General features: G+C 70.6%; 57 protein-coding genes and 1 tRNA gene (1 of these 58 cut by a window edge). 29 read left to right on the plus strand and 29 right to left on the minus strand.

The genetic code is table 11. From position 1 onward, the window contains the following. On the minus strand, positions 1-62 hold the 5' portion of the coding sequence (locus ACIQMX_RS02220; protein WP_402474425.1) for a transglycosylase domain-containing protein. It extends 2239 nt beyond the left edge of the window; the window shows 62 of its 2301 coding nt (coding positions 1-62); its start codon is at positions 60-62; its stop codon lies beyond the left edge, outside the window. 222 nt (positions 63-284) lie between these two features. Here ACIQMX_RS02220 and ACIQMX_RS02225 point away from each other — a divergent pair, with 222 nt between their 5' ends. The 5 genes from ACIQMX_RS02225 to ACIQMX_RS02245 all read left to right on the plus strand — a co-directional run bounded on the left by ACIQMX_RS02225 (position 285) and on the right by ACIQMX_RS02245 (position 5213). Further along, positions 285-1256: an SPFH domain-containing protein gene (locus ACIQMX_RS02225; RefSeq protein ID WP_402474427.1), complete on the plus strand. Its 972-nt coding sequence runs from the start codon at positions 285-287 to the stop codon at positions 1254-1256. Continuing rightward, a complete protein-coding gene (locus tag ACIQMX_RS02230; RefSeq protein WP_363065276.1) occupies positions 1253-1519 on the plus strand; it encodes a hypothetical protein in 267 nt (88 codons plus the stop codon). The genes ACIQMX_RS02225 and ACIQMX_RS02230 overlap by 4 nt, the downstream gene beginning before the upstream one ends. A 93-nt stretch (positions 1520-1612) precedes the next feature. Next, the gene (locus ACIQMX_RS02235) at positions 1613-2137 is read left to right on the plus strand and encodes a PadR family transcriptional regulator (protein WP_363065278.1); all 525 of its coding nucleotides are present in this window, start codon (positions 1613-1615) and stop codon (positions 2135-2137) included. After that, complete coding sequence (locus ACIQMX_RS02240; RefSeq protein ID WP_363065280.1) at positions 2134-2820, plus strand: ABC transporter ATP-binding protein; 687 nt, start codon at positions 2134-2136, stop codon at positions 2818-2820. Before ACIQMX_RS02235 ends, ACIQMX_RS02240 begins: the two co-directional genes overlap by 4 nt. Then, positions 2817-5213 carry an ABC transporter permease gene (locus ACIQMX_RS02245; RefSeq protein WP_402474429.1) on the plus strand — a complete coding sequence of 799 codons (2397 nt, stop codon included), beginning with the start codon at positions 2817-2819 and terminating at the stop codon, positions 5211-5213. Before ACIQMX_RS02240 ends, ACIQMX_RS02245 begins: the two co-directional genes overlap by 4 nt. A gap of 34 nt (positions 5214-5247) precedes the next feature. On the opposite strand, the gene ACIQMX_RS02250 is transcribed toward ACIQMX_RS02245, so the two are convergent. Beyond that, positions 5248-6213: a hydrogen peroxide-inducible genes activator gene (locus ACIQMX_RS02250; RefSeq protein ID WP_402474430.1), complete on the minus strand. Its 966-nt coding sequence runs from the start codon at positions 6211-6213 to the stop codon at positions 5248-5250. A gap of 132 nt (positions 6214-6345) precedes the next feature. Between ACIQMX_RS02250 and ACIQMX_RS02255 the strand changes: the two genes are divergently transcribed. Both ACIQMX_RS02255 and ACIQMX_RS02260 read left to right on the plus strand, forming a co-directional pair. Then, positions 6346-6900 carry a peroxiredoxin gene (locus ACIQMX_RS02255; protein ID WP_073744729.1) on the plus strand — a complete coding sequence of 185 codons (555 nt, stop codon included), beginning with the start codon at positions 6346-6348 and terminating at the stop codon, positions 6898-6900. Positions 6901-6912: 12 nt separating this feature from the next. After that, complete coding sequence (locus tag ACIQMX_RS02260) at positions 6913-7446, plus strand: alkyl hydroperoxide reductase (protein WP_363065286.1); 534 nt, start codon at positions 6913-6915, stop codon at positions 7444-7446. 78 nt (positions 7447-7524) lie between these two features. Here ACIQMX_RS02260 and ACIQMX_RS02265 read toward each other — a convergent pair whose 3' ends face one another. The 4 genes from ACIQMX_RS02265 to ACIQMX_RS02280 form a co-directional block, all read right to left on the minus strand. Beyond that, positions 7525-8949, minus strand: a complete 1425-nt coding sequence (locus ACIQMX_RS02265) for an AI-2E family transporter (protein WP_402474432.1) — start codon at positions 8947-8949, stop codon at positions 7525-7527. A 136-nt stretch (positions 8950-9085) separates the two neighbouring features. Next, entirely contained in the window at positions 9086-9790 is a 705-nt protein-coding gene (locus ACIQMX_RS02270) for a transglycosylase SLT domain-containing protein (protein WP_363065289.1), read from the minus strand. A 390-nt stretch (positions 9791-10180) separates the two neighbouring features. Beyond that, positions 10181-11503, minus strand: coding sequence for a PhoH family protein (locus ACIQMX_RS02275; RefSeq protein ID WP_363065291.1), 1323 nt, complete (start codon positions 11501-11503; stop codon positions 10181-10183). 321 nt (positions 11504-11824) lie between these two features. After that, complete coding sequence (locus ACIQMX_RS02280; RefSeq protein WP_148020469.1) at positions 11825-12586, minus strand: isoprenyl transferase; 762 nt, start codon at positions 12584-12586, stop codon at positions 11825-11827. Between the two features lie 219 nt (positions 12587-12805). Here ACIQMX_RS02280 and mgrA point away from each other — a divergent pair, with 219 nt between their 5' ends. From mgrA to ACIQMX_RS02295, 3 genes are all read left to right on the plus strand, one after another. Then, on the plus strand, positions 12806-13846 hold the full coding sequence (mgrA, locus tag ACIQMX_RS02285; RefSeq protein WP_402474434.1) for an L-glyceraldehyde 3-phosphate reductase: 1041 nt from the start codon (positions 12806-12808) through the stop codon (positions 13844-13846). 418 nt (positions 13847-14264) lie between these two features. Continuing rightward, a complete protein-coding gene (locus tag ACIQMX_RS02290; protein WP_402474436.1) occupies positions 14265-15419 on the plus strand; it encodes a winged helix DNA-binding domain-containing protein in 1155 nt (384 codons plus the stop codon). A gap of 90 nt (positions 15420-15509) precedes the next feature. Continuing rightward, a complete protein-coding gene (locus ACIQMX_RS02295) occupies positions 15510-16262 on the plus strand; it encodes a YqjF family protein (protein WP_402475571.1) in 753 nt (250 codons plus the stop codon). Positions 16263-16283: 21 nt separating this feature from the next. Here the strand turns inward: ACIQMX_RS02295 and ACIQMX_RS02300 are convergent, their stop codons facing one another. From ACIQMX_RS02300 to ACIQMX_RS02310, 3 genes are all read right to left on the minus strand, one after another. Beyond that, a complete protein-coding gene (locus ACIQMX_RS02300; protein ID WP_363065299.1) occupies positions 16284-16742 on the minus strand; it encodes a hypothetical protein in 459 nt (152 codons plus the stop codon). Positions 16743-16811: 69 nt separating this feature from the next. After that, entirely contained in the window at positions 16812-17615 is an 804-nt protein-coding gene (locus ACIQMX_RS02305; protein WP_363065301.1) for a class I SAM-dependent methyltransferase, read from the minus strand. 77 nt (positions 17616-17692) lie between these two features. Next, complete coding sequence (locus ACIQMX_RS02310; RefSeq protein WP_402474438.1) at positions 17693-18568, minus strand: prepilin peptidase; 876 nt, start codon at positions 18566-18568, stop codon at positions 17693-17695. A 103-nt stretch (positions 18569-18671) separates the two neighbouring features. Here ACIQMX_RS02310 and ACIQMX_RS02315 point away from each other — a divergent pair, with 103 nt between their 5' ends. The 6 genes from ACIQMX_RS02315 (at position 18672) to ACIQMX_RS02340 (ending at position 23787) form a co-directional block, all read left to right on the plus strand. Continuing rightward, the gene (locus tag ACIQMX_RS02315; protein WP_402474440.1) at positions 18672-19046 is read left to right on the plus strand and encodes a DUF192 domain-containing protein; all 375 of its coding nucleotides are present in this window, start codon (positions 18672-18674) and stop codon (positions 19044-19046) included. A 196-nt stretch (positions 19047-19242) separates the two neighbouring features. After that, a complete protein-coding gene (locus ACIQMX_RS02320; protein WP_402474441.1) occupies positions 19243-20835 on the plus strand; it encodes a Hint domain-containing protein in 1593 nt (530 codons plus the stop codon). Beyond that, a complete protein-coding gene (locus ACIQMX_RS02325; protein WP_363065317.1) occupies positions 20832-21257 on the plus strand; it encodes a hypothetical protein in 426 nt (141 codons plus the stop codon). Before ACIQMX_RS02320 ends, ACIQMX_RS02325 begins: the two co-directional genes overlap by 4 nt. After that, positions 21254-21628, plus strand: a complete 375-nt coding sequence (locus ACIQMX_RS02330; protein WP_363065315.1) for a hypothetical protein — start codon at positions 21254-21256, stop codon at positions 21626-21628. Before ACIQMX_RS02325 ends, ACIQMX_RS02330 begins: the two co-directional genes overlap by 4 nt. Before the next feature lie 63 nt (positions 21629-21691). Beyond that, positions 21692-22888: a hypothetical protein gene (locus ACIQMX_RS02335; RefSeq protein WP_402474442.1), complete on the plus strand. Its 1197-nt coding sequence runs from the start codon at positions 21692-21694 to the stop codon at positions 22886-22888. A gap of 107 nt (positions 22889-22995) precedes the next feature. Further along, entirely contained in the window at positions 22996-23787 is a 792-nt protein-coding gene (locus tag ACIQMX_RS02340) for a hypothetical protein (protein ID WP_363065311.1), read from the plus strand. Between the two features lie 78 nt (positions 23788-23865). Here ACIQMX_RS02340 and ACIQMX_RS02345 read toward each other — a convergent pair whose 3' ends face one another. The 4 genes from ACIQMX_RS02345 to ACIQMX_RS02360 form a co-directional block, all read right to left on the minus strand. Continuing rightward, positions 23866-24390: a hypothetical protein gene (locus ACIQMX_RS02345; protein ID WP_402474444.1), complete on the minus strand. Its 525-nt coding sequence runs from the start codon at positions 24388-24390 to the stop codon at positions 23866-23868. A 50-nt stretch (positions 24391-24440) separates the two neighbouring features. Beyond that, positions 24441-25934: a Hint domain-containing protein gene (locus ACIQMX_RS02350; RefSeq protein WP_402474446.1), complete on the minus strand. Its 1494-nt coding sequence runs from the start codon at positions 25932-25934 to the stop codon at positions 24441-24443. Positions 25935-26145: 211 nt separating this feature from the next. After that, positions 26146-26928, minus strand: coding sequence for a hypothetical protein (locus ACIQMX_RS02355; protein ID WP_402474448.1), 783 nt, complete (start codon positions 26926-26928; stop codon positions 26146-26148). A gap of 93 nt (positions 26929-27021) precedes the next feature. Then, positions 27022-29418 carry a Flp family type IVb pilin gene (locus ACIQMX_RS02360; protein ID WP_402474449.1) on the minus strand — a complete coding sequence of 799 codons (2397 nt, stop codon included), beginning with the start codon at positions 29416-29418 and terminating at the stop codon, positions 27022-27024. Positions 29419-29829: 411 nt separating this feature from the next. Here ACIQMX_RS02360 and ACIQMX_RS02365 point away from each other — a divergent pair, with 411 nt between their 5' ends. Next, positions 29830-30438, plus strand: coding sequence for a hypothetical protein (locus ACIQMX_RS02365; protein ID WP_402474451.1), 609 nt, complete (start codon positions 29830-29832; stop codon positions 30436-30438). Positions 30439-30532: 94 nt separating this feature from the next. Here the strand turns inward: ACIQMX_RS02365 and ACIQMX_RS02370 are convergent, their stop codons facing one another. The 3 genes from ACIQMX_RS02370 to ACIQMX_RS02380 all read right to left on the minus strand — a co-directional run bounded on the left by ACIQMX_RS02370 (position 30533) and on the right by ACIQMX_RS02380 (position 33633). Then, positions 30533-31126: a hypothetical protein gene (locus ACIQMX_RS02370; RefSeq protein WP_363075579.1), complete on the minus strand. Its 594-nt coding sequence runs from the start codon at positions 31124-31126 to the stop codon at positions 30533-30535. Positions 31127-31418: 292 nt separating this feature from the next. Further along, on the minus strand, positions 31419-32363 hold the full coding sequence (locus ACIQMX_RS02375) for a YihY/virulence factor BrkB family protein (RefSeq protein WP_402474453.1): 945 nt from the start codon (positions 32361-32363) through the stop codon (positions 31419-31421). A 397-nt stretch (positions 32364-32760) separates the two neighbouring features. Beyond that, positions 32761-33633: a helix-turn-helix transcriptional regulator gene (locus ACIQMX_RS02380; protein ID WP_363075575.1), complete on the minus strand. Its 873-nt coding sequence runs from the start codon at positions 33631-33633 to the stop codon at positions 32761-32763. A 292-nt stretch (positions 33634-33925) separates the two neighbouring features. On the opposite strand from ACIQMX_RS02380, the gene ACIQMX_RS02385 reads away from it, so the two are divergent. From ACIQMX_RS02385 to ACIQMX_RS02405, 5 genes are all read left to right on the plus strand, one after another. Then, complete coding sequence (locus ACIQMX_RS02385) at positions 33926-34993, plus strand: aldo/keto reductase (RefSeq protein WP_363075573.1); 1068 nt, start codon at positions 33926-33928, stop codon at positions 34991-34993. A gap of 32 nt (positions 34994-35025) precedes the next feature. After that, the gene (locus tag ACIQMX_RS02390) at positions 35026-35361 is read left to right on the plus strand and encodes a putative quinol monooxygenase (protein WP_402474454.1); all 336 of its coding nucleotides are present in this window, start codon (positions 35026-35028) and stop codon (positions 35359-35361) included. Between the two features lie 298 nt (positions 35362-35659). Continuing rightward, positions 35660-36064, plus strand: coding sequence for a hypothetical protein (locus tag ACIQMX_RS02395; protein WP_363075569.1), 405 nt, complete (start codon positions 35660-35662; stop codon positions 36062-36064). Positions 36065-36092: 28 nt separating this feature from the next. Beyond that, complete coding sequence (locus tag ACIQMX_RS02400; protein WP_363075567.1) at positions 36093-36434, plus strand: hypothetical protein; 342 nt, start codon at positions 36093-36095, stop codon at positions 36432-36434. A gap of 171 nt (positions 36435-36605) precedes the next feature. Further along, the gene (locus tag ACIQMX_RS02405; protein WP_402474457.1) at positions 36606-37559 is read left to right on the plus strand and encodes an FG-GAP repeat domain-containing protein; all 954 of its coding nucleotides are present in this window, start codon (positions 36606-36608) and stop codon (positions 37557-37559) included. An 85-nt stretch (positions 37560-37644) separates the two neighbouring features. Here ACIQMX_RS02405 and ACIQMX_RS02410 read toward each other — a convergent pair whose 3' ends face one another. The 5 genes from ACIQMX_RS02410 to ACIQMX_RS02430 form a co-directional block, all read right to left on the minus strand. Continuing rightward, complete coding sequence (locus ACIQMX_RS02410) at positions 37645-38097, minus strand: hypothetical protein (RefSeq protein ID WP_402474458.1); 453 nt, start codon at positions 38095-38097, stop codon at positions 37645-37647. Beyond that, on the minus strand, positions 38097-39722 hold the full coding sequence (locus ACIQMX_RS02415) for a Hint domain-containing protein (RefSeq protein WP_363075561.1): 1626 nt from the start codon (positions 39720-39722) through the stop codon (positions 38097-38099). The genes ACIQMX_RS02410 and ACIQMX_RS02415 overlap by 1 nt, the downstream gene beginning before the upstream one ends. A gap of 154 nt (positions 39723-39876) precedes the next feature. Beyond that, a complete protein-coding gene (locus tag ACIQMX_RS02420) occupies positions 39877-40608 on the minus strand; it encodes a hypothetical protein (RefSeq protein ID WP_402474460.1) in 732 nt (243 codons plus the stop codon). A gap of 832 nt (positions 40609-41440) precedes the next feature. Further along, positions 41441-41514 (minus strand) — tRNA-Ala (locus ACIQMX_RS02425). Between the two features lie 350 nt (positions 41515-41864). After that, positions 41865-42455 (minus strand): hypothetical protein, encoded by a 591-nt coding sequence (locus tag ACIQMX_RS02430; protein ID WP_363075556.1) that lies wholly within the window; start codon positions 42453-42455, stop codon positions 41865-41867. 335 nt (positions 42456-42790) lie between these two features. Here ACIQMX_RS02430 and ACIQMX_RS02435 point away from each other — a divergent pair, with 335 nt between their 5' ends. The 4 genes from ACIQMX_RS02435 (at position 42791) to ACIQMX_RS02450 (ending at position 45179) form a co-directional block, all read left to right on the plus strand. Continuing rightward, the gene (locus tag ACIQMX_RS02435; RefSeq protein ID WP_402474462.1) at positions 42791-43216 is read left to right on the plus strand and encodes a hypothetical protein; all 426 of its coding nucleotides are present in this window, start codon (positions 42791-42793) and stop codon (positions 43214-43216) included. A gap of 282 nt (positions 43217-43498) precedes the next feature. Beyond that, positions 43499-43927 carry a hypothetical protein gene (locus tag ACIQMX_RS02440; protein WP_363075552.1) on the plus strand — a complete coding sequence of 143 codons (429 nt, stop codon included), beginning with the start codon at positions 43499-43501 and terminating at the stop codon, positions 43925-43927. Positions 43928-44189: 262 nt separating this feature from the next. Next, the gene (locus ACIQMX_RS02445) at positions 44190-44741 is read left to right on the plus strand and encodes a hypothetical protein (RefSeq protein WP_402474465.1); all 552 of its coding nucleotides are present in this window, start codon (positions 44190-44192) and stop codon (positions 44739-44741) included. A gap of 72 nt (positions 44742-44813) precedes the next feature. Continuing rightward, positions 44814-45179 (plus strand): hypothetical protein, encoded by a 366-nt coding sequence (locus ACIQMX_RS02450; RefSeq protein WP_363075548.1) that lies wholly within the window; start codon positions 44814-44816, stop codon positions 45177-45179. Between the two features lie 157 nt (positions 45180-45336). Here the strand turns inward: ACIQMX_RS02450 and ACIQMX_RS02455 are convergent, their stop codons facing one another. The 7 genes from ACIQMX_RS02455 to ACIQMX_RS02485 all read right to left on the minus strand — a co-directional run bounded on the left by ACIQMX_RS02455 (position 45337) and on the right by ACIQMX_RS02485 (position 51239). Next, positions 45337-45918 carry a L,D-transpeptidase family protein gene (locus ACIQMX_RS02455; RefSeq protein ID WP_402474466.1) on the minus strand — a complete coding sequence of 194 codons (582 nt, stop codon included), beginning with the start codon at positions 45916-45918 and terminating at the stop codon, positions 45337-45339. Positions 45919-46139: 221 nt separating this feature from the next. Continuing rightward, positions 46140-46490, minus strand: a complete 351-nt coding sequence (locus tag ACIQMX_RS02460) for a hypothetical protein (RefSeq protein ID WP_402474468.1) — start codon at positions 46488-46490, stop codon at positions 46140-46142. Between the two features lie 382 nt (positions 46491-46872). After that, on the minus strand, positions 46873-47967 hold the full coding sequence (locus tag ACIQMX_RS02465) for a peptidoglycan-binding protein (protein WP_402474470.1): 1095 nt from the start codon (positions 47965-47967) through the stop codon (positions 46873-46875). 582 nt (positions 47968-48549) lie between these two features. Continuing rightward, positions 48550-49656, minus strand: coding sequence for a hypothetical protein (locus ACIQMX_RS02470; RefSeq protein ID WP_363075540.1), 1107 nt, complete (start codon positions 49654-49656; stop codon positions 48550-48552). Positions 49657-50044: 388 nt separating this feature from the next. Next, positions 50045-50266 carry a helix-turn-helix transcriptional regulator gene (locus ACIQMX_RS02475; protein WP_363075538.1) on the minus strand — a complete coding sequence of 74 codons (222 nt, stop codon included), beginning with the start codon at positions 50264-50266 and terminating at the stop codon, positions 50045-50047. Further along, entirely contained in the window at positions 50266-50757 is a 492-nt protein-coding gene (locus ACIQMX_RS02480; protein WP_363075536.1) for a DUF2975 domain-containing protein, read from the minus strand. The genes ACIQMX_RS02475 and ACIQMX_RS02480 overlap by 1 nt, the downstream gene beginning before the upstream one ends. 101 nt (positions 50758-50858) lie before the next feature. Continuing rightward, complete coding sequence (locus ACIQMX_RS02485; RefSeq protein WP_402474472.1) at positions 50859-51239, minus strand: winged helix-turn-helix transcriptional regulator; 381 nt, start codon at positions 51237-51239, stop codon at positions 50859-50861. Positions 51240-51322: 83 nt separating this feature from the next. Here ACIQMX_RS02485 and ACIQMX_RS02490 point away from each other — a divergent pair, with 83 nt between their 5' ends. Continuing rightward, on the plus strand, positions 51323-51757 hold the full coding sequence (locus tag ACIQMX_RS02490) for a nuclear transport factor 2 family protein (protein WP_402474474.1): 435 nt from the start codon (positions 51323-51325) through the stop codon (positions 51755-51757). Between the two features lie 375 nt (positions 51758-52132). Here the strand turns inward: ACIQMX_RS02490 and ACIQMX_RS02495 are convergent, their stop codons facing one another. Continuing rightward, positions 52133-53113 (minus strand): ArsR/SmtB family transcription factor, encoded by a 981-nt coding sequence (locus tag ACIQMX_RS02495; protein WP_402474475.1) that lies wholly within the window; start codon positions 53111-53113, stop codon positions 52133-52135. 89 nt (positions 53114-53202) lie between these two features. Between ACIQMX_RS02495 and ACIQMX_RS02500 the strand changes: the two genes are divergently transcribed. Together ACIQMX_RS02500 and ACIQMX_RS02505 are read left to right on the plus strand one after the other, a co-directional pair. Next, entirely contained in the window at positions 53203-54459 is a 1257-nt protein-coding gene (locus ACIQMX_RS02500) for an MFS transporter (protein WP_402474476.1), read from the plus strand. 150 nt (positions 54460-54609) lie between these two features. Further along, the gene (locus tag ACIQMX_RS02505; protein WP_363075526.1) at positions 54610-54972 is read left to right on the plus strand and encodes a hypothetical protein; all 363 of its coding nucleotides are present in this window, start codon (positions 54610-54612) and stop codon (positions 54970-54972) included. Positions 54973-55442 lie beyond the last annotated feature (470 nt).

The following is a 55442-nucleotide window of genomic DNA, read 5'->3' on the forward strand; positions in this document are numbered from 1 at the left end:
CCGCTCCTCCCGGCCCGCCGCGGCCCGCGCCGCTGGGCTCGTCGCGCATCCGCTCGACCCATTGCTGTGTTGCTCCCGTTTCTCTGCTCGACCGGATCAGCTCGGACCTGCCAGCTAACACCGTTGGCAGGGACAAAAAGCGAGCGATCCCGCCTTTTCCGGACGTGACAATCAGCACCCGTTCCCATGGGAACCGACTCATGAGGGGTGCGCAGGGTTGCGAGAACCGTTAATGTGTAATCACATTGCTAGCGCAGGGCTAGCCAGTCGAAACGGGGGATTCCATGACCGACCCGCTCAACCCGCACGCCACGGACGGACCGCGGACCGACCTCACGCCGGACGCGCCCGACATGCCGGAACCGCAGGTCCGCGAGACCAGGGCGCACAGCATCGCCGGCGGTCTCGGCCTCCTGCTGACCGTTCTCGGGGTCGTCGTCGGCGTCGGCCTCGCCATCCTCGGCGGCGTCATCGGATCGAACGGGAACAACGGCCTCGGCGTCCCGCTGTGCATCCTGGGCGTCCTGCTCGCCATCGCCTCGTTCTTCTGCATGGGCGGTGTGAAGATGGTCGCACCGGGCGAGGCACGCGTGATCCAGCTCTTCGGCCGCTACGTGGGCACGATCCGCACCGACGGGCTGCGCTGGATCAACCCGCTGACCTCCAGCCGCAAGATCTCCACCCGGGTCCGCAACCACGAGACCGCGGTCCTCAAGGTCAACGACGCCTACGGCAACCCGATCGAGCTCGCCGCGATCGTCGTCTGGAAGGTCGAGGACACCGCGCAGGCGCTCTTCGAGGTCGATGACTTCCTGGAGTTCGTCGCCACCCAGACCGAGGCCGCGGTGCGGCACATCGCGATCGAGTACCCGTACGACGCCCACGACGAGGGCGGTCTCTCGCTCCGCGGCAACGCCGAGGAGATCACCGAGAAGCTCGCCGTGGAGCTCACCGCACGGGTCCAGGCGGCGGGCGTACGGATCATCGAGTCCCGCTTCAGCCATCTCGCGTACGCCCCCGAGATCGCCTCCGCGATGCTCCAGCGCCAGCAGGCCGGCGCGGTGGTCGCGGCCCGGCAGCAGATCGTCGAAGGCGCGGTCGGCATGGTCGAGATGGCACTGACCCGGATCGCCGAGCAGGACATCGTCGAGCTCGACTCCGAGCGGAAGGCCGCCATGGTCAGCAATCTGATGGTGGTGCTGTGCGGTGACCGGGCGGCACAGCCGGTCCTCAACACGGGCACGCTCTACCAGTGACGGATCAGACCCCGCGGCGCCGAGCGCCGCAGTCCGGGCCGCAGCAGCGCAAGCAAATGCTGCTGCGGCTGGACCCGGCCGTGTACGACGCACTGGCACGCTGGGCCTCGGACGAGCTGCGCAGCGCGAACGCGCAGATCGAGTTCCTGCTGCGGCGGGCCCTCGCCGAGGCGGGCCGGCTGCCCGGCGGCGCTGCCCCGATCCCGCGCCGGGGGCGCCCGCCGAAGACGGCTCAGGCACCGGAGGCGCCGGAGGCGGAGTGACCCGCCGGGGGCCCACCGCAGCCCCGGCCACCGACCCATGGCCCCGGCGGCCGGTATACACACCAGGTATACACGCCGTGTACAGTCATCGGCATGTCTATCGGCCACACCCTGCTCGGACTCCTGGAGTCCGGTCCCCGCCACGGCTACGACCTCAAGCGGGCCTTCGACGAGAAGTTCGGGCACGACCGTCCCCTGCACTACGGACAGGTCTACTCGACGATGTCCCGCCTCCTCAAGAACGGCCTCGTCGAGGTCGACGGCGTGGAGACCGACGGCGGTCCGGAACGCAAGCGCTACGCCATCACCGACGCCGGGATCACCGACGTCGCCACCTGGCTCGCGCAGCCCGAGAAGCCGGAGCCGTACCTCCAGTCGACCCTGTACACCAAGGTCGTGCTGGCCATGCTCACCGGCCGCAGCGCCGCCGACGTGCTGGACACCCAGCGTTCCGAGCACCTGCGCATGATGCGCATCCTCACCGATCGCAAGCGGCAGGGCGACCTCGCCGACCAGCTGATCTGTGACCATGCCCTGTTCCATCTCGAAGCCGATCTGCGCTGGCTGGAACTCACCGCCGCGCGACTCGGCCAGCTCGCGAAGGTGGTGGCCCCGTGATTCCCGCCGGCTCCCTGCTCGCCGCCCACGATCTGCGCAAGACCTACGGGTCGACCCCCGCACTCGACGGCGCCTCGTTCTCCGTCCACTCCGGCGAGGTCGTCGCCGTGATGGGTCCCTCCGGCTCCGGCAAGTCCACCCTGCTGCACTGCCTCGCCGGCATCATCACCCCGGACTCCGGCAGCATCACCTACGCCGGACGCGAGCTCTCCACGATGTCCGACGCCGAGCGCAGCGCCCTGCGCCGCAGCGAGTTCGGCTTCGTGTTCCAGTTCGGCCAGCTCGTCCCGGAGCTGACCTGCGTGGAGAACGTCGCCCTGCCGATGCGGCTGAACGGCACCCGCCGCAAGGCCGCCGAACGCACCGCCCTGGAGTGGATGGAGCGACTGGAGGTCGAGGACATCGGCGCCAAGCGCCCCGGCGAGGTGTCCGGAGGCCAGGGCCAGCGCGTCGCCGTGGCCCGCGCCCTGGCCGCGTCCCCGAAGGTGATCTTCGCCGACGAGCCGACCGGCGCCCTGGACTCGCTCAACGGCGAACGCGTCATGCGACTGCTCACCGACGCCGCCCGCTCCTCCAACGTCGCCGTGGTGCTCGTGACCCACGAGGCCCGCGTCGCCGCCTACTCCGACCGCGACATCACCGTCCGCGACGGCCGGGCCCGCGACCTGGAGCACGCCGTATGACCCTGCTCGACCAGAAGCGGACCCCCGCCGGCCCGGCGCACCCGCCCGAACCCCCGTCCCGCGCCGCCTCCTGGCTGCGCGACCTCGGCCTCGGCATCCGGTTCGCCGCCGGCGGCGGCCGCGAAGGCTGGATCCGTACCCTGCTCACCGCCATCGGCGTCGGCCTGGGTGTGGCGCTGCTGCTCACCGCAGCCTCCGTACCGCACATGCTCGACGAGCGGTCGGCCCGTGACCAGGCCCGCTCCGAGACGAAGATCTCCGAGTCGCCCGACGCGCAGGCCGAGAAGTCGGACAGCACGGTCCTGCGGATCGAGGCGAGCACCGAGTTCCACGACCGCACCATCACCGGCTTCCTGATGCGCGCGGACGGCGGCCACCCGGTCGTCCCCCCGGGCGTCGCGGCCTTCCCGGCCCCCGGCGAGATGGTGGTCTCCCCCGCCCTCCGGGATCTCCTGGACTCCCCCGGCAACGAACTGCTCAGGGAGCGGCTGCCGTACAAGGTGACCGGCACGATCACGCAACCGGGGCTGCGCTCACCCGGCGAACTGTGGTTCTACGCCAGCAGCGACACCCTGACCGGAGCGACGGGCGGCCATCGCATCGCCGGCTACGGCGAGCCCGGCCCGGCCGACCCGATGCCACCGATACTCCTCGTACTGATCATCATGGTCTGCGTGGTGCTCCTGGCCCCCGTGGCCATCTTCATCGCCACCGCCGTGCGCTTCGGCGGCGACCGCCGCGACCGCCGGCTCGCCGCCCTGCGCCTGGTCGGCACGGACATCCGGATGACCCGCCGGATCGCGGCCGGCGAGGCACTCTTCGGCTCGGTGCTCGGCCTCGTCATCGGCTTGGTCATGTTCCTCGTGGGCCGTCGGTTCGTCGGCCGCGTCGAGGTCTGGGACGTCAGCGCCTTCCCCTCCGACCTGGCCCCCGACGCCCGGCTGGCCGTACTGATCGTCCTCGCCGTTCCGCTCACCGCCGTGCTCGTCACCCTGGCCGCGATGCGCTCCGTGGTCATCGAGCCGCTCGGCGTCGTCCGCAACGGACGCAACCGGCGGCGCCGGCTCTGGTGGCGCCTGCTGCTGCCTGCCGCCGGCCTCGCGGTCTTCGTGCTCAGCGGCAAGATCGACCAGTACAGCGTCGTCAACCCGTATCCGATCGCCGCGGGCGCGGTACTCGTCCTCGTCGGACTGGCCCTGCTCCTGCCCTGGCTGGTCGAGGCCTGCGTCGGCCGGCTGCGCGGCGGCCCGGTCCCCTGGCAGCTCGCGACCCGCCGGCTCCAGCTGAACAGCGGGGCAGCCTCCCGCGCGGTCAGCGGCGTCACCGTCGCCGTGGCCGGCGCGGTGGCCCTGCAGATGCTGTTCGCCGCGATGAACGACGACTTCAACAAGATCACCGGCCAGGACCCGTCCCGCGCCCAGTTCTACGCCGCCTCCGAGATCGTCCGGGGCGACGCCGCCCTGCACTCGATCAAGGAGTTCCGCGCCACCCGGGGCGTCACCCAGGTCATCGGGACCGTCGAGGCCTACGCGACCAAGCCGGGAAAGTACGCCGACGAGGAGATCCAGCCCACCACCTCGTTCACCGTCGGTGACTGCGCGACCCTGCGCGAGATCGCCCGGATCACGTCCTGCCGGGACGGCGACACCTTCGTCGCCCACCCGAAGGACAAGGAGCAGGCCGGCTGGGTCGACCGGACCGCCCGCAAGGGCAAGGTGATCGAGTTCGACAGCTACGGCAGCGGCAAACCGGTGCAGTGGACACTGCCGGCCGACTCCCGCACCGTCGCGGGCCGGAACGATCCGTACGGCGAGGAGCGCTCGGGCATCCTCGTCACGCCCGGAGCGATCGACGCGCGGACCCTGCCCGGGGCCCAGACCATCGCGCAGATCCGCATCGACGAAAGCGTTCCGGACGCCGCCGAGTACGTACGCAACACGGCGGCCCGGCTCGACCCCGGCATGCGCCTGGTCACACTGAACTCGGTCGAGCGCGACCGGCAGTACGCGAGCATCCAGACCGGTCTCCAGGTCGGCGCGACCGCCACCCTGTTGCTGATCGCCGCGTCCATGCTCGTCTCCCAGCTGGAGCAACTGCGGGAACGCAAGCGCCTGCTGTCGGTCCTGGTCGCCTTCGGGACCCGGCGCGTCACGCTCGGCTGGTCGGTGCTGTGGCAGACGGCGATCCCGGTGGTCATCGGGCTCGCGGTGGCGGTGGCCGGCGGCCTCGCCCTCGGCGCCACCCTGTGCTGGATGGTCGGCAAGGAGGTGTCCGGCTGGTTCCTCTTCCTGCCCCTGGCCGGCGCGGGCGCGGCCCTCATCCTCCTGGTCACCCTGCTCTCGCTGCCCGTGCTGTGGCGCCTGATGCGCCCCGACGGGCTGCGCAGCGAGTAGGCGGCCCGGCCGAGGCGGCCGGCCGGACCGTGGTTCAGGTCCGGCCGGCCGCCGCCACGCGTACCGGCAGCGCCTCCATCGCCCCGCGCAGCGCCGCCGCGAACTCCTCGAACTCCTCGTGCCGGGCCGCCCCGGTCCGCATCCCCAGAGCCACCCGCCGCGCGGGCGCCGGGTCCGCGAAGTACCCCGTGGTCAGCGCCTCGTTGCGGGCGGTCTCGACGGTCACCGCCGTCCGCGGCAGCAGCGTCACCCCGAGCCCCCCGGCCACCAGCTGCACCAGCGTGGAGAGCCCGGCCGCGGTCGTGGTGACCGGCGCGCCCTCCGTACGCCCCGCCTCACGGCAGATGTCGAGTGCCTGGTCACGCAGGCAGTGGCCCTCGTCGAGCAGCAGCAGCGGCAGCTCGCGCAGCGCCTCGCGCGGGATGTCCTGCCGCCCGCCGAGCCAGTGGTCGCGCTCCATGACCAGCACGAAGTCCTCGTCGAAGAGCGGGAGTTCCGTCAGACCCGGCACCCCGAGCGGCACGGCGAGCAGCAGCAGGTCCAGCCGACCCACGGCCAGCCCGTCCAGCAGCGAGGAGGTCTGCTCCTCGTGGACCTGGAGATCGAGGTCCGGGTAACGCTCATGGACCAGCCGCAGCACGGTCGGCAGCAGATACGGCGCGACGGTCGGAATCACCCCGAGCCGCAGCACCCCGGTGAAGGGCGCGCGGACCGCCTCGGCCTCCTCCATCAGTTCCCCGACGGAATGCAGGACGGCCCGCGCCCGCACCGCGAGCCGCTCCCCCGCGGGCGAGAGCAGCACCTTGCGCGTCGTACGCTCGATGAGCTGGACACCCAGTGCCTCTTCCAGCGCGGACACGGCTCCGGAGAGCGCGGGCTGACTCATCCCGATTGCGGCCGCAGCGTCCCGGAAGTGCAGATACTCCGCCACGGCCGCGAAGGCGCGCAGCTGCGAGAGGCTGGGCTGTTTGGGCCGGATGCCCTGATTACTCTGGGCCACTGATAGGCACCTCCGATCATCACGACCGAGTGTAGCTATTTCCGCGATCAATGCACTCTGTGCCAAGGTGGAACACGTCCAACCCTCAGGAACTCCCCCAAAAAGGGAATTCCTACGCTGCAAGGAGAGCGCGTGCTCACTGTCGGTGACAAGTTCCCCGAGTTCGACCTGACTGCTTGTGTTTCGCTGGAGAGCGGCAAGGAGTTCGAGCAGATCAACCACAAGACCTACGAGGGTCAGTGGAAGATCGTCTTCGCGTGGCCCAAGGACTTCACTTTCGTCTGCCCCACCGAGATCGCCGCGTTCGGCAAGCTGAACGAGGAGTTCGCCGACCGTGACGCCCAGATCCTCGGCTTCTCCGGTGACTCCGAGTTCGTGCACCACGCCTGGCGCAAGGACCACCCGGACCTGACCGACCTGCCCTTCCCGATGCTGGCCGACTCGAAGCACGAGCTCATGCGTGACCTCGGCATCGAGGGCGAGGACGGCTTCGCCCAGCGCGCCGTCTTCATCGTCGACCAGAACAACGAGATCCAGTTCACGATGGTGACCGCCGGTTCCGTGGGCCGTAACCCCAAGGAGGTCCTGCGGGTGCTCGACGCCCTGCAGACCGACGAGCTGTGCCCCTGCAACTGGACCAAGGGCGAGAACACCCTGGACCCGGTCGCGCTCCTCTCGGGTGAGTGAGCTGAGACGGACATGGCACTCGACGAACTGAAGGCCGCCATACCGGACTTCGCCAAGGACCTGAAGCTGAACCTCGGTTCGGTCATCGGCAACAGCGAGCTCCCGCAGCAGCAGCTGTGGGGCACCGTCCTCGCCTGCGCGATCGCCTCGCGCTCGCCGAAGGTGCTGCGCGAGCTGGAGCCGGAGGCGAAGGCCGCCCTCTCCGCGGAGGCGTACACCGCCGCGAAGTCGGCCGCCGCCATCATGGCGATGAACAACGTGTTCTACCGGACCCGGCACCTGCTGTCGGACCCCGAGTACGGCAACCTCCGGGCCGGTCTGCGGATGAACGTGATCGGCAAGCCGGGCGTGGAGAAGGTCGACTTCGAGCTGTGGTCGCTCGCCGTCTCCGCGATCAACGGCTGCGGCCAGTGCCTGGACTCCCACGAGCAGGTGCTGCGCAAGGCCGGCGTGGACCGTGAGACCGTCCAGGAAGCCGTCAAGATCGCCTCGGTGATCCAGGCGGTCGGCGTGACCCTCGAAGCCGAGGCCGTCCTCGCCGAGTAGTACCCCGCATACGAGAAGGGCCCCCCGGACGACCGACCGTCCGAGGGGCCCTTCTTGCGTCCTGGCCCGTGTGCCCGGTCAGGGCGCCTTCGGCGCGACCGTGACCGTGTCGGCCGCGGGCTCCTCCTCGCCACCGTCGTCGACGTCCTCCGGCGGCGCGCCGGGGGCCGGCGTGGGGGCCGCGTCCAGTGACGTCGAGCCGTGCGGCGGTGGCGAGTGGCGGCGGGACTCCTCCTGCCCGTACGTCCGCAGATAGCCGACCACCGTGTTGGTCACCGCGACCAGCGGAACCGCGACGACGGCGCCCCCGATGCCGGCGATCATGCCGCCGGCGGCGACCGAGAGCACCACGGCCAGCGGATGCACCCGCACCGCGCGGCCCAGGATGAACGGCTGCAGGATGTGGCCCTCGATCTGCTGCACCGCGAGCACCACGGCCAGCACCATCAGCGCCGTGAACACGCCCTGGGTGACGAGGGCGACGACCACCGCCAGCGCCCCGGAGACCACGGCTCCGACGAGCGGGATGAAGGCGAACAGGAAGATGAAGACGGCCAGCGGCACGGCCATCGGCACATCGAGGAAGAAGATGCCGAGGCCGATGAAGATGGCGTCGATCAGGGCGACTATCACCGTGCCGCGCACATAGGCGGTCAGCGTCCGCCAGGCCCGGGGGCCGGCGCCCGCGACACCCGGCCGGGCCTGCGCGGGGACGAGCTTGAGCACCCAGTGCCAGATGCGCTTGCCGTCGTACAGCAGGAAGAGCGTGGAGAACATCGCCAGCAGCATCCCGGTGAGCAGCTCCACCATGACGGTGACGCCCTGCAGTCCGGCGGAGGTGATGGCCTCGGTGTTGGTGCCGACGGTGTCGCTGAGGTTCTTCGCTATGTCGTTGATCTGTTTGTCGGTCACGTGGAACGGGCTGTCCAGCAGCCAGTTCTTCAGGTCGTCGATACCCGTCCGCACCTTGTCGGAGAGGGTGTCGATGTTGTCCATGACCTGCCAGACCACGAACCAGCCGACCAGGCCCATGATGACGAAGCCCAGGATCGCGGTGACGGCTGTGGCCAGCCCGCGCGGCAGCCCGTAGCGCTTGAGGCGGGCGACGGTCGGCTGGAGCATCGCGGTGACGAGGAGCGCGGCGACGAACGCCAGCACCACCAGCTGCACCGCGCTGATGACCCGCATGAGCACCCAGAGGGTGCCTGCGAGCACCAGCAGGCGCCAGCCCGCCTCGGCCGCGACCCGCATCCCCCAGGGGATGGCAGCGACCGGGTCGGGGCGTGCGGAGACGGAGGGCGCGTACGCGGGCGGTGGCGGCACGTGGTCGGCCTCGGCGGCGGCCTTCCCGGTCCTCGCCCTCGGCGCGGCCGTCTCCGGCGACACCTCGTGCGCGGCCGCGTCGTCCTCGGCCTCCGACTCGGCCCGTCGTTCGTCCAGGCGCTCTCCCAGCCTGGTCAGTTCGCCACCCAGTTGTCCGAGCCACCCCGGCAGTTTCGACATAACGGTTCCTCTACCCCCGTCCGTTCTCCCCACCGCTCCCCCGGGAAACGGTTCCGCCCGACCGTACACGCGCGAAGCCCCCCACCGTAGGACGGTGAGGGGCTCCGGGAGGTTGAGATCCGAACCTCTGAAGGTTCTAGTACCAGTGGTTGGCCTGCCAGAAGGACCAGGCACCGCACGGGCTGCCGTAGCGGCTGTCCATGTAGTTCAGGCCCCACTTGATCTGGGTGGCCGGGTTGGTCTGCCAGTCGGCACCGGCGGAGGCCATCTTCGAGCCGGGCAGCGCCTGGACGAGGCCGTAGGCGCCGGAGGACGGGTTGCTCGCCCGGTAGTTCCAGCTCGACTCGTGGTTCACGATGTTGCTGAAGCACTGGAACTGGTCGCCGGGGATCATCTGGCGAGCCATCGCCTGGACCTCGGCCACGCTGTACGAGCCCTGCGTCGCGAACGCGGAGGCGCTGCGGACCTCGGAGCGGCTGGCGCGCTCGGCGCGCTCCGCCTTCTCCTGGCGTTCCTTGGCCAGCTTGTCCTCGGCCGCCGCCTTCTTGGACTTGGCGTCCTTGGCGGCCTGCACACGAGCTGATTCCTCGGCAGACTTCTTCGCCGACGCGTCCGCGGCGGACGCCTGGGCGTCGGCCTGCTGCGTCAGCGACGCGGTCTGCACCTGGGCCTGCTGGCCCGCGGGGATGTCTGCGAGCAGCGTGGTGTCGGCTGCGGTCGCCTCGAAGTTGTTGTCATCGGCAGCGGGAGTGCTGCCTGCTGCAACGCCTACGACGGCGCCAACGGTGGTTACGGCAGTGGCTGATGCCACGGCGAACCCCCGGACCGAGATCCGGCTCACACGGTGTCCTTCCAGCATCGCCCGCTTAGGTGACCTCGCGGGCGCAATCGTGCCCCTGGACACTGGCCTCCCTACTGCTTGGGTCACGGGAGGCACGGGCCCGGTGGGCACTCCCCGGAGGGAGCGCCGCGTGGTGCTCGCGGGCGGCATACGGACGGCGGTTGTTGAGTTGTGTGGTGCGTGGCGCCTCTGGAGGTGCCGGTGTGCCGTATGCGGGGCCTGACGGAAGCAAGACTCTGCCGGAACGGGACGCCGGGAGGCAATTCTCTGTTGCGTGTGAAAGCTCACACCTCGTTTGGAGCAGGTGAATCATGGAAATGGTGCCGCAACACGATGCCGCCCGGCTAAGCTCTCTGGCTCGCCGGGCGGCATCAACTGTCACAAGCCGTATCAGATCTGGCCTTCCTCCAGCATTTCGGTCACCAGTGCGGCGATACGGGAACGCTCCGAACGCGTGAGCGTCACATGCGCGAAGAGCGGATGACCCTTCAGCTTCTCGACCACGGCGACCACTCCGTCGTACCGGCCGACCCGCAGGTTGTCCCGCTGGGCCACGTCATGCGTGAGCACCACTCGGGAATTTGCCCCGATTCTGGACAACACGGTCAGCAGGACGTTCCGTTCGAGCGACTGCGCCTCGTCGACGATCACGAAGGCGTCGTGGAGCGAGCGGCCCCTGATGTGGGTGAGCGGCAGGATCTCCAGCATGCCGCGCCCCAGCACCTCCTCGATCACCTCGCGGCCGGAGACGGCCGACAGGGTGTCGAAGACGGCCTGGGCCCAGGGGCTCATCTTCTCGGCCTCGCTGCCGGGGAGATAGCCGAGCTCCTGCCCGCCGACCGCGTACAGCGGACGGAAGACCATCACCTTCTTGTGCTGTCCGCGCTCCAGCACCGCTTCGAGGCCCGCGCAGAGCGCCAGCGCCGACTTTCCGGTGCCGGCCCGGCCGCCGAGCGACACGATGCCGACGTCCTGGTCCAGGAGCAGGTCCAGGGCGATGCGCTGCTCGGCGCTGCGGCCGTGGATGCCGAAGGCCTCCCGGTCGCCCCGGACGAGCCGGACGTTGCCCTCGGGTGTCACCCGGCCGAGCGCCTTGCCCCGTTCGGACTGGAGGACCAGTCCCGTGTGCACGGGCAGCTCGGCGGCCTCGGGGACGTAGAGGGTCTCCTCGGTGAAGAGCAGGTCCACCTGTTCGGCAGGGAGCGACAGCTCGGACATTCCGGTCCAGCCGGAGTCGGTGATGGCGAGTTCCGCCCGGTACTCCTCGGCGAGGAGGCCGACCGACGAGGCCTTGATGCGCAGGGGCAGGTCCTTGGAGACGACCGTGACGTCGTACCCCTCGGCCTGGAGATTGCGTGCGACCGCGAGAATCCGTGAGTCGTTGTCCCCCAACCGGTAGCCGGCGGGAAGGACGCCGGGATCGGAGTGGTTGAGTTCGACGCGCAGCGTCCCGCCCAGATCCCCGAGAGGGATCGGGGCATCCAGCCGGCCGTACCGGACCCGGAAGTCGTCCAGCAGGCGCAGTGCCTGCCGGGCGAAGTACCCGAGTTCGGGGTGGTGCCGTTTGGCCTCCAGTTCCGTGACCACGACGATCGGGAGCACGACTTCGTGCTCGTCGAAGCGGGCCATGGCGTTCGGATCGGCCAGCAGGACGCTGGTGTCGAGAACATAGGTGCGCCTGTCGGGCATGCGGCGCTTTGTGCTGGTCACCACGGAAGGACGTACCCCCTCGGACGAGGTTGGGGTGCGACGGCGTCGCGGAGCATCCCAATGGGAGAGGACGGGCCGGGCTCCGGCCACCTTGCGCGGGCCGAGCGCCGGCCCTCCGCGTCGGCCGCACTGTATGTACGGTCCTTCGTGTGCAAAGGGCCTCCCGGGCGAGCGGACTCCATGCCGCTCACTTGGACACGACGTCCGCCTGGTTGGCGACCGGACGTCGACCTGTCAGGGGTATGCCCTAGAACACGCCAAGCCATGCCGACCTGGCCACTTCCGGGGGAAGCTTCACCGGCCCGCAGGCGGGCCGGGAGCCTGTCAGCCGCCGTAGCGGCGGTGGCGGGCCGCGTAGTCGCGCAGGGCCCGCAGGAAGTCGACGCGGCGGAACGCCGGCCAGAAGACCTCGCAGAAGTAGTACTCGGAGTGCGCGCTCTGCCAGAGCATGAAGCCCGAGAGACGCTGCTCGCCGCTGGTGCGGATCACGAGGTCGGGGTCCGGCTGTCCCCGGGTGTAGAGGTGCTCGGAGATCAGGTCGGTGGAGACGATCTCGGCCAGGTCCTCGAAGGAGGTGCCCTTCTCGGAGTGGTCGAGCAGCAGGGAGCGGACGGCGTCGGCGATCTCCTGGCGCCCGCCGTAGCCGACGGCGACGTTGACCAGTATTCCGTCGACACCCACGGTGGCCTGTTCGGCCTCCTTGAGGACCGTCTGGGTGTGCGCGGGCAGCAGGTCGAGCGTGCCGACGTGATGGACACGCCAGCGTCCGTCCGCCACCAGGTCCCGCACGGTGTTCTCGATGATGCCGAGGAGCGGGATGAGCTCGGACTCGGGCCGGTCGAAGTTGTCCGTGGAGAGCATCCAGAGCGTGACGACCTCGACGTCCGTCTCACTGCACCAGCCGAGCAGCTCCTTGATCTTGTCCGCACCGGCCTGGTGTCCCTGCGCGGCGGTACCGCCGGACGCCTTCGCCCAGCGCCGGTTCCCGTCGAGGATGACACCGATGTGCTTGGGCACCTGGGCGTGATCGAGGCGGGCCTCCACACGGCGCGCGTAGAGCCCGTACACCAGGTCGCGCAAGTTCACTGAGTCCACCTCTCGGTTCCGTGCGGGCACGCCCGCCCCATGGCCCGGGGTCCGGGGTCGTCCACCTGGGGATCGCCGCACCGGAAGGGGGCGATCGCCCCGCCGTGCCGTGGCAGTCCCGAAGCGGCCACATTACTGCGCAGGCGGCTCGCGGGCCCAACCCGGCCTGTCACAAGTCCGTGATAACCGGCCTGTCGCACGTCCGTGATAGGAGAGAACGTGACTGATTCCATTTCCCCCTACCTGGCCGACGCCTCGCGCTACGACTCCATGGAGTACCGGCGCACCGGCCGCAGCGGCCTCAAGCTCCCGGCGCTCTCGCTCGGCCTCTGGCACAACTTCGGCGACGACCGCACGCTCGGCTCGCAGCGCGCCATCCTGCGCCGCGCCTTCGACCTCGGCGTGACCCACTTCGACCTGGCCAACAACTACGGCCCGCCGCCCGGCTCGGCCGAGCTCAACTTCGGGAAGGTCTTCGAGCAGGACTTCGCCCCGTACCGCGACGAGCTGGTCATCTCCACCAAGGCGGGGTACGACATGCACCCCGGCCCGTACGGGGAGTGGGGCTCGCGCAAGTACCTGCTGTCGTCGCTCGACGCCTCGCTGAAGCGGATGGGTCTGGACTACGTCGACATCTTCTACTCGCACCGCTTCGACCCGGACACTCCGCTGGAGGAGACGATGGGGGCGCTGGCCTCCGCCGTGCACCAGGGCAAGGCGCTGTACGTGGGGGTCTCCTCGTACAACTCCCGGCAGACCGCCGAGGCGGCCCGGCTGCTCAAGGAGATGGGTGTGCCGGCCCTGATCCACCAGCCGTCCTACTCGATGATCAACCGCTGGACCGAGGACGACGGGCTGCTGGACACCCTGGAGGCGGCCGGCATGGGATGCATCTCCTTCGTGCCGCTCGCCCAGGGGCTGCTGACCGGCAAGTACCTGCAGGGGATCCCGCAGGGCTCGCGTGCCACGCAGGGCAAGTCCCTCGACCCGGAACTGCTCTCGGACGAGGTGGTCCGCCGGCTGAACGGCCTGAACGACATCGCGCGCCGCCGCGGTCAGTCGCTGGCCCAGCTGGCCATCGGCTGGGTGCTGCGCGACAGCCGTATGACGTCGGCCCTGATCGGCGCGTCGAGCGTGGGCCAGCTGGAGGAGAACGTCGCGGCGCTGGCCGGTCCGACGCTGTCCGCCGAGGAGTTGCGGGAGATCGACACCTTCGCCGTGGACACCGCGGGCACCAACATCTGGGCCGGACGGGGCTGACGGAACCGCCGGGGCTCTGTGCGACCGCTTCCGCGGTACGGGCCCCGGCCGTACCGGGGCAGAAAAAACGGGCCGGTCCGTGGGGGGGGTTACGGACCGGCCCGAGGGGGGGTTTCCACCATAACCCTTCGTAAGTGCTGTCGCGTGCCACGCCGCGAAATAATTACTCTCCGAATGTGCGGGACTCCGCCGCGGACATGGATTTCGGCGCTCCACAAGCCTGTGAGCTGGGAGGATGCCGGCGAGCGCCGCATTGACGGCGGACACGCCCGCAGGACGTGCACAGGATGTGCACATTCCGGTCGTGATGACCGGAGCCACCGCGTCCTCCACGGCCGGCCGTCGATCTCACACAGGGTCATGAGCGGACCGGTCATGGGGACAGCATCTGACCTGATGGCCCGATAGTTTTCGGTTCATGACGACGCCGAGCGCAACCGTGACGTGGACCGGAGCGAACGCCCGCCGGATGGAGCGCCAGGGCCTGACGGACCCGCTCGCCGGCCCGCCGTCCGCCGTGGTCGAGTCGATGCCCGCCGCGCACGCGCAGGTCCTGTCCGCCGCCGAGCTCTCCGTGGGGCTGCGGAGCCGGGAACTGACCCGCGCCGATGTGCGCAAGGCCCTGTGGACGGACCGGACGCTGATCAAGACGTTCGGGCCGCGCGGCACGGTCCATCTGGTGCCGGCCGCCGAACTCCCGCTGTGGACCGGAGCGTTGTCCGCCCTGCCGGCAGGCCGCGCCACCCAGCCGGAAGGGGTGCGGATGACGCCGGAGCAGACCGAGGAGGTGCTTGCCGCGATCGCCGACGCGCTGACCGGCACGGAGCTGACCGTCGACGAGCTCACGGAGGCGGTCGTCGCCCGCGCCGGGGCCTGGGCCGGTGAGCCGGTGATGCCCGCCTTCCAGACCCTGTGGCCGCGCTGGCGCCAGGTCACCCATCTGGCGTCCCACCGCGGAGTCCTCTGCTTCGGACCGGACCGCGGCCGCAGGGTCACGTACACCCGCCCGGACGTCACCCCGCTCGACGGACCGCCGGCGCTCGCCGCGCTCGTCGGCCGCTATCTGCACGCGTACGGCCCCGCCACCCCGCAGAACTTCGCCAAATGGCTCGCCGCACCCGGCCGCTGGGCCTCGGACCTGTTCGCAGGACTCGCGGCGGACGGGGTGATCGAAGAGGTGCGGTACGAGGACGGCAGCCCGGCCTGGGTGGTGGCGGGTGACACCGCGTTCCCCTCGCAGCCGGTACGCGGCGTGCGGCTGCTCCCCTACTTCGACGCGTTCGTCATCGCCTCCCAGCCCCGCGAGCGCCTCTTCCCCGGCGCGGCGTACACCCGGGCGCTGGCGGGCGGCCAGGCGGGGAACTTCCCGGTGCTGCTGGTGGACGGCACCGTGGCGGGGGTGTGGCACCAGCGCCGCTCGGGGCGGCGGATCGCGGTGACGGTGGAGCCGCTGTCCCCGCTGACGGGCGGACAGCTCCGGGAGCTGGAGCGGCAGGTGGCGCGGGTGAGTGAGGTGATGGAGGGAAAGCCCGAGCTGACGGTGGGACAGGTGACGGTGGGCGGCCACGCCTGAGGGCTGTCCTGTCCGGATCACGCCGGGCTCGCGGGCGACGGCACCGCGCCCCGAATCGGCATCGGCCGCCCGTGCCACTCTTGGCCCGTGATGACGCCCGCGCCCCTCACCCCAGACGCCCCGGTCGCCCTGCGCCGCCCTCTCCTCACGCAGCAGTGGCTCGATCTCTGCTTCCTCCACTGGGCGGTCGATCCGGGGGAGGTGGCGGGACTGCTGCCCGAAGGGACCGTTCCCGACACGGTCGACGGGGTCACCTACGTCGGGCTGGTGGCCTTCCGGATGCACCGGGTCGGGTGGCTCGGGCTGCCGGGCGTGCCGTATCTCGGTTCGTTCCCCGAGACCAACGTCCGGCTGTACTCGGTCGACGCCCGGGGCCGGCGCGGAGTCGTCTTCCGCTCGATGGACGCGTCGCGGCTGATTCCGGTGGCCATGGGCCGTATCGGGTTCCGCCTGCCGTACGTGTGGTCCCGGATGAGCGTCGAGGCGACCGGCGACACGGTCGCCTACACCAGCTCGCGCCGGCTGCCCGGCCCCCGCGGAGCCCGCAGCCGCATCACCGTACGCGTCGGTGAACGCATCGACTCGCCCACGGAGTTGGAGCACTTCCTGACCGCCCGCTGGGGTCTGCACAGCTCGTTTCTCGGCACCACGGCCCATCTGCCCAACGAGCACCCGCGCTGGCCGCTGCACCGCGCCGAACTGCTCCGCTGCGAGGAGAACCTGATCGAGGCCGCGGGCCTGACCGCCCCGCGCGGCGCCCCGGTCAGCGTGCTGTACTCCCCCGGCGTACCGGTGCGCCTGGGGCGTCCGGTCCGCCTCGGCCGTGTACGGGACAGTGCTTAGGTTCCTTCGCGCGGACCGCTGTCATGTCGTCGCGGCCGCGCCCCGGTGGCCCCGGGTGAAGCGGATGCCCACGGTGTCGCCGCCGGTCACCACGAAGCGGCCGCCCTCGCAGCGGATGACGGCCTCGTCCACCTCGCCGCGCTCGTCCCGGCGCTCCTCGGTGCGCAGCACCGTCCAGCCGCCGTCGGGCGGCTGCGGCAGCCGTGCCATCGCGGCGTACTCCCACTGGGTGGCCGGCACGCACCAGTCGGGAAGGCACGGCCAGGTTCCGGCACCCACATGCAGGCTGCCGTCGGACGTGCAGGTCAGGAGCACGGACTGGCCGTCTGCCAGCAGGAAGGCGACGGCCTCCGGCTCCCCCATGCGTCCTTCGGGCCGGTAGAAGAGGCCGAGGACGCCGGTGATCCTGGCTCCCGCGAGCCATTCGGCGTTCCCCTGCCGCGGGCCGCGCGCCGCTTCCTCGTCGTTGCCGACCCTCATGGCCTGCTCCTTCCCCGTGCGTTCAGCACCCAGGGTGCCATCCTTCGGGTGCGGGACGGGTGTTCGGGCTCACCCGGGTTTGCGGGCCTCGATCAGGAAGCGGGTGGTGTGGGCGACGAACGGCCCCTCGGTCTCGATCCGGTGGTGCAGCGCGGCGAGTTGTGACCGGTAGGCGTCCACGGTGAAGCCGGGCACCATCCAGATCACCTTGCGCAGGAAGTAGACGACGGCGCCGATGTCGAGGAACTCGGTGCGCAGGCGCTCCATCCGCAGGTCGACGACGTCGAGTCCGGCCGCCTCCGCCGCGGCACGTGCCTGCCCGGGATCGCGTCCGTTGCGTACGTGCGGCGGCTGCGGGCCGAGGAAGTACTCGACGAGTTCGAAGACGCTGGCCGGGCCGACCTGCTGCGAGAAGTACGTACCACCGGGGGCCAGGACCCGGGCGATCTCCTCCCACCACGTGGTCACCGGATGACGGCTGACCACCAGGTCGAAGGCCGCGTCGCCGAACGGCAGCGGGGGCTTGTCCTCGTCCGCGACCACCACCGCTCCCAGCGGATGGAGCAGGGCGGTGGCCCGGGCGATGTTCGGCGGCCAGCCCTCGGTGGCCACGGTCAGCGGCGGCAGCTTCGGCGCGGAGGCGAGCACCTCGCCGCCGCCGGTCTGGATGTCCAGCGCCGCACGCGCCCTGCCGAGGCGCTCCCCCATGGAACGGGCGTACCCCCAGGACGGGCGCTCCTCGGTGGCCCGGCCGTCGAGCCAGGAGAAGTCCCAGCCGGCCACGGAGACGGAGTCGGCCTCGGCGATCAGGGCCTCGAACCGGTCGTGTTCGGCCGCGGCAGCCGCCTGCGCGTCATCGGGATGTGGGGTCATACGGGAATGGTGGCAGCCGGTACCACCGGCCGCGACCGCATTTCCCGCGCGCCCGACGCTCCGGACGGCCTGTGCCCTCAGGCGGCCAGTGCGCCGAACAGGATGCCCAGCAGCGCACCGGCGATCATGAACGGGCCGAAGGGGATGCCCGTCTTGCGCCCGGCACGCCTCATCATCACCAGCCCCAGCCCGTACACCGCGCCGAACAGGAACCCGGCGAACCCGCCCGCGAACACGACGGCCCAGCCGTACCAGCCGAGGGCCACGCCCAGGGACAGGGCGAGCTTGACGTCGCCGAAGCCCATCCCGTTCGGGTTGATGAGGAAGAGCAGGAAGTAGAAGGCTCCGAGGACGGCTCCGCCGAGCAGGGCGGACAGCCAGCCGCCGCCGTGCTCGGGCAGCAGGGCGGCGAGCCCGAGGAGTACGGCGGCCGCCGCCGCGGCCGGCAGGGTCAGCTGGTCGGGCAGCCGGTGGACCCGGCGGTCGATGGCCGCCAGGAGTACGCCCACGGGGGCGAGCAGCAGCCAGACGGCGAGCTCGGGCCGTGTGCCGGTGGCCGCCGCGAGGACGGCGCAGGCGAGGGCGGTGACGACGGGCGCGACGATGTGCGGGGCGTAGCGCGGGCCGCTCCGGCGCGGTGCGGCGGGCAGCGGTGGTGCGGCGTCCGGTCCCTGGGCGTCGTCCGCGTCACCGGCCGGCTCCGGCTCGGCGTCGTCCACCGGCCCGGGCGCGGCGGCCGTCCGCACGGCGACGGCGGCGCCCACCTCGGCGCAGGTCATGCAGCGCGTGGAACCGAACCAGCCGCGGGCGGGCCCGGTCAGGGCGTGGCCGGCGGGGCAGGCATCGCGCCACGCGTCGTCCGGCTCGACGGAGAACCGGTAGGCGGCGCGCGGCACCAGCAGTCCGGTCGCGGCTCCCCAGAGGGCGGCGACCCCGATCAGGATGGCGTACACATCATCGACCCTAGGCGGCCCGCGGGCACCGGTCATGGGCCCTGGGGCCCACTGCGGACCATTGCGGACCCAGAGCCCGTCACGTGGCGCTACCGTCATGGCCATGGCTCGATGGCGCAATGGAACAGGAACCCTGACGATCACGGACCGGGACGGGGAAGGCGGGACCGAGGTACCCCTGCGGATCGCGGCCTCGTACCGTCACCGCAGCCGTGGGCTGCTCGGTCAGGACGGGATCGACGGGGCGTTGATGATCACGCCGTGCGGGAGTGTGCACTCCTTCCGGATGCGGTTCACGATCGATGTGGCCTATCTGGACCGGAAGTTCAACGTGGTGGCGGTGCACACGATGAAGCCCGGGCGGCTCGGCCTGCCCCGGCTGCGGGCCCGGCATGTGATCGAGTCGGAGGCCGGCGCGATGGCGGCGTGGGGTCTGCGGCCCGGGATGCGGGTGCGGATCACCCAGCAGGCCGGCTGAGCACCGCCGCCACCGGCCCCGGCTGGGATGGGGCCCAGGACCCATGACGGAGGACCACCCGCGCCGTAGGCTCAACACCATGTCATCCATGGGGGAGTTGCGTCGTCGGGTGCGCCGGTGGTCTCGGACCTCGGTGCCGCGTACGGGTGTGCGTGTGCCGGTGGTGCGGCGGCGGGGTGACCGGGGTCAGGGGGCGTTGGAGTATCTGGGTCTGACGCTGGTGGTGGTGGCGATCGTCGGTGCTCTGGTGGGTACGGGGATCGGTGCGGATCTGACGGCGAAGATCGGTGTGCAGGTCTGCCGGATCGGTGGTGGCGGGAACTGTGGTGGTGACGGCGGGAACCAGGCTCAGGGCGGGGATCAGAATGCTCCGGGGCAGGGGGATCCGGCGTCGGACAGGAATCCTGACGGTTCGCCGAAGTCGCCGGAGCAGATCGCGTACGACAAGGCTCTGAAGGATCTCCAGGACGCGCAGAGCGACGAGAAGTCCAACAGTGACAAGGCGATCGACGCGGCGAAGGAGCTCGCGAAGATCCTTGCCGACGAGCTCGGGATCACCGACGCGCTGGACTGCATCACCAAGGGCGACATGGGTGCCTGCACCGAGACGCTGATCAACGTGCTCCTCAGCCTCGTCGGTGGTGCGGTCGGGAAACTCGCCGCGAAGTACGGGGCGCCGTGGAAGTGGAAGAAGGCCTACAAGCTCATCCAGTCCCTGAAGAAGCACGGCGGGGATCTGTATGACGGGCTCAAGGGACTCCTCAAAAGCCGCGGCAAGGTCAAGGACGCCCAGAAAGCCCTCGACGACGCGGCCAAGAAACTCGACGACACCAAGAAGCCACCCAAAAAGGACGACCCGAAGCCCGACGAGAAGAAGCCCGACGACAAGCCGACGACCTGCGCGGTGAAGCACAGCTTCCTGCCCGGGACCCCGGTCCTCCTCGCCGACGGCCGTCGCATGTCCATCGAGAAGGTGCGCGTCGGCGACCTGGTCGAGGCCACGGACCCGGTCAGCGGTCTGAGCCAGGCGCGGCCGGTCACGCAGACCTTCACCACGTACGACGACAAGGCCTTCGTCCGGCTGACCGTGCGCACCTCGTCCGGCACGGCACTCCTGGACGCCACCGACACCCATCCGTTCTGGCTCACCGACCGGGGCCGCTGGACGGACGCGGCCGACATCGAGCCGGGCGCCACCCTGCGTACGGAGGCCGGCGGCACGCTGCGCGTCGTCACCGTGCGCGAGTACACCGGGCGGCGCACCACCCACGACCTGTCCGTGGACGGTATCCACAGCTACTACGTGGGCGTGGGCACCCGGAGCAGCGCCCTCGTCCACAACAACGACCCCTGCGACAACCCGGACTACGACCCCGATCCCAACTACGGCATCAAGGACGAGGTCTACGACAAGATCGACACGAAGTACGGGCCGGAGACCGCCCGAGGCGTGGACTACCAGGCGCAGGTCATCAAGACCATGCGGGAGACCGTGCCGGGCGAGACGCCGGCCCAGGCTGCGGCGCGGATCAAGCGGGCGCAGGACCACATCCTCCCCGGCACCGACGGGGACCCGACGAAGATGGCCGCGTACCTGGCCAAGTACAAGAACCGGAAGTTCACCCATCACGACGCCAACCCGCCGGACCCGAACAACCCGAGCGCCCAGGTGGACGCCATCTGGGAGAATGGCGTGGTGATCGTCAAGGACGGCACGATGATCCACGGGTACAAGATGTCGGAAGCGGCGTTCAACGCCAGGTTCACGGCGGGAGCGAAGCGCAATTGACGCATGCTGAGGCGGAATCGCAGGCCGAGGTCCGTATCCGGACCGCTTCGGACGGGCGGTACGTGCTGTACGTGACCGAGCGGCAGTTCCATCTGCTGCGGCGGGCCGTGCTCACCCTCGCCGACCACGAGACGTCTCCCGCCGCCCGGCGGCTCGTCCTGGGCCCCGGCGGGGTCTCCCTGGACGAGCCGCTCCAGCTGGGACTCTCGTACGACGAGGCGGTGCCCGGACCGGTCACACTCAGCTTCGAGCAGCTGCACGCCCTCCACGCGGTCCTCACCACGCTTCCGGGCGCGGCGATCTGGCCGGAGCCGGAGTTCGTGGAGCGGGTGGGCGACTTCCGCGAGACGGTCCTCACGATGGCCGGCCTGCTGCGATGGGCGTTCCGGGAACAGCCGGTGGCGGAGAAGGAGCACGGGTGAGGGCGCGCGTACGGATCCGGCGGGCGGACGACGGGGCCGGATGGGTGCTGAGTCCGGGCTCCGACCAGCTGGCCCTGCTGCGCCGCTGCACCGACGCGTTCCGCGCCGAGATGCCCGACCGCGCACAGCGCGACTTCGTGCTGGGCGAGCACGGCGAGAGCCTGCCGGCGCTCTTCGCGGCGGATCCGGCTGCGGTCGCCGAGGCAGGCCTTCCGATGACGGAGGGTGCGCTGCGGGCCGCGCACACCCTCCTGGTCACCCTGCTCGTTCTCATTCCCTCCGAACGGGCCTTCATGGAGCGGACGGGGCACTACCGCGATCACGTGGCGGGGACTGCCTACGGGATGAGGCGCGCGGCCTCCGCCCAGTGAGGCGCAGGCGCTGAGGAGGGGCCGCGCCCGGCCCGATGCCGGGCGGCGGAGATAATCGGCCGTATGCCCCCCGACCCTTCCCCCCAGGTCACCGCCGCCCGCCCGCGCCCCGACCGCCCGCCGGTGCGCGGGCGCGCGGCTGCCGCGCTCGTCACGGCCGCACCCGCGCTCGGCGCGTACGCCGCCGTACGGATGGTCGGACTCGTCGTCTTCTGGGCCGCCGCATCGGCCGCGGGCAAGGACGCGCCGCACCTGCTCTCCGAGCGCTGGGACTCCGTCTGGTACCAGCGGGTCGCGGAGAACGGCTACGGGTACACGGTCACGCTCCCGGACGGCGGCATCCACTCCGACCTGGCCTTCTTCCCGCTGCTGCCCGCTCTGGAGCGTGCCATCGCGGAGATGACCCCGCTCGGCCTCGCGGGCGCCGGACTGCTGGTCGCCTGGTCCGCCGGGCTGCTCGCCGCGTGGGGCATCTTCGCCGTCGGGGCACGGCTGCACGGGCGTCGGGCCGGGGTGGTCCTGGCGACGCTGTGGGGGGTGTACCCGACGGCGTTCGTCCAGTCGATGGCGTACACCGAGACCCTGTTCACCGCACTCGCGGCCTGGTCGCTGTACGCCGCGCTGACCCGGCGGTGGATCGTGGCCGGCGGACTGTGCGCGCTCGCCGGGCTGACCCGCCCCTCAGCCGCCGCGCTGATCGCCGCCCTCGCGATCTCCGCCGCCGTGACCCTCGTACGGGAGTACCGCGGCGGCGCCGTCGACGGCCTCGTGCGCCGCCACGGACGGATGCTCCTCGGGGTGGCGCTCGCGCCGCTGGGCTGGCTCGCGTACGTGGTGTTCGTCGCCGTGCGCGAAGGCAGCCCGTTCGCCTACTTCGACGTCCAGGCGCAGTGGGGCAACAGCATCGACGGCGGCGCGGCCCTCGCCTCCTTCATCTTCGGCCTGCCGCTGCCCGGCATGCTCGGGCTGTGCGCGGCGCTGGCGGCGCTCGGCTGGCTGGTGTCCCTGTGCGTGCGGCAGCGCCAGCCGCTTCCCGTACTCGTCTACGGCATCGCCGTCGTCGTCATCTCGCTGATCGGCTCCGGGTACTTCGGCTCCCGGCCCCGGCTGATGATGCCCGCCTTCCCGCTCCTGCTGCCGCCCGCCGTCGCCCTGGCGCGGCTGCGCTCCACCGCCCGCACGGTGACGGTTCTGGCGGTACTGGCCGCGGGGTCGGCCGCGTACGGGGCCTGGACGCTGCTCGGCTCCGGGCCGCCGTGAGTTGGGTCCGTGGGCCCAAGCGTCCGGACCGCTCCAGTTGTTAGCGTGCAGAGTCCGTGCGGGATCGACGTCGGCGGTAGCGGTGCGCCGGTGAGGAGCAGTCAGTGATGAAGGCACGTGCGGCAGCCATGGCAGCCACCACAGCAGTGCTCTGCCTGGCGGCCGTCGCCTGCGGGCCGGACGGGAAGGCGTCCGAGAAGGACGGCGGGAAGGCCGCGGACGCACCCGCGAAGCCGAGCGGAACGGCCTCCTCGAACGCGAGCGATCCGGCCGCGAGCGACTCCGCCGCCCCGGCACCCACCTCGACCCCCACCAGCAGCGGCGAGGTCCTCGACGAGGCCGGGCTGGCCAAGGTCGCACTGACCACCGGTGAGGTGGCGAGCTACGAGGTCACGCCGATGCAGGGCGGCGAGGAGAGCGGCACGGAGCGGTCCGAGAACAAGGACTGCGAACCGCTCGTCGCCGTGATCAACGGCGCGCCCCAGCCCACTCCGGCCGCCACCGTCTTCCGTACCGTCATGGACAAGTCGGAGGAGGGCAAGGACGACCAGACCGTCGTCACCGAGATCCTCACCGCACACCCCAAGGACGCGGCGCAGCAGCTGATGCGCGGAGTCCGGGACGCGGTCCGGGCCTGCGCGGGCGGCTTCCGTACATCGAGCGAGGACGGCCCCTCCACCTACACCGAGGTCAAGCAGCTTCCGCTGCCTCCGGCAGGACAGGAGAGCATCGCCTACCAGGTGACCGGGAGCATCGAGGGGGACAAGGTGCCGCTGGTCTTCCAGCTGGTGCGCACCGGATCGACCGTCGTCACGTTCTACGTGGCGGACTTCCTCACGGCGAAGACCCCACAGCTCCCGGCCGAACTCGTCGCCGCCCAGGCGGCGAAGCTTCCCTGACGCGGTCCGGCCCCGCCGGGCCCCGGCAGATCATGTGGCCCACACCCGTCCGAGTGCCGGGGGTCGGGCCACAGCTGTTCACTCCCGTTCGGACAGGGACACCTCGGCGGTGAGCAAGGCACCCTCGGTGCCGTACAGCTCCAGCCACCTCTGTTCGTCCGAGGCATTGCCGATCCTGATGCCGAAGGTCCACGTCGGGTCGAGGAACAGGGTGTGCCCGCCCTCGAAGTCGAGGGCCAGGCAGGTGCAGACCGCTTCGTCGGCGCCCGGCGCACGGTAGACGCGCAGTCGGGTGCAGCGCAGTTCGTCGCGGCCGTCGCCGAAGAGCTGCTCACCGCACGAGGCGACGATCACCTCTTCCTCGGCTTCGGCGAGCAGCTCGATGTCGTCCCACCGGACGCCGTGCACCGCCGTGGCGTCCAGCCGGTCGAACTGGCCCACGGACTCGAACCGCAGCAGCCCCTCGTCCATCCGGAGCCAGACGGCGAGCGGCTGCGGACGGAACTCGGCAACCTCCTCGTCCCGGTCCAGGAATCCCGGGAGGAGGACATCGCGGACGGCATGGCCGCGCAGTGCCTTCTCGGCCGTCGGCCAACCACTCATGTCCGCTCCCCGCTCCTGCCCGGCCGCCGGCCGGGCACCTCCCATGCCGGCTACTTCACCGGCACCTTCTTCGTGATCACGATGCCGGTGTCCATGCCCTCGCCGCTCTTGAGGGCGGTCCAGAAGTCACCGTTCTCCTTGAGGACGACCGTCACGCCCTTGCCACGATAGATCAGTCCCTCGGGCTCGCCCTTCTTCAGCGTGCCCTTGCCGACCAGCTCGAACGTACCGTCCTTGATCGCGTCCGCGATGTCCTTCCGGAACTGCGGGCCGTCCTCCTTGAGCTTCTTGTACTTGGTGCCCAGCGCGTCCTCGATCAGCTTCTTGTGACGCTGGAAGTGGTCCTTGAACTTCTTGGGATCCCCTTCGCCCACACCGGGCTTGCGGGCCGCCTCCAGCTCTTCCGGCGACAGGTCGCAGTCGGTGTTGTGGACGAGCGCGTTCGCGGAGCCGATGCCCACGTAGTAGGTGTGCACGCCCTCGACCGTGAGGTCGTACGTCGTCTGCCGCTGGGTGTACCGCGTCACTCCGGTGACGGTCAGCGTCGCGCCGGTCTCGGTGCGCAGCGCGTCGCCGCGGCCGATGTCGCCCGCGTCCCTCCAGCGCCGCTGGCCGGTCACCCAGAACGGGTGGGTGTCCGTGGCGGTCAGCTGGGCCGGGGCCCCGCCGGTCCGGACGGTCAGCCGGGTGAAGTACTTGTCGTCGTGGGTGGTGATCGCCCGCTCGACGCGGCGGGCCTCGGTCCTGCCGCTCACCGGATCGGTGGCGGTCACCAGATCTCCGGCGCGCACCTTCTCGATGGACAGGGTGCGGCCGTCGGCGAGGAGGACGGGGGTGCCTGCCAGGAAGCTGTGCTTCACCGGGCAGGTGGTCGGCTTCTTCTCGTCGGGTTTGTCCTTGGGCTTCTTGGTGTCGTCGAGTTTCTTGGCCGCGTCGTCGAGGGCTTTCTGGGCGTCCTTGACCTTGCCGCGGCTCTTGAGGAGTCCCTTGAGCCCGTCGTACAGGTCCCCGCCGTGTTTCTTCAGGGACTGGATGAGCTTGTAGGCCTTCTTCCACTTCCAGGGCGCCCCGTACTTCGCGGCGAGTTTCCCGACCGCGCCACCGACGAGGCTGAGGAGGACGTTGATCAGCGTCTCGGTGCAGGCGCCCATGTCGCCCTTGGTGATGCAGTCCAGCGCGTCGGTGATCCCGAGCTCGTCGGCAAGGATCTTCGCGAGCTCCTTCGCCGCGTCGATCGCCTTGTCACTGTTGGACTTCTCGTCGCTCTGCGCGTCCTGGAGGTCCTTCAGAGCCTTGTCGTACGCGATCTGCTCCGGCGACTTCGGCGAACCGTCAGGATTCCTGTCCGACGCCGGATCCCCCTGCCCCGGAGCATTCTGATCCCCGCCCTGAGCCTGATTCCCGCCGTCACCACCACAGTTCCCGCCACCACCGATCCGGCAGACCTGCACACCGATCTTCGCCGTCAGATCCGCACCGATCCCCGTACCCACCAGAGCACCGACGATCGCCACCACCACCAGCGTCAGACCCAGATACTCCAACGCCCCCTGACCCCGGTCACCCCGCCGCCGCACCACCGGCACACGCACACCCGTACGCGGCACCGAGGTCCGAGCCCACCGGCGCACCCGACGACGCAACTCCCCCATGGATGACATGATTTCGACCCTAGGCGCGCCGAGCGACCCCGTCATGGGTCCCCGGGCCCAAAGCCGCACACATGCCCCGCATCCGCGCGTGCGGCACAGGCGGTCAGGATCCGGGCAACCCGTCCTCGGCGAGGCTCCGCACGTCCGCGTCGACTGCCGGATCGGTCGCGATCCGCCGCAGCGCCGCGAGGCTCTCCGGTACGCCCACGGTCCAGCGGAGCATCCACACCGCCTGCTCCGCCGCACAGCGACGCGCGACGCAGCACAGCGCCAGCTCCATCGCCCACGGCACGAGCAGGTCCTCCTCGTCGACCTGCGCGATCCACCGGAAGGCGGCATCGGCGAACTGCTCACGCACGTACGGCAGCCAGAAGGCGATGAAGGGCTCGACCTCACCCGGTACGCCGGGGATGGCCAGCTCCTCGGCCTCCGCTCGTGCTGCCGCCATGCGCTCACGGGTGACCAGCCGGGTCTCCGGCATCAGGCCTCGCAGCACGTCGGGCACCCCGATGCGCCGGATGCCCGTGCCGGCGTCCCAGTCGGGCGCGTCCCAGACCGCCCGCACCTCGCGCGGGACGGGTTCGCCCGGCAGGCACGCCTCCAGGACCGCACGCGCGTGGGCGATGCTCTCCGCGTCCTCGTCGACGTACCGGCCGGAGGAGGGAAGTGTCCACCCTTCCCAGAGCCAGGGTGTCGGCACGCTCAGGACGGCCTCGGGCAGCAACACCTCACCGCCCTTTGGCACCCCGGCATCTCCCCGGTCGCGACGCAGGCGCCAGAGCCGCTCCCGTACCAGGTCCCGCTCGTCGTCGCCGAGCGATGCGCTGCGCACCATCCGCAGCAACTCGGTCTCGTCCTCCGGCACGGTCAGGTCCTCTCCGTCCACTCGTTCCGATCCTCTGCACGTGCGCACCCGTGCAGAGCACACACCGTTCCGCTCGCGCACGCCATCATCCGGCCCGCGTGTCCGTCCTCCGCTTCACTGCACGCCCAGGAAGCCCATGGCCGCCCGGGGATTGTTCATACGCCCTTCGCTCACGGCCTGTCGCCTCTCCGATTCGCTGAGACGGCTCCAGGCATCATTCATCTTCTGGAGCTGGGTCGGCGAAACGTCCTGGCCACCGATCCGGGCGCCGACACCCTGCTCGGCCATCCGGCCGGCCGGGGTACCGCTCGGTGCCGTACCGCTCTTGTCCTTCTCGAAGCCGTCGAAGATCTTCTCCCAGCCCTTTTCCGTCGCGATCTCATAGCGGGCCTGCCGTCCCTCGCCTGCCTTCTGCCAGTCGCCGAGCCGCTTGATCTGCTCGTGGACGCTGGCCTTGCGCGCGGCGTTGCCGGTGTTCTTGACCTCCACGGTGTGGACCTTGCCGTCCAGCCCCTTGTAAACGGCATCCGCCTCCGGCACTCCGCTCATGTCCGCGGTGGTCCCGTCGCCGAGGTCCACCGAGTCGCGTGCCCCCTTGCGATCGCCGATACCGGCGTAGACCTTGGTGCCGGGCGCCGCCTCGTGCTCGGCGATGCGCTGGGCGGCGCGGACCTCGGCCATGGCCTCCGCGAGAGCATGACGGTTCGTGGCGCGGACGACCGGGCCTCCGAGAGCGCCCCTGCTCTGGCTGTCGATGTTCTTCGTACGCAGGGCCGCAGCCAAGTCCTCCAGGGAGTCGGCGAGTTCCTTCTTGCCGATCTCGCCGCGTGACAGGTCCGGGTCGTCCTTGCCCAGCTTCAGCAGTCGGTCGAGACCCTTCTCGTCCAGCTGGAAGCGCTCGCTCTTCTCCGTGATCTGCTTGTTCTTGTGATCCTGGATGATCTTGCGTACGACGTCGGCGCGGGCGTCCAACGCCTGCTGCTGCGCCTCCCTGGACGCCTTGACGTCGTCGTCGTCCGGTCCGCAGGTGGGTGAACCCGCGCGGAGGGCCACGGCCGGGGAACGGCTGCCGCGGTACACAGCAGGCGCCGCCGTGCCGGTGCCGGTGCCGGCATGGCTGAAGGTCGCGAAAGGAACCCGGGCCCGGGGCATCGCAATGTTCTTGCAGGCCTTCTTCTGACCCTTCCGGGCCTTCTCCGCGGCCTCGTCAGCGGCCTTCTGCGCCTCGTCGGCATGTTTGGCAGCCGCATCGAGGTCGCCCTTCTCGGCAGCCTTCCTCGCGTTCTCCGCCGCCTCGGCGGCACGCCCCGCCGGCGTGTCCGGGAAGTGCGGCTTCTTGATCTTGCCGAGCTTGGTGAACTTCTTGAAGGTCTTGGGGGAGAGGATTCCCACGAGTCCGAGAATCGTGTTTCCGCCGGCCGCGCCGTAGTTGCCCTTCTTCCAGTTCTCCTTGTCGACGAACATGTCGACGGCGAAGTCCTTGGTGAAGCTCAGCCCCTTCTTCGTGCCCTCCCAGGCAGCACCGAACTTGTCCCCCTTCTTCCACTTCTCGGAGACGCTGCCGCCCTTCTCCTTCCACCAGCCGGTGGTGTAGTCCTTCAAGCCGTTCCAGCTGTCCGTGACCACCTTCTTGGGGTTGGTGAGCACCGCGTAGGTGTCATTGACCAGCCCGGTGAACGGAGCGACGAAGAAGCCCCGGGTGTGATCCCACCAACTGCGGTCGTGCCGCTCGTCGGGTATCAACGGCTCGTCGGGGTCGTCCTTGAAGTCGTCGTTGTCCACCTCGCGCTCCAGCGGGCCGGGCGCGACGGGGCGGGTGGTGCCGTCCCCGCTGACGACCACCACATCGCTCATGTCACCGGGGTCACCACCTGTACCGCCGGCGCCTCCGCCCGTACCGCCGGTGCCGGTGCTTCCGCCCGCATCACCGGCCTCCGAGGGGTCGTTCGCTTCCACATCCGCGCCCGCACCGCCCCCTCCGCCGCAGTCGCCGCCCCCGCCGATCCGGCAGACCTGGGCGCCGATCTTCTGCGTCAGCTCCTGGCCGATCCCCGTCGCCACGAGCCCCCCGATGACCGCCGCGACGACCAGGACCAGACCCAGGTACTCCAGCGCCGTCTGCCCGCGGTCGCGCCGCCAGAGAATCATCCGCTCCACGCGGAAGGCTCTCGGTTCCTCACGCTGCCCGGCCGGCAACGCGAACCAGTCACGCGCCTCCGGACTGCGCAGCAGCACCAGCGTCGCGACCGGAATGGCCGTCTGCGTGAGTCCGCGGTAGTCCATGTGCAGAAGGGAAACGAATGAGAGCCACAGCAGCCAGCACTGAACTGCCGTCAGTCCGCGGGCCACCCACACACCGCCCCGCGCCGCGCGGCGAGCCAGCACCACGGCGACCACACTCGGCAGCGAGTCGTACAACAGCACGCCCAGGAGCTCGCCGTTGACGTAGGACACCATCGACAGCACGGTCAGCACATAGAGCAGGGACAGTCCGAACTGGATCCACTGCATGCCCTGTATCCACAGCAAGGACCGCGGCGCCGGGGCCTGCCCGGCCGCCCACGGCCCGAAGGCGTCACCACCGCCGGCGCCACCGGCGGTCATCGGCCTCGAACCCCGTTGCACCGCACGCTCGACGGACTCCGCCCAGCCCCCACCCGCACCATTCATGCTCGTACACTAATGCGAATCCCTCGGTCACAGCTTGGGCCCACGGGCCCAACATCACGCCCGCGGAGTCCGGTTGGCGCCGTCCCGCGCAGCCCGGACTCGAACTTCTCGCCCTCACCGGCACCCTTGGGCCCAACTTTGGGGCCATAGGCCCAGGTCAGCATGGTCGCGCAGTCGTACGCTCGGAGCATGCCCGTTGTTCGGAGCATGCCAGGAACGGGCCGGGTGAGTGGACTTCGGAGAGGAAGAACCGTGAACGGTGGCAGCGGCTGGGAGAACGGAAGCGCGGGGCGCCGGCCCCCGGGGTACGGACCCGGTCGTACGGAAAGAGCGGGCGGCGGGCCCCTGTTGATGCTCGCCCGGTGCTGGGCCGTCGGGGCGGTGGTCCACGTCATCGCCGGATACGTGATCTCCCGGGGGCTCGTCGACCTGCTGGCCACCGACGAACGGCTGGACGTGTTCACGTGGCGGCTGGCGCTCCAGCACGTACCCGCCGTCCTCACGACCGTGCTGACCGTGCTGGCATCCACCCGGGTCCTGCCCGCGGAACAGCGCGACTCCCGCCCGCTGCACCTGTCGGCCGCCCTCGGCGTGCCGCTGGCCGCGCTCGGCTACGGGTACGCGGTGCTGTGGCAGCTCTCCGACATGGAGGCGGTCCTGCTGCCCGTCGTCACCCTGGCGACCGGAGCGGCGGTGGGCCTGGCCGTCGACCGGCTGATGGACGACGGCGACACGGGGTCGCCGCAGGCCGCCCCGTACTACTGGCGTGACGGCGGAGCCACCGCCACGGGCTACCTCGGGGGGATCCTCGTGGCCACCGGCACGGTCGCGGCACTCGCCACGGCGGGGGTCGTCGGCTAGAGCCACGACACGGGGGCGGGGGGCGGGGAGCCGGGAGCGGCTCCCCGCCCCCCGCCCCATGTCCGCCGCGCCCGCCCCGCCGCCACCAGCACTCCTACCGGTTGGGCACATCACTTCCGTACACCACCCAGGGCGACTGCTCGAACGAGTTCACCCCGCTCAACTGCGGCTGCGCGGAAGCCACTTCCGGCCGTACTGCGAGCGTGTCCGGCCAGTGGTCGAAGTACACCGTGCCCCTCACGATGAACCCCCTCCAGTCGGTGGCCGCCGACGCGCCCTCACGGTCGACCACGAAGCCGACGCACAGCAGCGACGCCCTCCCGATCGCCTCGCGCACCGCGCGGACGACTGTCTCCCGCTCGTCCCGCGGCAGGCCTCCGAGGGTGAACCGCAGCTCCACCGTGCCGTCGTCCGTCCGCCGGACCCGGGCGGGCACCTCGGAGCCACTGGGCAGCCAGAGCAGGAAGTCGACCTGGTCCAGGCGTTGCAGGCCGGCCAGGAGGACGAGCTGGTCCCGCGTCACCCAGGACTGGGTGACGGACGGCCGGGAGCCCGGCCCGAGCAGCGTGATGCGCCGGGTGACCGGATGATCGGGCCGTACACCCGCCGCCTCCAGGTCGCCGAGCAACGACTCGGCGTCGGGGCGGCTCCAGCCCAAGTGGTACGAGTAGAAGAATCCGTCACTCATCGACACGTCACCTCATGAAGAGAATCCGGGCACCCCGGATTCACCCCGGCACGAGCCGGATGAGAGGTGGCCGCCCTGCTGGTCAGGTAGAGCGTGGAAATCCCTGCGCACGCGAGCGCATCCGTCACACCGCCGGTCCGGCGGCGTCGCGAGGGGCTCGCGCCTGGTCAGCACGAGCGTAATGAGCACCGCCGCCCGGTGCGTGGGCCCACGGGCCCACGGCGGACCCCAATGCCGCACGGGGTCCGGCGCGACAGCCGGTCCGGCATCGGCCGGGAGACCGGCGACGGCATCACGGGTCGATACGACGGGGGCCGTCCGGCCGTCCAGGGCCCTGCGCTGTGCCACGCCGCGCCCGCTCCAGTTCGACGTTGAACTGGGCACCGGTCAGCAGCGCCAGGTTCGTGAACCACACCCAGATCAGGAACACCACGAGCCCGGCGAGTGAGCCGTACAGCCGGCTGTAGGACCCGATGTACGTCGCGTACAGCGCGAACCCCGCCGAGGCCACCAGCCACAGCAGCGCCGCCAGCACCCCGCCCGGCAGCGCCTGCCGCGTACCGCGCGCGGACGCCGGCCCGGTGCGGAAGAGGACCATGATCAGGCAGGCGACCAGGCAGAGGAGGACCGGCCACTTCAGCGCCTCCCACACCGCGTCCCCCAGATGCGCGAGCCCCATCCGGTGCCCCAGCCAGCGTGCCAGCGGCCCGGACAGCACGAGGGCGAACGCGCTGGTCATCAGGAGCAGCAACAGCCCGATCGCGGAGACCACGATGATGTGGGCCTTGCGCAGGGCGGGCCGGGTGTCGGGCACCCCGTGCATCGCGTGCATGGCCCGCCGGAACACGGCCAGATAGCTGGACGCGGACCAGACCGCGCTGAGGGTGCCGGTCGCGACCAGCAGCCAGACGGCGGTGCGCTGCTGGGTGGCCGCCTCCAGCGGCTGGCGCAGAGCGGCGCCGGACTCCGCCGGGGCGAAGGCGGTGATGTCGGCGATCAGCGCCTTCGTGGCCTCCGGAGCGGTCAGCCCGATGACGGAAACCGTGACCAGCAGCGCGGGCAGCAGCGCGAGGATGGCGTAGTACGTGAGGGCTGCCGCCCAGTCGGAGAGGTCGTCGTTCCACAGGGAGACGGGCGTCCGCCGGAGCGCGACGGGCCAGCGCCTCGGCGGTCCGGGCGTACGGCCGGACGCCCGGACCGGCGCGCCGGTGAGGGCGCCGTTGAACTTGGTGAACACGGGTGGGCTCCGGGGACGTAGGAGGATCGGCACGGTCGGGTGCCTCACGGGGAACGACAGCGGGGAGGCCCGTGGGGCGACGGCGAAGCGCTCCGGCGTCCGGTCCTCGTGACACCGTGTGCTGCCCTTCCTCTTCTGCTCCGGTACGCGCCCGGTACACCCGATTCCTCCGGATGGCGGGCGGAGGTGGCACCCGCGACTCCTCCGGATGGCAGGCACGGCGGCGCCCGGCGCGACTCCTGCGGATGGCGGGTGGAGGCGGCGCCCGGCGCGACTCATCCGGATGGCAGGTGGAGGTGGCGCCCGCGCGGACCGGCCGCGGGGCGTCCTGCCCGGCACCGCACGCCTTGAGCCCGGCGGGCCGCCGCCTGCGCGGACGGGGCGGAACGGCCCGCCCTCACACCGCGGGCGTCACGGGCCGGCTCTCCCGCGCCCAGGAAGCCAGGAGCCGCAGTGCGGTCTCGGAGGCCGAGCCCTCCTCCACCGTGTACGCGATCAGGGCCTGGTCCGGGTCGTCGGGCAGTCGCAGCGTCTCGAACCCGAGGTCGAGCCGGCCCACGACGGGGTGGGCGTAGGCGTACTGGCCGTGGGTCTTGTCCTTGAGCCGGTGCTCGGCCCAGACCTCACGGAACTCCGCGCTTCCGGAACTGAGTTCGTCGATCAGCTCCGCCGTCTCGGGGTCGCCGGGGTGGCGGGCGGCGTCGAGGCGGAGGTAGGCGACGACGTCGGCCGCCTTGCCCCGCCAGTCCACGTACAGGCTGCGCATCCCCTCGTCCTGGAACACCAGCCGGGCCTTGTTGCGCTGTCGCGGCGGGAGCGCGCCGAAGTCCGTGATCAGGGCCGCGGCGAGACCGTTCCAGGCGAGCACGTCGGTGTTCCTGCCGACGATGTACGCCGGCACGTCACCGGCGGAGTCCAGGAGCCGGCGCAGCCCCGGCCGTACCTGCTGCCGGCCCGGCGCCTCGGCGGTGTGCCCGGGGCCCGGCCAGGGCCGGGCGAGCCGGTGCAGGTGATCGCGCTCCACCGCGTCCAGCCGCAGCGCACGCGCGACGGCGTCCAGCACGGCCTCGGAGAAGTGGAGCGTACGTCCCTGCTCCAGCCGTACGTAGTGGTCCACGCTCACGCCGGCCAGTCGGGCCAGCTCCTCCCGGCGCAGGCCCGGTACCCGCCTGCGGCCCCCGTAGTCCGGCAGTCCCAGCTCCTCGGGTTGCAGCCGGGCCCTGCGGGACCGGAGGAACTCACCCAGCTCTGCGCGTCGGTCCAGTGCCATGGCCCCAGTATCCGTCCCGGCCGGGCGAGTTCACCCCCCGCAGCCTGGTCATCCCGTGCCCAGGCACGGGCAGGCCCTGGGTGGCCCGGGGCCGGACGGCCAGGGTGGAGGCACGACGAGACGGGCGAGCGCCCCGCCCGGCCCGCCCGATCCACCCGCCCGGCCCTGACCCGTCCCGCCCTGGCCCGACCCGCCCTGGCCTGACCCGACCGACCCGACCCGACCCGACCCGACCCGACCTACCCGACCCGACCCGACCCGACCCGTTCCATCGTGAGGAAAGCAGACCTTCATGACGTCCCCGTCCATGTCCACCTCCCTCCCCGGCGCCGCACTCGGCCGCACCGGCATGCACATCTCCCGCCTCGGTTTCGGCTCCTGGGCCGTCTCCGGTTCCGGCTGGCAGTTCGGCTGGGGGCCCACCGACGACGCCGAGTCCGTCGCGGCGATCCGTCGCGCCCTCGACCGCGGCGTGAACTGGATCGACACCGCCGCCGTGTACGGGCTCGGCCACTCCGAGAAACTGATCGGCAAGGCACTGGCCGGCCTTCCGGACGCCGAACGCCCCTACGTGTTCACCAAGGCCGGCCTCGTCTGGGACCCTGCCGATCCGCAGGCCGCTCCGCGCCGGGTCATGAAGCCCGCGAGTGTGCGTCGCGAGGTGGAGGACTCGCTGCGCCGGCTCGGGACCGACCATATCGACCTGTACCAGGTGCACTGGCCGGACACCGGTGAATCCCTCGCGTACGCGGGCGAAGGAAACGGGGCGGTGTCCGCGAACGCCACGCCGATCGAGGAGTACTGGCAGGTCATGGCCGATCTCAAGGCATCGGGGAAGGTGCGCGCGATCGGGTTGTCGAACCACTCGCCCGAACTGCTCGAAGCCGCCGAACGCGTCGCGCACGTCGACGTGATCCAGCCGCCGTTCTCCGCGGTCAACCGTTCGGCCGCCGCCGAGATCGCCTGGGCCCGGGCCCACGGCACCGGGGTCATCGTCTACTCACCCCTGCAGTCCGGTCTCCTGACCGGCACCTTCTCGGCAGCGCGCGTGGCCGCCCTGCCCGCGGACGACTGGCGGGCCTCCCACCACGACTTCACCGCGGGCCTGCCGGCCAACCTTCGGCTCGCCGAAGCCCTGCGGCCCGTGGCGGCCCGGCACGGAGCCACGGTCGCGGAGATCGCCCTCGCCTGGGCGCTCGCCTGGCCGGGCATCACGGGCGCGATCGTCGGCGCCCGCAAGCCCGCCCAGGTCGACGGCTGGGCCGGCGCCGGTTCCGTGGAGCTGAGCCCGGCCGACCTGGACGAGATCACCGCCGCACTCACCGCATCCGGTGCGGGCACGGGCCCGGTCCGGCCGTGAGTCCCGAAACCCTTCCTGAGGAGTCCGTCAGCATGTCCCTCTTCGTCATCGCCGAATGTCTCGCCGCTCCCGGGCGGGAGGACCGGCTGCGCACCGCCCTGGAAGCCATGATCGAACCGTCCATGGGCGAGCCGGGCTGTCTCGCGTACCGCCCCTATGCCGACCCCAACCGCCCCGCCCGCATGGTGATCGTGGAGGAGTGGACGGATGCCGCGGCACTGGCCGAACACTTCACGACCGCGCACTTCGGACATGTGTGGGAGGTCCTCGACCTCGTCCTCGCCGAACCGATGACCATCCGGCGACTGACCGAGGTCCCGGACGTCGCGACCGGCCCTGTCGGAGTGTCCGCGCCCGAGGATCACTGACCGGCACCACGGCGGACTGATACTGGGCGGTCCGGGCGGTCCGGGCCGCCCCTAGGGCGTCGGCGGAACTCCTCTCCGCCGCCCTCGCCCTCCTGCCCGGCCTGCCCGCCGCGTCCTGCGACGGGGCCCCGGACGAACTCCGGGCCCGTCTCGTACGTGCCGCGCCTCCGGCGCAAAGACCGGCCGGCGCAGACACCGGGCGGTGCAGACACCGGCCGCCGTAGATACCGGTCGGTGCAGACACCGGCTGACACAGATCGCTGCCGACGTTGTCACACCCGCGTCGTACGCTCCCGCCATGAGCGTCTCCCTCTACTACCACGCGCAGCGCGCGACACCGCTGACCGAGGCCGAGTCCGCATCCGTCGAGCGCGTCGTCGCCGCGCACATGGCGTCCTTCCCGTACGAGGAGGAGGAGAGCCTGTATCTGTACGAAACGGCCGGCTCCGAGCCGCGGGAGATCGTCAACGGGTCCACCAAGATGCCGTTCGATCCCGGTCGTCTGCTGCCCGTGATCGCCCATGTGCTGGATTCCGTGACGGAGTTGCGCCGTGCCCTGCCGGATGCGGAGTGGCGTGTGCACATGGACGATCTCGACGTCCCGTGGGACGAGGCCGAGGGGTACGTCCTGCCCGGGATGCGTGACGCGGACCTGATCGCGGAGCTCGCGGCGGCCCACGACGACGACGGGGTTGCGGGATGACAGCGCGACCGCATGAGGGGGCGACGGCATGAGCGCGGCAAACAGGGAGGCTTCCGGGGATGCCGCCCCGCCCACACCCGAGCAGCGGCAGCTCATCGCGTTCGGTGAGGCGCTGTACCGCCGCATATCGCCCGACGCCGCTCTCGGTCATGTGCTGCTGCCGGAGGACGACGCGGTGGCCGTCGTCCACCAGGTACGCGGCGGCGGAACCATCCTCGTGGCGGCGGACCGGTCGGTGCTCTTCGCCGGATCGGCGCGCGACATCGGGTTCGCCCTGACCGAGTTCCGGGCGGGCGCGCGCACGCCCGTGGAGCGGTTCGGTCAGCAGGAGCCCACCCCGGCCGGACCGCACCCGGGCCGCGTGCGGTAACGGCATCCGGCCCGACGCCGCCGGCCCTGCGCACGAACCAGGACAGGTACGCAGCACAACGCCCGGCCACCGGCCGGGGCGTTGTCGGACCCTCGTGAGAGGCTTCCGGTCAACGGCAGCACGCACCATGTGCTGTTGAGCACACAGAGCAGAACCCAGGGGGGATTCTCCATGATCAGTAATCGACGCCGCCGCACGGTCCGCGGCGCTCTCGCCGCCGTCGCCGTCACGGTGGCCATGGCCGCCACGGCCGGCACGTCGTTCGCCTCCGGTGACCCCGTCGGTGCGGCCGAGCGGGCACAGGCCGCGGCCGGTGCCGAGCAGCAGCAGGCCGGAAAGGCCCAGGGGGCGGCTCCGGCCGCCAGTGCGGTCGGCACGGTGGAAACGCCCAGCTTCTCCATGGATGGCGTGACCAAGCAGACCGGCGACCTGTACATGTACTGGACGGACGGCCAGGGGGGCTTCAAGCCCCGGGAGTTCGTGACGTCCGGCTTCGACGCGTTCGCCGACTCGATCAGCGTCGACAACGACAAGGACGGGTGGAGCGACCACACCTGGACCGTCCACAAGGACGGGAAGCTGACCTTCAGCTGGATCGATGACGACTTCGAGTACCACAACTCACAGGTCGGCAAGGGCTGGAACATCTATCCCACGGTCCTGTCCCCCGGCAGCATCGGCGGAGCCCAGGAGGCCGACCTCATCGGCCTGGACAAGGCCGGCGTGCTGTGGGGCTACCTCGGCTACGCGGACGGCACCGTCACCCCGCGCATGCGGATCGGCGGCGGCTGGGGCCAGTACACCCAGCTCGCCGGCCAGGGCGACCTGACGGGCGACAACAAGCCCGACATCGTCGCCCGGGACACGTCCGGCGTCCTGTGGCTGTACAAGGGCACCGGCGACTACAAGGCGCCGTTCGCGGCCCGCACGCGGATCGGTGCCGGCTGGAACACGTACGACCGTCTGCTGTCGGTCGGCGACCTCAACGCGGACGGCGTGGCGGACCTGATCGCGCGCAAGCCGAACGGTGACCTGTTCCGGTACTCGGGCACGGGCAACGCCGGCAGCGTGTTCGAGAGCCCGGCCAAGATCGGCCACGGCTTCCAGATCTACAACCTGCTGTAGGCAGGCGGGCGAGCAGGACGGATGACGAAGCGGGCCGCTCTCCCCGAGGGGGAGGGCGGCCCGCCCGTGTTCGTCATGCCTTGCATCATCCGGCAGGGCGTACCTTCGCGAACTTCGCCGCCATGACGGGCCCCAGCTCGCCGACGATCTCGTGCCCCGGCTTCCCGGGGAACGGCAGGTACTCCAGGAAGGACGTCACCACGACCTCGTCGATCCCGGGCACGTCCCGTGCGCTCTGCTCCTCCAGGAACCGCAGGGTGCGCCGCCAGTCCGGCGCGTCCGCGTCGAGACCGAGGTAGGACTGCACCGTCTCCTGGGTGACGTCCCAGAAGAAGACGTGGGGCAGCACCCCGTCCTGGTTGAACACATGCGTTTCGTAGAGGTCCTCGAAGTCGGGGACCGCAGCCACGAGGTCCCGCACCAGCTGCACGTCCGGGGACACGTCCGGGGACGCGTGCGGGGGCGTGTCCGGGGATGCGTGCGGGGACGCATGCGGGTTCCCGTCAGCGGCCGCGTCCGGGGTCCTGTCTGGGGTCATCAGCATTCCTCGAGCCCGGGGTAGTTCTTGTACCCCTTGTACTTGCCCATCTGGGCGTCGTCGATCGCCTGGATGAGCGCCTTCGCGGTCTTGATGTCCTTCTCGCTCCTGACCACGGTCTCCTTCTTACCGCCCTTGAGGCGGATGACGTCCTTGGTGAGGAAGTTGTTGAGGGCCGCCTTGAGCTGGGCAGTGCTCTTCAGGTGGTTCCTGCCCTCGACCCCGTCGGCCCCGTTGAACTCGGCGCTCGCCGCGGCCATCGCACTTCCGTCACCGACCAGCTTCGCATTGCCGACCCCGTGGTAGAGGGCATCGACCGTCTGCTGCAGCCGGGCGTTGTCGACCCTCGGAATGATCGCCGGGTCGTTGTTGTGCACCAGGAGACCGGTCGAGTCGACGGCCACGTAGTACGTGTGGATGCCCGCGACCGTCAGGTCGTAGGTGGTCTGCCGCCGGTCGTAGCGGGTGATCCCGGCGACCACGGCCGTCCGGCCGTCCAGGGTCCGCAGCCGCGCGCCCGGCTCCAGGTCGCCGGCGTTCGTCCAGCGACGCTGGTCGACGACCCAGAACGGGTGGGTGTCCGTCGCCGTCACGACACCCGGGCCGGTCGGCGTCCGGAACGTCAGCCTGGTGAAGTGCTTGTCGTCGTAGGTGGTGATCGCCTGCTCGACCTTGCGCACCCGGGTGCGTCCGCTGCCCGGGTCGGTGGCGAAGACCTTGTCGCCGACCTGAACGCGCTCGATGGGCACCCGCCGCCCGTCGGCGAGGAACACCGGCGTACCGGCGAGGAAGCTGTGCCGGACAGGACAGGTCTTCGGCTCGTCGGGCTTCTTCTCGTCGGGTTTGGGGTCGTCCTTTTTGGGTGGCTTCTTGGTGTCGTCGAGTTTCTTGGCCGCGTCGTCGAGGGCTTTCTGGGCGTCCTTGACCTTGCCGCGGCTCTTGAGGAGTCCCTTGAGCCCGTCGTACAGGTCCCCGCCGTGTTTCTTCAGGGACTGGATGAGCTTGTAGGCCTTCTTCCACTTCCAGGGCGCCCCGTACTTCGCGGCGAGTTTCCCGACCGCGCCACCGACGAGGCTGAGGAGGACGTTGATCAGCGTCTCGGTGCAGGCGCCCATGTCGCCCTTGGTGATGCAGTCCAGCGCGTCGGTGATCCCGAGCTCGTCGGCAAGGATCTTCGCGAGCTCCTTCGCCGCGTCGATCGCCTTGTCACTGTTGGACTTCTCGTCGCTCTGCGCGTCCTGGAGGTCCTTCAGGGCCTTGTCGTACGCGATCTGCTCCGGCGACTTCGGCGAACCGTCAGGATTCCTGTCCGACGCCGGATCCCCCTGCCCCGGAGCGTTCTGATCCCCGCCCTGAGCCTGATTCCCGCCGTCACCACCACAGTTCCCGCCACCACCGATCCGGCAGACCTGCACACCGATCTTCGCCGTCAGATCCGCACCGATCCCCGTACCCACCAGAGCACCGACGATCGCCACCACCACCAGCGTCAGACCCAGATACTCCAACGCCCCCTGACCCCGGTCACCCCGCCGCCGCACCACCGGCACACGCACACCCGTACGCGGCACGACACCCCGCACCCAACGACGGAACCGGCGCTGCGACTTCCCCACCCGTGACATACGTCGACGGTAACGACGGTCATCCCCGGGCGTATTGGGCCCACAGACCTAAATCGCCGTACGGTCGGGCCTGTTCGGGATGATCCGGACGACGGCCCCCGAGCCCGGCGCCCGGGCCGTCCGAGCCATCAGGGCGGACCGAGCCTCCGGACCGTCAGAACGTGTCACGGTCGAAGGGCACGGGCAGCGGTTCGAGCGCCCCGGCGGCACGCAGCTCCCGGTTCATCTCGACGATCGCCTCGACGGACGGCTGCGCCGCGCCGCCCCGCGTGAGGTCGATGAGCAGACCCCCTGACGCGGTGCGCGTGTACGTCCCCGGCAGCCCCTCGGGTGCCAGCGCCGCCCGCCCGGGCGACAGATACACCGACCGGCCCCCGCGCGGCGCGCTGGGACGGAGGCCGAACTCCTGCTTCACCGACCGGTACTCCTCGCGGCTGTAGGCCTCTCCCCAGTCGGGCCCCCAGCTCGCACCGATCGCGGACAGCACGTCCCCGGAGCGCCGCACCGGTTCCACGGACTCGTCCAGCTCCCGCGAGCGGAACGTGACGAGGCAGCTGTCAGCAACCCGCTTCGCCGAACCTCCCGCGTTGACCCACGTCTCCACCTGGGGCCGGCCTGGGGCGGTGGCCGCGCTGAGCGATGCCACCCGCCCGATGTAGTCCGCGTCGGAGTCGGGGTTCTGCCGGTGGATGTACTCAGCGACCGCCGGGACGGTGAGCGCAACGGAGGGCGGCGACACGTCGTCCTCAGCCGCCTCATACCACTGACCGCATGCCTCGCCACCGATCTCGGCCAGTCCGCGGAGCAGGACGAGCCATCGTTCGGCCAGCTGGTCGGGGCTCTGCCGACGCACACCCCACAGTCCGCGAACCACCACATCCAGCACTTCGGCCCCCTTCGGCCTCACGGCGCCTCTGGCGTATGGATCACCTAAACGTCCATGCCTCGGCCCCTGAACATCTTCTGGGCGGCCTTGGCCACATCAGGATCCGAGAGATGCCAGACCACCGGTTTACCCCGGTCCGCATCCAGTTGTCGGGTCGCCTGGTCCACCCAGCGCTTCGTGGCCAGCGTGGTGAGGTTGCCGGTCGCCTCGTTGTAGAACCGCGGGCCGCGATAGCCCCACTTCGTCTCGATGAAGGTCCGGCGACTGCAAGGCGACGCCCGACCTCGTTGACGGAGGATGCCACCGTCAGTACGCCGATGCCGCCGACGACGGCGACCACGAAGAGGGCCCGGGTCAGCAGCAACACCGCCAGGAGCGGCCGCGGAAGAGGCTGCCGTCCTGGGCCTGCTGACAGGGCCCCGGCTATTCCGCCGGCTCCGCCCGCATACACGATTCCGCCGGTGTCAGACACGAGAGGTCCCCAACTCATCCATGCGTGACTACGGTTCAACCGCTCCGGTCGGGCAGCGAATCGGACTCAGGTTCGGGAAGATTACCCGCTCGTCCGGCAACGGACCGTCCCGGCAGGAATCGCGACTCCATGAGGCACCGCGGAACTCGGATACTTCCGAGCCGCGCGCGTCGGGCGCCTCACCCTGCCGGTCACCCAACCACCTTGCTGTCTGGGATCCTTGTCGCGCATGACGGCCGCGGCACGCCTACAGCACACGTCGGACGCGCCCGCGAGGCTCTCGCGGCCATGTTGCGCCACCCGCCCGAATTCACCGTGGCCAGTACCAACGCGCAAGCGTGCACACGGCAATGGACGGGGCGGAGCCGGCCGGATTCGAACCGGCGTCTTCCCACATGCGGTGAAGGCGCGACGACCACTGCGCTACGGGCTCCGTCCCGCTCGCGATCGTACGGGGCAGGGCCGCCCACCGCTCTCGTTTTCTCGACGGCTCGGAGGGGGCACCCATCGCCCCCTGTGTCGCGCTGCCCCACCATCGCTTACGCAGGACGGGAGTTCAGCCCACGTCGGGCCGGCTCGGGATGACCGGACTCCGCGGTGCCGGACAGGCATCCGATCTCGCCGCGGCCACTCCCCCGGCTTCACTGAAGGTCAGTGGGTTCGCGATCACACCTCGGTGGCGTATCCGGCTGGGCTTCACCCACGAACATCGCGTGCGCGGGTTCCGCCCGGATTCCGCCCGGATTCCGCCCGGATTCCGCGCGGATTCCGCGCGGATTTCTCTTCAGGACGCGCCGTCCCGATCCGGAAGCGGCCACGACCAGACCACATCGGCGGCGTCCCGTTCCTTGAGAATCCGTCGGTAGCGTGACGCCTCACGCTTCGTTCCCGAATTGATCGGGCGGTACAGAACCCAGTCCCTCGGGACGACGTGAAGCGCCAGGGTTTCCCAAGTGCCCGGCTGATCGACCGAGTGCGCGAGCACCACGGCGAAACGCTGGATGCTCCACACGCACCACCAGGGCGGTCCGGAGTCGACGGCTCCGGCGTCCACGAGCTTTCGGCCGTACCCGTTCTCGGCATCGAGTTCCATCTCCGCATGGAAGTCGTCGCCCCCGAAGAAATGGACGCAACTGCGCCGCAGGCTGTACTCCATGTCCGACAGGAGCTCCGCCCTTACGGAATCGCCATCCTCCTGTACCCGCGCCACAGCGAGCGGAAAGATCGCATACGCGCCCCGGTCGATCACGGAAAAGCCGAGCTCCGTCCACTGCGGGGTCTTCTCGGAGTTCCTGTGGCCAAGAACCCGCTCAAGCGCATGCATGATCGACAGACCGTCCGAGATCTGTTGCTTCTCCTGCTCGATCCCGGTCACGAGGCTCCTGTCCCGGCTGCGTGAGAGTGCTGTTGCCGAACGCCTCGATCATGCACCGGACCACTGACACACACATCCCCCGCATGCACGCCGACCGTCCATTGGAAAGAGCACGTTCGGTCAGTCGGGGGCTCTTTTCGATCTTCTACGCGCCTGAATGGACCTTGTACGGTGATCGCGTCGGCAGGCCGGTTCGAGACCACGGGGCCGGCCACGGCAGCGCGCCGCACGGGGAAATGAGCGCGCCCGCTGACGGAATTTCGCTGGCCGGCCGACTGAAACACAGTCACGCGCTGCACGAGACCCATCATCTGTCTACAGGGGAGAACACGGACATGAGTGGATTCATACGCACCGCAACCGTTGCCGGAGTCATGGGAGCGACCGCCCTGCTCGCGGTGCCGGCCGCCTCGGCCGCGCCGACGGCCTCGGGGGCCGGCCAGGCGGCGCCCGAGTGCGTCACCGACAGCCAGACCCACACGTACGGCAAGGGCGAGATCAAGGTCTGCGTGGAGAACGGGCAGGCCCGGGTGACGGGCTGGCTGGAGGACCTCCTTCCGGGCGGAGGCTGGGGAGCGCCGGACGGCGGCTGCGTGATCTGGTGGATCACCTTCCAGACCACCTCGGGAACCGAACTCGAGGGCTCCGTGATGGCCTGCCCGCACTTCGGGGGCGCCGCCTACAAGGAGTTCGACTACGACAGCGACGTACAGAACATCACCGGTGTCGAGAAGCTGACGCTGGGGACGGCCTGGGCCTGACCCGTCCGCTGTGAGGCGCACCCGGGACGGCGACAACAGGTCGCCGTCCCGGGGCCTTGCCGCAATGCGTCGTACGGGGAGGCTGGACACGTCCGACCGATTCATACGGTCGAGATGAAACCAACTGCGTGTACGTGCACGGGCTCGCATCCCGGCCTGCCGTCCGCCGGATACAGGAGCACCTCCACGCACTGGACAGTCGGGATAGTCCTGGCCACCGGACTGACGCATGGCCATACCCGCCACAAGAGCAATCATCTGTCTACAGGGGAGCACACGGACATGGGGAAACTGATCCGCACCGCAGCCGTCGCCGGAGTCATGAGCGCGACCGCCGTGCTCGCGATACCGACCGCATCGGCCACGCCGACCGCATCGGGGGCCGGTCAGGCAGCGGCCGAGTGCGTCAGCGACAGCCAGACCTACGAGTACGGCAAGGGCGAGGTCACGGTCTGCGTGGAGAACGGAAAGGCCCGGGTAACCGGATGGGTCGAGGACCTGCTCCCCGAAGTGGGCTGGTGGGGCGGCCGGGATGGTGCCTGCGTGGTCTGGTGGGTCACCTTCCAGACCTCTTCGAAGACAAAGCGTGAGGGCTCGGTGATGGCCTGTCCGCACCTCGCGGGTCCCGCCTACAAGGAATTCGACTACGACAGCGAGGTGAAGAACATCACCGGCGTCAAGGAGATGACCCTGGAGACGTTCGTGGTCTGACCCGACCGGGTGCCGTGAGGCTCGCCCGGCCGGCACGGCGCTCCTCGCGTACCGAACACGACGCACCGCAGATGGGGTGCGGCGCGGCGTCCGTCCCCACCCGTGGGTGCGCGGACGGACGCCGCGTCGGTACGAGACGGACGCCGCGTCGGTACGGGACGGACGCCGCGCCGTCAGCGCTCGTGGTCCAGGGCCGGAGAACAGGGCCTTCTCCGGAGCTGCCGGCCCCTCCCGTGCCCAACGGAAAGGCCACACGGTGAGCATGACCTCCCGGGGAGGCGAGACGTTCGACATCGCCCGGGCCGTCTCCGAGATCGATGAGCTGCTGGCTCGCCCGCTGCCCGAAGCAGGGCCGACGGCGCACGAATGGCTGCCGTTCACGCAGGAGTGGACCCTGATCAGCGGAAGCGGACTCCTGATCGCCCCGCTCTGGGAGAGCGACAGCTTCACCGGTCTCCGCGGCTCCGAGTGGGACGAGGCCTCGGAGGCCGGCGAGAACAATCTGGCGGCCCTCGCCGACGCGTTGGACGCCAGGTGGGGACCGCACCGGCGGACCGGCATGCGAGTGCCGATCATGCGCAGGATCGCGAATGAACCCATGCCGCTGCTGTTCCGGACCCTGTGCGACAACGACCTCCTCGGCGACCTCGTGGTGTGGGGGCCCACTGGCTCCCCGGGTTGGAGTGCGGGTGCGGGCCCGGGTGCCGCAGGGCCGCGGTGGGTCGGCGTCTCCGTCAGCCAGTGCGACGGCGACGCCCCGATGATCCTTACGGCCACCGTCACCGGTCAGCCCCTCACGGAGTTGCAGGAGTAGGCGCTGTCGGTGACCGGGCTGTTCCTGTTTCCGTCCGCTGGGGCTGGGCTGGGCTGGGCCCACAATGATCGCGTGGACGAACAACACTCGGTTCAGCGCCTGGACATCGGCAGGATCATCGATCCGCTGAAGAAGAACATGCCCAGGGCGGGAGACTTCGGCTTCGAGGCGATCCAGCAGCTGGGGAACCCGGTGCCGCTCCTGGTGCAGAACGACGGCGAGGAGTACTTGCAGCTGTGGCTTGAGCCCTTCGGGCAGGACTACTGGCTGAAGCCCGGGGAGGCCGTGTACGTCACCTCGTACGGAACATGGAATGACCACCCGTTCGAGACGTGCCACGAGAGCGACTGTCTGACCGTCTGGGCCACGTCCTGGTTCGCGACGGTCTCCGACCGCGACGGCAACGAATTCCCCCCGGGCCGCAGGGAGCGCGTCTGAGCCGCCCGCGTCGGTTCCGGACGAGGATGCCCACGGGATGGAGCACGTCGTGGTGGGCGATGGCGGTGCCTACGTTCGTGGTGGGCGATGGCGGTGCCTACGAGCGGACAGGGCCCCACCGCCGACGGCGAAGGGGCCCCTTCACTCGGACGCCGCGTCAGGACACCACCCGCAGATGGGTCGGCCAGCCGAAGCCCTTGCGGTCGAGGAGACGGAACATCTTCGCGATGTCGGTCGGATTCAGCTTGACGCAGCCGTTGGACTTGTAGTCCCCGGCGCCGTCCCAGCGTCGGCGTTCGGTGCCGCCCCGGCTGCCGTCGCGGTTCATCTCGGAGTGGATGAACATCTCGGTGCGCGTCAGAGTGCCCTTGGAGCACTTCATGTCCTGGAGGTACACGGCGTAGCCCTTGATGAGGTTGCCGTTGTAGGTGCGGGACCTGAGCTTGATCCTCCAGTTGCCGTTCGGCAGCCAGCCCTTGCCGCGCACGCAGTCGTCCTTGATCCCGAGGCCCGATCCGGCCCGGTAGGTGGCCCAGAGCTTTGTGCCCTTGTAGACGGAGAGCCGTGAGTTGGTGGGGTCGTCCGGGTTCTTGTCGAAGACCAGGCTGGTCGTCGCAGCCGCTGCCGTCCGCGGTGCCCGGTCGGGCCCCTGTGCGGCGGCGGCCGGCGACAGGGCCAGGACGGTCGACAGGGCCCCGGCGATCACGGCACCGCGCGGGCGTCGTCCGTTGCTGCTCATGTGATTCCTCGTTCTTCCGGTTCTTCCAGCGCGCTCGGTGTCCCGGGCCGCGCGTGTGCGGGGTGAGTGGTGTTCGTGACGCGGGGCGGGGGGCGGGCGGGCGGCGGTGCTCTGCCCGGCGTGCTCCAGGTGCGAACGCCGTGAACGCCGTAAACGCCGTAAACGCGCCCTCCCTCGGAGCACGCCGGAGGAGGCGGCGCGGCTCGTCCCTTCGTGCGCGCTCAGGCGATGGCCAGGCGTACCTGTGCCGTCTTCGTCCCCTTGAAGGTGAAGGTGAACTGCTCCCGGACCCCGGAGTTGCACGCGGCCTTCGTCCTGTAGACACCGTTGCCGGCGTTGATGCGGACCTTGGCGCACTTGCCGTCTGCTCGGGTGTCCTGGAGCCAGCCGGACACCGTCACGTTGTTGCCCGAGCAGCGCAGGCTCCAGTTGGCCGACGCCCCGCTGATCACGGGGGCCGCGGAGGACGGGCAGGTGGCCGCGCTCGCCGGGCCGGCGGTGCCGAGGGCCAGTCCAGCGGCGAGAACGGCGGCGGACACGGCGGAGGTGAGGGTCTTGCGGGCAGCGGACATGGGGGCCCCTTTCGGGCGGTGTGCTGGCAGGAAGCGGACCGGGACGCGGACGTGGAGCTGTCGTCCGCCGAGGGCGGCGGGCTGTCCGGGGGCCGGCTGCCGAACCAGCATCGCCAAAGCAGCGGGGTGCGGGAAGCGGATCCCGGCTGCCTACCGATGCGCATCGATGCAGCGCGCATGACATGGCTCTGACCTGCGGTTATGGCCTGATGTACGGATCAGCCGCCGAGGCCGCATGGTTCGAGGAGCACTCGGGGGCTCGGTACACCGTTGCTCGGGCGGCTCCGGTGTACGCGGGAGCCGGTACGCCGTTGCGCGGGCGGCTCCGGTATACGCGGCAGCGGGTACGCCGTTGCGCGGGCGGCACGGCTGGCCGCTCTTCTCACACGGAGGCGGAGGGCAGAGGGCTCGGGACGGCCCTCTGGTCGCCAGGTCCCTTGACGGGCGGGAGCTGATTCACCAGCAGGGCCAGCCAGGATTCCACGTTCACCCGCCCGGTCTCGGGCAGGCCATTCGTACGCTGGAAGAACCTCAGGTCCTTGACGGTCTCCGCCGTGAACCTCCCTGACACCGCCGTGCCGCCCTGGCCCGCGTTGTTCAGAAGCTCCTGCGCGGCACGCACTTCGTCGGCCCCGGATCCGGGCCCTACCTCCATCACGAGTTCCGGCCAGGTCTGCCCACCCACCTTGCCGTCGGCCGGCAGATCCTTCCGCTGCTGGAAATCCATGACGGCGTCCCAGGTGTCCTGCCGGAAGAAGCCGTCGGGGCGGACCGGGTATCCGTGCGCTTTCAGCAGGTACTGCAAGGCGCGGGCGGGAGTGAACTGGTCCTCCTCGCCCTGGCGCAGCAGCGGCCACTCGTACGGCGCCCGGCTCATGGAGGCGGCGGCACCCGCCGCACCGCCGTCCCCGCCCCTGTCCTCCGGGACGAAGAGCCGTTCATGGGTGACCATTCCGGCGCCGAACGCCACCATCACGGCGGCCCCGACCAGCACCGGCCCGAGCCATCGGGATCGCGGCCGCCCGGATGTCCCGCGGTCGTGCGTGGTGGCGGTGTCGGAGCCCGCGGCCTCCTCCTCCTGACCGGGAGTGGCACGGGGTGCGGGGCTTTCGTCGGACGCGTCCGCGGTACTGACCGGCGCGGCGCGTTCCCCGGCACCGTCGGCGGCCCGTTGGCGGCCGTTCTCCCGCAACGCGCTCCGGCACAGCACCCGCGCCTGTTCGAGCTCCGCCGCGGGGGCGCGCAACTGCGTGTGCAGGAGCTCCACCACCCTCGGAGGAGCAGTCGACACGTGTTTCGGGTTCAGGTAGCGAGAGAGCGTCGTCTGGTCGATGCCCAGTCTCGCCGCGAGCGCCTGCTGCGTCGGCCGGACGCCCCCGCGCGATGTCCCCGCCCGCTCCCACCAGCCCCGCAGCAGCAGCGCCAGCTGCGTCCCCGCGCTCTGCTCCCGGCTCTGGCCGCCCCGCTCCTGCGCCATGGTGTCTCCCCGTCGTCATGCGAAAACAGCCGGGCCTCCGCATTGCCTGCATCGCGGCATATCGGCAGGTCGGTGGGTCGGTGGGTCGGATCCGTGCATGCCGACCGGCATGGACGCATCGGCCTCAGCGGCACCGATCGTAACGACGCGGTCGCGGCGGCCGTCCCGGTCTCGTACGTGCCGGCCGCTCCCCAGGTTCCTCCCGAGGTGGTCCGCTGCCGTGCAATGACGGCCGCCTTGGGCCCATGGGAACGGCGGGGCAGCGAGCCCGCCCGCCGGTCCGCTTTCACCCGAACGAGTAGGCAGGGCCGACGCTTCCGGGTTCCGCCGGATGGACAGTGACAGTCCTCCGAGGCCGCGCCGAAGCGAGGAGCGAGCCCCAAGCCCGGGTCCATCTTCTACGCGGATGCCGACGACCGGCGCGCACCGTTCAAAGGTGCGCACGGGAATGGCGCATGCCTGCGGGCCTCTCCTCCGAAACCGGGTTCTGACGCCTGAATCCGAGACCTGAGCGGCACGGAATCGCGACCGCCGCTGCGGCCCGGGCGGACTCCGTACGGCAGCGGGACCCGAAGAATCCGTTCAGCCGTTGCCCGCGGCGTTCTGCCGGCGGAGGTCCGCGTCGAAGGACTGCGCTGTGCCGTGCTTCCCGTACAACGCGAAGTAGCCGACGGACTTTCCGTCCCCGATGCGGCTGCTGCTGTCCGCCGCCGCCTCGAAGGTGAGGGTGTCGTCGCCGTCCCGCATGATCACCGCGCCGAAGTGGTTGTTCCACCGGCCGGGAGCGTCGCTCAGGTTCACGTAGTGGTTCTGGCCGACGTCAGGTTCGGCCCGTACTTGTTGAAGCTCGCCCATCCTGGTCCCCAGCAGCCTCTGCGCGGCAGCCTGGCAGTCGTTGGGCATCGTGATGAGGAGGTCCTGCATGGCGCGCTCCGGCTCCCGGGAGCCGGCGTACTCCACGACGATCTCGCCGATGAGCCGCCCCGCCGTCCTCAGGTAGTCGGCCGGATCGAGCAGCGGGTTCAGCGGGACGTTCGCGGCGGCCCACACAGCGCCCTGGTTCTCCATCGCGAGCGCGAGCAGCCGCTGGTGCACACCGTTGACGCTCCCGTCGCTGGGCCGGCCCCTGCCCACCAGCCTGGCGACGTCCTGAAGCAGCAGCCCGAGGGCGGCGGGCGGCTGAACCACACTCCGCCGGTAGGAGTCGAGCTTCGTCGCCCTGACCTCCGCGCTCTCACCGGCGAGGGGCTCGTGCTCGCTGTTCGCCTGTGCGGCCTCGGCCGCCTCCCTCGACGCGAAGACGGGCAGCACCCGGTGCAGCACCCGACCGCCGGCCACCACCTCGCGGCCCGCTTCGAGCCGGATGCGGACCCGTTCCGACGCGCCCAGCGCGCCATTGGCCGCGTCGATCAACTGGGCGTCCGCGTATGCCTCCTGGCGGCCGGAGACCGCGATCCTGCCGTTCTGCGAGATCCGGTCGTACGTCACGGTGTCCGCGATGTCCCGCTCCGCGTCCGGCTCGGTGTAGCGCTGTACGGGGGTGCCGGTCAGCGCCCGGGCGACTGCCGCGTTGCCGATACCGCGTTGCAGGGCGGCCAGCCGGGGAACCGGGTCCGAGGGCCGCCTGTTCGGCCCCGCTGCCCGTTCGGGGAGCGGGTTCTGCCGCTGCGGCAGCCTCGCGTGCATCACGTCACCCACATTCCCGGCCGCCGCCGGACGGCCCTCGCCAGCCAGCTTCCCGCCCGGCGGCGCAGGAAGAAAGGCCCCGTCGGGAAGACCGGGGGCAGCACCCCGTGCCCGCCCGGGCCGGGCGGCGCGAAGGCTGTCGACGTACGCGTCGCGGGGGCGTCCACCGCGTAGGCAGCGGGCCTGCCGGGCGTGGCCCGGACGAAGGTCACCGACATGGCGGTCGGCGGCGCCGGACCATGCCGGTGCAGAGATGCGTGTGCGGGTCACGACGCGGTCAGGTCGGCGGGGTCGCCCGTCCTCGGCGCGCCGGAGCCGGGTGGTCCATGCCCAGCCTGCAGCGGTGACCAGGCCCGGTGCTCTGACGCCTTCGACCCCCGGCACGGGCCCGTCATCCGCCCGCGGCGTCCTCGGCCTCCCAGCGCAGCAGGTCGCCCGGCTGGCATTCGAGCGCCTCGCAGAGCGCGGCGAGCGTCGCGAAGCGCACCGCCTTGGCGCGGCCGTTCTTGAGTACCGCCAGGTTGGCGGGCGTGATCCCCACGCGGTCCGCCAGCTCGCCCACGGACATCTTCCGCCGTGCCAGCATCACGTCGATGTCGACGGTGATCGGCATCAGATCACCTCGTCCAACTCGGCCTGCATCTGCGATGCTTCGACGTCGCGCGCCAGGGCCTGGACGAGCAGCATCCGCAACACGCGCACGATGAGCGCGACCCCCAGGATGGCCACACCGACCCCGGCCATGATGACGGAGACGCCCGGATCCTCCCGCTGGCCAGGCGCGTTGACGGCCGTGACCGTGAACCACACGAGGGCAGCCGCCACGATCGCGCCCGTCATGAGGTCCACGTACCGGAAGGCGGAGTGGGAGAACACGGTTCCCCGGCGCACCATCGCCACCAGCCGCCATACGCAGACCAGGGCGACCTGGACCGCCACCATGCCCAGGATCGTGCACACCCGTAGCGGGGTCAGCGGAAGCGAACCGTCCTCCGGGTCATTGCCACTGGCCAGCACCCACACCATGCCTGCCTGCACGAACACCGTGCCGGCCAGCACCACCACGAGCACGACGCGCAACGCACCCACTGTCAGCTTGCCCATGACCCATCCTCCCATCGAATTACGATGGGAATCTATCGAGATTCGATAGATTGAGCAAGCTCTGATACCGAGGCCGGGCCTCCTCGACATCGATCCGACCGTCAGCCGCCGTGTTCGCGGTCGTAGGCGGCCTGGGCGGCGGCGACCGCGCCGCCGTTCCGCTCGGCCCAGTCGGTGAGATCCAGCAGCGCCCTGTGGAGCTCCTGGGCCATTTCCGTCAGCGTGTACTCGACCTTGGGCGGGACAACCGGATGAACGGTGCGTACGAGCAAGCCGTCCCGCTCCAACTTGCGCAACTTGAGCGTGAGCATGCGCCTGCTGATCCCCGTGAGCGCACGCTCCAGCTCCGTGAACCGGACCGGACCCTGCGCAGCGGCCACCAGAATGCCGATGCTCCACTTCCCGGAGACGTGATCGAGAACCTCCGAGACCGGACATGCCTCGCCGGCCAGGACGGACACATCGATGTGACTCCGGGACATGAAAGTGCCTTCTTCCGCCGGGCCCGACAGTTGCCGACCATGGACTCCGTATCAAATCCCGTACCGAACCCGGAGGCAGCTCGATGCTCGAAGAACTCGCTGACCGCGCCGCGATCGTGGCTGCCGTCACCGCGTACGCGACGGCGCTGGACACGAGGGACTGGGAGATGTTGGGCGCGCTGTTCACCGACGACGCCTGCTGGGAGTACAGCGGTTCGGGAGAACGGCTCTGCGGGCCCGACGCGATCGTGGCCAGGATCAGCGCCGGCCTGGAGCGACTCGACGCCACCCAGCACCTGAACGGCAACCATGTCGCCGCGGTACACGGGGACGAGGCCGAGCACACGTGCTACTACCAGGCCCAGCATGTCCGCCACGGCGTGCCCGATGGCGAGAAGTTCCTCGGCGGGGGCCGCTACGACGACCGGCTGCGCCGCACCCCGGACGGCTGGCGTTTCACCCACCGAAGGATCACCAACATCTGGAGCGAGGGGAACCCCGCCGTGCTCACGTCCTGACGTCAGCCCATGGCCGCGCCCGCTCACCCCACTCATGAGTGGTTCCCGGCCTTGATGCGTGCGGCCGACCTGGCGGCCCGCCCGATCTTCGCGCAGTGGGCTGCGCGGGCTTCCTCGCCGAACTGCCTCTCGTGTTCTGGGCTGCGACGGCTTCCTCGCCGAACTGCCTCCCGCCTTCTGGGCTGCGCGGGCTTCCTCGTCGAACTGCCTCCCGCGTTCGGCACGCAACCCGGTCCGGTTGTCGAGGCCCTCGCACAGGATGTCCGCGTGCCCGGCATGCCGGACGGACTCGCCGACGACCACGGCGTCCAGCGCCGCCCGGTCCGTGCGCCGGGCTTCCGCCCGCTCGTCTCCCGGTGCGGCGCACCCAGGCCCTCAGCCCGACCCGCCGACCAGTGCCTCGCCGAGCGGGGTGCGCCGGTAGAGCACCGACCGTCCGGACCGGGCGCGGACGAGCAGCCCCGCGCTGCGCAGGATGGCGAGGTGGTCTCCCACCGCGCCGGGCGCCATGGCGAGGCCCCGGGCGAGTTGAGTCGTACTGGCCGGGACGTCCAGCGCCACCAGCAGTCGGGCCCGGGCCCGGCCGACCAGAGCGGTCAGCGCGTCCGGTCGGGGGACGGCCGCCTGTTCGCCCCACAGGGCGGCGGTGCCGCGGGCGGGATAGACCAAGGTCCTGGGCCAGGGATCCTCCAGCTGGGCGGCGACGTTCCCGACGAAGACCGAAGGGATCAGCAGCAGCCCGTCGCCGGCGAGGCGGACTGTTCCTTCTCGGGGGAAGAAGCCGAGCTCGATACCGCCGGCGCGCGAGGCGATGCTCGGGTGCAGGCCCTCGATGGTCGTCGCCCATCCGTGTTCGCCGATCACGCCCACCCGGTGCACGACATCGCGCTCACAGATCGCCCGCAGTTGTGGCCAGTCCGCGGCAAGCAGCTCGTGCCACGCCCGGTCCATCGCCTCGGCGATCCTGTCGACGGCGTCCGCCGAGTCCAGCACGGCGCGTACGCGGGGATCGCGGGCGGACGGGCCGGTCGCGTTGGTGGCGCATTCGTCGCGGGCCGCCTCCAGCGGTGTGGCCCGGATCATGGCCAGGTCGTCCGCCCAGGTCTGGTTGAGGCCGCGCGGGGGCGGGGCGACGAAGTTCGGTCCGGATTGCGGGGTGTGCAGGGCGAGGACGGCGTCCAGTTCGGTCTCGCGGCGAAGCCGATCGAAGGCCGGCCGGAGCCGCGCAGCCCAGGCGCGCGGCAACGGCCGGTTCTGGCCGGAGAGCGAACGCAGCAGTAGGCAGAGGTCCATCGCGGGTGAGAGTGCGAAGCGGCTGCGCAGGAGGTCCTCGACGGAGACTTCGAAGCGGAACACCCGGCCATGCTAGCGCTGGGCGCCTGCTCGGATTCGTCCAGCGACGAATCATTGGTGAGAGACGTGGGCGCACCGCGAGGCTCTGCGTCATGACCCCAACCGCCGAACCCGCGCAGGACAGCCGGCCCGCCACCTACCGGGAGGTGCTGTCCGAGCCGCGCTTCCGGCTGCTCTTCACGACCCGCACCGTCGCGATCACTGCGGGCGCCCTGCGGATCACCACGTTCTCGGTGCTGGTCTTCTCGGCCACCGGCTCCGCGCTGTTGAGCGCACTGGCCTTCGGCAGCGGCTTCCTCCCGCAGTTGTTCGGCTCGCTGCTGCTGGGCTCACTGGCCGACCGGCTGCCGCCCCGCGCCCTCATCTCCGGCGGCTACGCCCTGGAGTGCGCCGCCGCCCTGCTGCTCGCCCTGGTACGGATGCCGGTCGCGGCAAGCCTCGGTCTCGTGGCGCTGGTCGCCCTCGCCACACCGGTGTTCAGCGGCGCGTCGAGCCGGCTGGTCGCCCAGTGCCTGGAGGGCGACGCCTACGTCCTGGGCCGTTCGCTGAACAACATCGCCGCCTCCGGCGCGCAATTGTCCGGTCTGGCGCTGGGAGGTGCGGCCGTAGCGGTACTCGGCCCGCACCGGGCACTGGCGGTGAGCGCCGCCCTCTACTCCGGCTGCGCGCTCGCTGTCCGTATCCGGCTGCCCCGCTTGCGGCCGGAGGAGTCCGGCGGCACACCCGGCAGCCCCCGGGGCGACGGCGGGACCGTCCGGGCCAGCCTGCGCGGGGCGGGCCTGCTGCTGCGCGGACACGCGGTGCGACGGCTGACGCTCGCCCAGTGGCTGCCGCCCGCGTTCGTCGCGGGCGCGGAGGGGCTGATCGTCGCCTACGCGGGAGAACACCACTTCGCGCCCGGCTGGTACGCGGTACTGATGGGCTGCCTGCCGGTCGGCATGCTCGTCGGTGACCTGCTGGTGGGTCGGCTGCTGCGGCCGCCCACCCGGGAGCGACTGGTAGTCCCGTTGGCTGCGCTGATGGGACTGCCGCTGGTCGGCTTCGCCGCCGGGCCCGGAGTGGGCCTCTCGTCCTGTCTGTTGCTGCTCTGCGGCTTCGGATTCGCCTATGGTCTCGGCCTGCAACGGCCCTTCCTGAACGCCCTGCCGCCGGATGGCCAGGGCCAGGCCTTCGGTCTGCTCGGCTCCGGCAGCATGACGCTGCAGGGCGTCGGACCGGCCTGCTTCGGCGCGATGGCCGCGGACCTCGGAACGGGCGGCGCAATCGCCCTGGCGGGCGGGGCCACGGCGCTTGCCGCCTGCTGGATCCTCACCTGGCAGCCGCCGGGGTCGGCCCGGCGCGCGATCTGATGTGACCGCTCTCGGGCCCGAGTCGCCTCAGCGGGTCGAGTCGGCCACCAAGTGCCAGCGGGTGTGCGGGAGTTCACACCTGCCGCTAACCTCCCGGGCATGACATCCCAAGGACGTAGTGCCGGCGCCGTCTTGTGCATCATCGTGGCCATGATCAGCATGATCACGGCGGTGATCCTGTCGGCGGTCGCGCTGGACGCGGCATCCAAGGTGGCTGACGAGCCATCGGGCGAAAGCGGCGGCACGTCGATGCACTTCGAGGACTCCCGCTGCGAAGCGGATCGCGACGCCGCGCCCACTCAGCCGTACATGAAGTGCCTCTTCGAGTACCAGTCGGCCAATCAGCAGGGCGCGGCGCTCTGGGAGAGGGAGATCGCGGCACGGCAGGCCGACATCCAGGCGAAGGGCACCTTGGCGATCACCTTCGGTCTGCTCGGCGTGACCTTCGCGGTCTGCGCGGTGGTGGCCAACAGGGGCCGCCGCCGGGCCGAGCCGCACACCACCGAGATATGAGGCGGCTCTGCGACTGCCCCGGCCCGTCGGGGCAGCAGTCGCAGAGTCGCGGGTGCGCGGGTACGTAGTCACGTAGGCACACGGGTACGCGGGTACGTAGGCGCACGGGTACGCAGGTACGACGTGCGCGGGCGGGAGGGCCCCGTCGTCGTCATGCTCCCAGCCGGCCGAACGCATGGAGGACACGGAACATCTCGGAGGCTGACCTCGTATCCGCCCTGCGGGGGCGAAAAGTGAGCCTCCGAATGATGTGGCGGGCTTCGCCTGCTGCCGTCGAGGCAGCGTGTTTCGAGTACGCAGCGGAAGCCCCCGCCGCGCTTGTCCGTCTTCTCAGCCGGTACTGCCGTCGGACACCCAAGGGCTGTCGGCGCTCCGCACCGCTCCGGACCGTCCCTCGCCTCCCAGGTCCGGTGTCTCGCGCAGGTTCGCAAGGATGCGTCTCAGGGCTTCCATGGCCGGCAGATGCGTCA

It is taken from the genome of Streptomyces sp. NPDC091416 (assembly GCF_044756845.1).
Classification (GTDB): domain Bacteria; phylum Actinomycetota; class Actinomycetes; order Streptomycetales; family Streptomycetaceae; genus Streptomyces.

Coding starts and splice junctions, on each gene's coding strand:
- ACIQMX_RS02505 (WP_363075526.1), top strand. CDS start 54,610: ATGATCAGCATGATCACGGCGGTGATCCTGTCGGCGGTCGCGCTGGAC.
- ACIQMX_RS02475 (WP_363075538.1), bottom strand. CDS start 50,266: ATGCCGATCACCGTCGACATCGACGTGATGCTGGCACGGCGGAAGATG.
- ACIQMX_RS02485 (WP_402474472.1), bottom strand. CDS start 51,239: ATGTCCCGGAGTCACATCGATGTGTCCGTCCTGGCCGGCGAGGCATGT.
- ACIQMX_RS02225 (WP_402474427.1), top strand. CDS start 285: ATGACCGACCCGCTCAACCCGCACGCCACGGACGGACCGCGGACCGAC.
- ACIQMX_RS02445 (WP_402474465.1), top strand. CDS start 44,190: ATGACCTCCCGGGGAGGCGAGACGTTCGACATCGCCCGGGCCGTCTCC.
- ACIQMX_RS02435 (WP_402474462.1), top strand. CDS start 42,791: ATGAGTGGATTCATACGCACCGCAACCGTTGCCGGAGTCATGGGAGCG.
- ACIQMX_RS02305 (WP_363065301.1), bottom strand. CDS start 17,615: ATGACCCCACATCCCGATGACGCGCAGGCGGCTGCCGCGGCCGAACAC.
- ACIQMX_RS02300 (WP_363065299.1), bottom strand. CDS start 16,742: ATGAGGGTCGGCAACGACGAGGAAGCGGCGCGCGGCCCGCGGCAGGGG.
- ACIQMX_RS02295 (WP_402475571.1), top strand. CDS start 15,510: ATGACGCCCGCGCCCCTCACCCCAGACGCCCCGGTCGCCCTGCGCCGC.
- ACIQMX_RS02500 (WP_402474476.1), top strand. CDS start 53,203: ATGACCCCAACCGCCGAACCCGCGCAGGACAGCCGGCCCGCCACCTAC.
- ACIQMX_RS02490 (WP_402474474.1), top strand. CDS start 51,323: ATGCTCGAAGAACTCGCTGACCGCGCCGCGATCGTGGCTGCCGTCACC.
- ACIQMX_RS02395 (WP_363075569.1), top strand. CDS start 35,660: ATGAGCGTCTCCCTCTACTACCACGCGCAGCGCGCGACACCGCTGACC.
- ACIQMX_RS02380 (WP_363075575.1), bottom strand. CDS start 33,633: ATGGCACTGGACCGACGCGCAGAGCTGGGTGAGTTCCTCCGGTCCCGC.
- ACIQMX_RS02460 (WP_402474468.1), bottom strand. CDS start 46,490: ATGTCCGCTGCCCGCAAGACCCTCACCTCCGCCGTGTCCGCCGCCGTT.
- ACIQMX_RS02290 (WP_402474436.1), top strand. CDS start 14,265: ATGACGACGCCGAGCGCAACCGTGACGTGGACCGGAGCGAACGCCCGC.
- ACIQMX_RS02370 (WP_363075579.1), bottom strand. CDS start 31,126: ATGAGTGACGGATTCTTCTACTCGTACCACTTGGGCTGGAGCCGCCCC.
- ACIQMX_RS02405 (WP_402474457.1), top strand. CDS start 36,606: ATGATCAGTAATCGACGCCGCCGCACGGTCCGCGGCGCTCTCGCCGCC.
- ACIQMX_RS02480 (WP_363075536.1), bottom strand. CDS start 50,757: ATGGGCAAGCTGACAGTGGGTGCGTTGCGCGTCGTGCTCGTGGTGGTG.
- ACIQMX_RS02315 (WP_402474440.1), top strand. CDS start 18,672: ATGGCTCGATGGCGCAATGGAACAGGAACCCTGACGATCACGGACCGG.
- ACIQMX_RS02345 (WP_402474444.1), bottom strand. CDS start 24,390: ATGAGTGGTTGGCCGACGGCCGAGAAGGCACTGCGCGGCCATGCCGTC.
- ACIQMX_RS02385 (WP_363075573.1), top strand. CDS start 33,926: ATGACGTCCCCGTCCATGTCCACCTCCCTCCCCGGCGCCGCACTCGGC.
- ACIQMX_RS02455 (WP_402474466.1), bottom strand. CDS start 45,918: ATGAGCAGCAACGGACGACGCCCGCGCGGTGCCGTGATCGCCGGGGCC.
- ACIQMX_RS02340 (WP_363065311.1), top strand. CDS start 22,996: ATGAAGGCACGTGCGGCAGCCATGGCAGCCACCACAGCAGTGCTCTGC.
- ACIQMX_RS02410 (WP_402474458.1), bottom strand. CDS start 38,097: ATGACCCCAGACAGGACCCCGGACGCGGCCGCTGACGGGAACCCGCAT.
- ACIQMX_RS02390 (WP_402474454.1), top strand. CDS start 35,026: ATGTCCCTCTTCGTCATCGCCGAATGTCTCGCCGCTCCCGGGCGGGAG.
- ACIQMX_RS02260 (WP_363065286.1), top strand. CDS start 6,913: ATGGCACTCGACGAACTGAAGGCCGCCATACCGGACTTCGCCAAGGAC.
- ACIQMX_RS02235 (WP_363065278.1), top strand. CDS start 1,613: ATGTCTATCGGCCACACCCTGCTCGGACTCCTGGAGTCCGGTCCCCGC.
- ACIQMX_RS02335 (WP_402474442.1), top strand. CDS start 21,692: ATGCCCCCCGACCCTTCCCCCCAGGTCACCGCCGCCCGCCCGCGCCCC.
- ACIQMX_RS02415 (WP_363075561.1), bottom strand. CDS start 39,722: ATGTCACGGGTGGGGAAGTCGCAGCGCCGGTTCCGTCGTTGGGTGCGG.
- ACIQMX_RS02400 (WP_363075567.1), top strand. CDS start 36,093: ATGAGCGCGGCAAACAGGGAGGCTTCCGGGGATGCCGCCCCGCCCACA.
- ACIQMX_RS02465 (WP_402474470.1), bottom strand. CDS start 47,967: ATGGCGCAGGAGCGGGGCGGCCAGAGCCGGGAGCAGAGCGCGGGGACG.
- ACIQMX_RS02265 (WP_402474432.1), bottom strand. CDS start 8,949: ATGTCGAAACTGCCGGGGTGGCTCGGACAACTGGGTGGCGAACTGACC.
- ACIQMX_RS02245 (WP_402474429.1), top strand. CDS start 2,817: ATGACCCTGCTCGACCAGAAGCGGACCCCCGCCGGCCCGGCGCACCCG.
- ACIQMX_RS02440 (WP_363075552.1), top strand. CDS start 43,499: ATGGGGAAACTGATCCGCACCGCAGCCGTCGCCGGAGTCATGAGCGCG.
- ACIQMX_RS02360 (WP_402474449.1), bottom strand. CDS start 29,418: ATGCAGTGGATCCAGTTCGGACTGTCCCTGCTCTATGTGCTGACCGTG.